Source organism: Pseudomonas brassicacearum, from assembly GCF_918698105.1.
Lineage (GTDB): Bacteria > Pseudomonadota > Gammaproteobacteria > Pseudomonadales > Pseudomonadaceae > Aquipseudomonas > Aquipseudomonas brassicacearum_F.
Genome location: NZ_CAKKMI010000055.1, coordinates 1 through 45367 on the forward strand (window position 1 = coordinate 1; position 45367 = coordinate 45367).

The 45367-nt window shown below is 57.2% G+C and carries 37 protein-coding genes and 2 pseudogenes; 15 read left to right on the forward strand and 24 right to left on the reverse strand.

All coding sequences use genetic code 11. From position 1 onward, the window contains the following. Positions 1 to 130: 130 nt before the first annotated feature. From LQ215_RS20200 to LQ215_RS20230, 7 genes are all read left to right on the forward strand, one after another. Complete coding sequence (locus LQ215_RS20200; RefSeq protein ID WP_230152267.1) at positions 131 to 1189, forward strand: homoserine dehydrogenase; 1059 nt, start codon at positions 131 to 133, stop codon at positions 1187 to 1189. Then, positions 1186 to 2598, forward strand: coding sequence for an aldehyde dehydrogenase family protein (locus LQ215_RS20205; protein ID WP_230152268.1), 1413 nt, complete (start codon positions 1186 to 1188; stop codon positions 2596 to 2598). The genes LQ215_RS20200 and LQ215_RS20205 overlap by 4 nt, the downstream gene beginning before the upstream one ends. Positions 2599 to 2748: 150 nt before the next feature. Then, positions 2749 to 3321, forward strand: a complete 573-nt coding sequence (locus LQ215_RS20210) for a hypothetical protein (protein WP_230152269.1) — start codon at positions 2749 to 2751, stop codon at positions 3319 to 3321. Positions 3322 to 3927: 606 nt separating this feature from the next. Continuing rightward, positions 3928 to 5202 carry a glycoside hydrolase family 68 protein gene (locus tag LQ215_RS20215; RefSeq protein WP_230152270.1) on the forward strand — a complete coding sequence of 425 codons (1275 nt, stop codon included), beginning with the start codon at positions 3928 to 3930 and terminating at the stop codon, positions 5200 to 5202. A gap of 736 nt (positions 5203 to 5938) precedes the next feature. Further along, positions 5939 to 6298, forward strand: a complete 360-nt coding sequence (locus LQ215_RS20220; protein WP_095963463.1) for a DUF6124 family protein — start codon at positions 5939 to 5941, stop codon at positions 6296 to 6298. Positions 6299 to 6475: 177 nt separating this feature from the next. Beyond that, on the forward strand, positions 6476 to 7051 hold the full coding sequence (locus LQ215_RS20225) for a hypothetical protein (RefSeq protein WP_230152272.1): 576 nt from the start codon (positions 6476 to 6478) through the stop codon (positions 7049 to 7051). Between the two features lie 416 nt (positions 7052 to 7467). Further along, positions 7468 to 7827, forward strand: a complete 360-nt coding sequence (locus LQ215_RS20230) for a DUF6124 family protein (RefSeq protein WP_230152274.1) — start codon at positions 7468 to 7470, stop codon at positions 7825 to 7827. Positions 7828 to 8022: 195 nt separating this feature from the next. Here LQ215_RS20230 and LQ215_RS20235 read toward each other — a convergent pair whose 3' ends face one another. The 19 genes and pseudogenes from LQ215_RS20235 to exaC all read right to left on the reverse strand — a co-directional run bounded on the left by LQ215_RS20235 (position 8023) and on the right by exaC (position 32163). After that, positions 8023 to 8991, reverse strand: coding sequence for a hypothetical protein (locus LQ215_RS20235; protein WP_230152276.1), 969 nt, complete (start codon positions 8989 to 8991; stop codon positions 8023 to 8025). Between the two features lie 112 nt (positions 8992 to 9103). Then, a complete protein-coding gene (locus LQ215_RS20240) occupies positions 9104 to 10033 on the reverse strand; it encodes an HNH endonuclease (protein ID WP_230152278.1) in 930 nt (309 codons plus the stop codon). A 614-nt stretch (positions 10034 to 10647) separates the two neighbouring features. Beyond that, entirely contained in the window at positions 10648 to 11469 is an 822-nt protein-coding gene (locus LQ215_RS20245) for a hypothetical protein (RefSeq protein WP_230152280.1), read from the reverse strand. Further along, positions 11469 to 13049: an AAA family ATPase gene (locus LQ215_RS20250; RefSeq protein WP_230152282.1), complete on the reverse strand. Its 1581-nt coding sequence runs from the start codon at positions 13047 to 13049 to the stop codon at positions 11469 to 11471. Before LQ215_RS20250 ends, LQ215_RS20245 begins: the two co-directional genes overlap by 1 nt. 5 nt (positions 13050 to 13054) lie before the next feature. After that, positions 13055 to 15019: a restriction endonuclease subunit S gene (locus tag LQ215_RS20255; protein WP_230152283.1), complete on the reverse strand. Its 1965-nt coding sequence runs from the start codon at positions 15017 to 15019 to the stop codon at positions 13055 to 13057. Further along, positions 15016 to 16509, reverse strand: coding sequence for an N-6 DNA methylase (locus LQ215_RS20260; protein WP_230152284.1), 1494 nt, complete (start codon positions 16507 to 16509; stop codon positions 15016 to 15018). The genes LQ215_RS20255 and LQ215_RS20260 overlap by 4 nt, the downstream gene beginning before the upstream one ends. 80 nt (positions 16510 to 16589) lie before the next feature. Beyond that, on the reverse strand, positions 16590 to 19040 hold the full coding sequence (gene hsdR, locus LQ215_RS20265) for an EcoAI/FtnUII family type I restriction enzme subunit R (protein WP_230152307.1): 2451 nt from the start codon (positions 19038 to 19040) through the stop codon (positions 16590 to 16592). 69 nt (positions 19041 to 19109) lie between these two features. Continuing rightward, positions 19110 to 19277: pseudogene (locus LQ215_RS20270) on the reverse strand (integrase domain-containing protein); the annotation flags it as partial. 991 nt (positions 19278 to 20268) lie between these two features. Further along, a pseudogene (locus tag LQ215_RS20275) lies at positions 20269 to 21501 on the reverse strand (tyrosine-type recombinase/integrase). A 567-nt stretch (positions 21502 to 22068) separates the two neighbouring features. Continuing rightward, positions 22069 to 22800: a LexA family transcriptional regulator gene (locus tag LQ215_RS20280; RefSeq protein WP_230152285.1), complete on the reverse strand. Its 732-nt coding sequence runs from the start codon at positions 22798 to 22800 to the stop codon at positions 22069 to 22071. A gap of 196 nt (positions 22801 to 22996) precedes the next feature. After that, positions 22997 to 23524 (reverse strand): inorganic diphosphatase, encoded by a 528-nt coding sequence (gene ppa, locus LQ215_RS20285; RefSeq protein ID WP_003205933.1) that lies wholly within the window; start codon positions 23522 to 23524, stop codon positions 22997 to 22999. Between the two features lie 111 nt (positions 23525 to 23635). Beyond that, positions 23636 to 24448 carry a zinc-dependent peptidase gene (locus LQ215_RS20290; RefSeq protein ID WP_230152286.1) on the reverse strand — a complete coding sequence of 271 codons (813 nt, stop codon included), beginning with the start codon at positions 24446 to 24448 and terminating at the stop codon, positions 23636 to 23638. A 5-nt stretch (positions 24449 to 24453) separates the two neighbouring features. Continuing rightward, a complete protein-coding gene (locus tag LQ215_RS20295; RefSeq protein WP_230152287.1) occupies positions 24454 to 25110 on the reverse strand; it encodes a DedA family protein in 657 nt (218 codons plus the stop codon). A 553-nt stretch (positions 25111 to 25663) separates the two neighbouring features. Then, positions 25664 to 25852, reverse strand: coding sequence for a nucleoid-structuring protein H-NS (locus LQ215_RS20300; RefSeq protein ID WP_230152308.1), 189 nt, complete (start codon positions 25850 to 25852; stop codon positions 25664 to 25666). A 129-nt stretch (positions 25853 to 25981) separates the two neighbouring features. After that, the gene (locus tag LQ215_RS20305) at positions 25982 to 26443 is read right to left on the reverse strand and encodes a GNAT family N-acetyltransferase (RefSeq protein ID WP_230152288.1); all 462 of its coding nucleotides are present in this window, start codon (positions 26441 to 26443) and stop codon (positions 25982 to 25984) included. A gap of 107 nt (positions 26444 to 26550) precedes the next feature. Then, the gene (gene eutC, locus LQ215_RS20310) at positions 26551 to 27375 is read right to left on the reverse strand and encodes an ethanolamine ammonia-lyase subunit EutC (RefSeq protein WP_230152289.1); all 825 of its coding nucleotides are present in this window, start codon (positions 27373 to 27375) and stop codon (positions 26551 to 26553) included. 27 nt (positions 27376 to 27402) lie between these two features. Next, positions 27403 to 28797, reverse strand: a complete 1395-nt coding sequence (locus tag LQ215_RS20315) for an ethanolamine ammonia-lyase subunit EutB (RefSeq protein ID WP_230152291.1) — start codon at positions 28795 to 28797, stop codon at positions 27403 to 27405. Positions 28798 to 28999: 202 nt separating this feature from the next. Continuing rightward, positions 29000 to 30370 carry an ethanolamine permease gene (gene eat / locus LQ215_RS20320; RefSeq protein WP_230152292.1) on the reverse strand — a complete coding sequence of 457 codons (1371 nt, stop codon included), beginning with the start codon at positions 30368 to 30370 and terminating at the stop codon, positions 29000 to 29002. Between the two features lie 272 nt (positions 30371 to 30642). Further along, a complete protein-coding gene (exaC, locus tag LQ215_RS20325) occupies positions 30643 to 32163 on the reverse strand; it encodes an acetaldehyde dehydrogenase ExaC (RefSeq protein ID WP_014340393.1) in 1521 nt (506 codons plus the stop codon). 477 nt (positions 32164 to 32640) lie between these two features. Between exaC and LQ215_RS20330 the strand changes: the two genes are divergently transcribed. The 4 genes from LQ215_RS20330 (at position 32641) to LQ215_RS20345 (ending at position 37622) form a co-directional block, all read left to right on the forward strand. Then, positions 32641 to 34548, forward strand: coding sequence for a sigma-54-dependent Fis family transcriptional regulator (locus LQ215_RS20330; RefSeq protein WP_230152294.1), 1908 nt, complete (start codon positions 32641 to 32643; stop codon positions 34546 to 34548). A gap of 818 nt (positions 34549 to 35366) precedes the next feature. Further along, entirely contained in the window at positions 35367 to 36716 is a 1350-nt protein-coding gene (gene mpl / locus LQ215_RS20335; protein WP_230152296.1) for a UDP-N-acetylmuramate:L-alanyl-gamma-D-glutamyl-meso-diaminopimelate ligase, read from the forward strand. Then, positions 36713 to 37345 (forward strand): flavin prenyltransferase UbiX, encoded by a 633-nt coding sequence (gene ubiX / locus LQ215_RS20340; RefSeq protein WP_230152297.1) that lies wholly within the window; start codon positions 36713 to 36715, stop codon positions 37343 to 37345. The genes mpl and ubiX overlap by 4 nt, the downstream gene beginning before the upstream one ends. After that, entirely contained in the window at positions 37338 to 37622 is a 285-nt protein-coding gene (locus tag LQ215_RS20345; RefSeq protein ID WP_003205913.1) for a YceK/YidQ family lipoprotein, read from the forward strand. The genes ubiX and LQ215_RS20345 overlap by 8 nt, the downstream gene beginning before the upstream one ends. A 168-nt stretch (positions 37623 to 37790) precedes the next feature. Here the strand turns inward: LQ215_RS20345 and LQ215_RS20350 are convergent, their stop codons facing one another. Both LQ215_RS20350 and LQ215_RS20355 read right to left on the reverse strand, forming a co-directional pair. After that, the gene (locus LQ215_RS20350) at positions 37791 to 38432 is read right to left on the reverse strand and encodes an oxidoreductase (RefSeq protein WP_003205912.1); all 642 of its coding nucleotides are present in this window, start codon (positions 38430 to 38432) and stop codon (positions 37791 to 37793) included. 27 nt (positions 38433 to 38459) lie between these two features. Beyond that, positions 38460 to 38648 carry a hypothetical protein gene (locus LQ215_RS20355; RefSeq protein WP_230152298.1) on the reverse strand — a complete coding sequence of 63 codons (189 nt, stop codon included), beginning with the start codon at positions 38646 to 38648 and terminating at the stop codon, positions 38460 to 38462. A 147-nt stretch (positions 38649 to 38795) separates the two neighbouring features. Between LQ215_RS20355 and LQ215_RS20360 the strand changes: the two genes are divergently transcribed. Next, entirely contained in the window at positions 38796 to 39425 is a 630-nt protein-coding gene (locus LQ215_RS20360) for a polysaccharide lyase family 7 protein (protein ID WP_230152299.1), read from the forward strand. Between the two features lie 156 nt (positions 39426 to 39581). Here the strand turns inward: LQ215_RS20360 and LQ215_RS20365 are convergent, their stop codons facing one another. Both LQ215_RS20365 and LQ215_RS20370 read right to left on the reverse strand, forming a co-directional pair. Further along, a complete protein-coding gene (locus LQ215_RS20365) occupies positions 39582 to 41300 on the reverse strand; it encodes a C13 family peptidase (RefSeq protein WP_230152300.1) in 1719 nt (572 codons plus the stop codon). 102 nt (positions 41301 to 41402) lie between these two features. After that, a complete protein-coding gene (locus LQ215_RS20370; protein ID WP_003185804.1) occupies positions 41403 to 41858 on the reverse strand; it encodes a MaoC family dehydratase in 456 nt (151 codons plus the stop codon). A gap of 192 nt (positions 41859 to 42050) precedes the next feature. Here LQ215_RS20370 and LQ215_RS20375 point away from each other — a divergent pair, with 192 nt between their 5' ends. The 3 genes from LQ215_RS20375 to LQ215_RS20385 are packed head-to-tail and all read left to right on the forward strand — an operon-like array spanning position 42051 to position 43733. Further along, entirely contained in the window at positions 42051 to 42419 is a 369-nt protein-coding gene (locus tag LQ215_RS20375) for a CidA/LrgA family protein (RefSeq protein WP_230152301.1), read from the forward strand. Next, positions 42416 to 43132 carry an LrgB family protein gene (locus tag LQ215_RS20380; RefSeq protein WP_230152302.1) on the forward strand — a complete coding sequence of 239 codons (717 nt, stop codon included), beginning with the start codon at positions 42416 to 42418 and terminating at the stop codon, positions 43130 to 43132. Before LQ215_RS20375 ends, LQ215_RS20380 begins: the two co-directional genes overlap by 4 nt. A 10-nt stretch (positions 43133 to 43142) precedes the next feature. Beyond that, positions 43143 to 43733 (forward strand): LON peptidase substrate-binding domain-containing protein, encoded by a 591-nt coding sequence (locus LQ215_RS20385; RefSeq protein WP_230152303.1) that lies wholly within the window; start codon positions 43143 to 43145, stop codon positions 43731 to 43733. Positions 43734 to 43885: 152 nt separating this feature from the next. Here the strand turns inward: LQ215_RS20385 and LQ215_RS20390 are convergent, their stop codons facing one another. Continuing rightward, the gene (locus LQ215_RS20390; RefSeq protein WP_230152305.1) at positions 43886 to 45202 is read right to left on the reverse strand and encodes a bifunctional DedA family/phosphatase PAP2 family protein; all 1317 of its coding nucleotides are present in this window, start codon (positions 45200 to 45202) and stop codon (positions 43886 to 43888) included. Positions 45203 to 45367 lie beyond the last annotated feature (165 nt).

Here is a 45367-nt window from a genome sequence, read left to right on the forward strand (position 1 = left end):
CCCCTACCGCTTTGCCCACCCCCTGGTCAAAACGCCCAAAAAATAGAGCAAATTGGCATATTTCACTGCCCACGCCACCTCCCTAACCTAGATCCCAACATCCCACCCCCGGATCAAGGACATAACAAAAATGACTGAATACAAACTGGCTCTAGTCGGCTTCGGCGGTGTAAACCGGGCATTGGCTCAGCTGATTGCCGAGCGCAACCAGCAGTGGAAAACCGAACTCGGCTTCACCCTGAAAATCGTCGGCGTGACCGACTTGTTCCTCGGTTCGGTGATGGACCGCCACGGCCTCGACGCCGCGTCACTGGCCAAACTGCCTACCACCCAAGGCGCCATGGCCCAACTGCCCGGCGGCACCGTCGATGCCCTCAACGAAGCGGTAATCAAAGACTGCGGCGCTGACATCATCGCCGAAGCCACCTTCACCAACCCGGTGGACGGCGAGCCCGCCACCTCGTTCTGCCGCTGGGCCCTGGAGCGCGGCAAACACGTGGTCACCACCAACAAAGGCCCCATCGCCCTGCACGGCGCCGAGCTCAAAGCCTTGGCCCAGCGCAACAACGTCGCCTTCGAATACGAAGGCTCGGTGATGAGCGGCACCCCCGTCATTCGTCTCGCCAAACAGTCCCTGGCCGGCAGCTCGATCAGCGGTTTCGAAGGCATCCTCAACGGCACCTCCAACTTCGTCCTCACCTGCATGGAAGGCGGTCTAGGGTTCGCCGAAGCCGTCAGCCAGGCCCAAGCCCTGGGCTACGCCGAAGCCGACCCAACGGCAGACGTCGAAGGCCACGACGTGCGCCTCAAAGTGGTGATCCTCGCCAACGAACTGCTCGACGCCAAACTCACCGTCAGCGACGTCACCTGCAGCGGCATCTCCGCCCTCAGCCTCGCCGACATCGAAAAAGCCCGCCACGACGGCGCCCGCTGGAAACTCATCGGCGCCGCCACGCGCCAGGCCGACGGCTCCATCAGCGCCAGCGTCGAACCGCGCCTGCTGAGCAACGACCACCCACTGGCGAGCATCAGCGGCGCCACCAACGCTGTGTCGTTCACCAGCGAACTGCTCGGCGCCGTCACCGTCTCCGGTCCGGGCGCAGGCCGCACCGAAACCGCCTTCGCACTGCTGTCGGACATCATTCACATCCACCAATCGGCAACCCGCAAACAGGAGCACAACCAGTGAACGTATCGCGCCTGGCCCTGGCGGTCGTCGAACCGCACATCGAAGTCCTCAACCCGTTTGACGGCAGCATCGTCGGCACCGTCGCCGACGTGTGCGCCTCAGAAGTCCCACACCTGCTCGAAACCGGACGCAGCGGCGTAAAAACCTGTGCCGCACTCCCACGTCATCGACGCGCCAGCATCCTCGAACACGCCGCACTGAACATCGAACGCGACGCCAAAGCCTTCGCCCGGCTGATCGTCGACGAAGCCGGCAAGACCCTCAAACAGGCCGAAAAAGAAGTCAAACGCTGCGTCAACACCCTCAAGCTCTCCGCCGAAGAAGCCAAGCGCAACGCCGGCGAAATCGTGCCGTTCGATGCCTACGAAGGCGCCGAATCGCGCCAGGGCTGGTTCACCCGCGAACCCCTGGGCCTGATCGTCGCCATCACCCCCTACAACGACCCGCTGAACCTGGTCGCCCACAAACTCGGCCCGGCCATCGCCGGCGGCAACGCGGTGATCCTCAAACCGTCCGAGCTGGCACCGTTGTCGGCCCTCAAACTGGTGTCGTACCTGGTCGCCGCCGGCCTGCCTGAAACCGTGGTCACCGTCGCCACCGGCGGCGCGGAACTGGGCAAAGCCCTGGTCGCCGCCCGCGACGTGCGGATGATCTCCTTCACCGGCGGCTTCGTCACCGGCGAACAAATCGCCCGCACTGCCGGCCTGAAAAAACTCGCCATGGACCTCGGCGGCAACGCCCCCGTCATCGTCATGGGCGACTGCAATCTCGACGCCGCCGTCGACAGCTGCATCTCCGGCGCCTTCTGGGCCGCCGGGCAAAACTGCATCGGCACCCAACGCCTGCTCATCCACGCGCCCATCTACGAAGCCTTCCGCGAACGCTTCGTCAACCAGGCCCAAGCCCTTGTCGTCGGCAACCCACTGCTCGCCAACACCGACATCGGCCCGATGATCACCCAACAAGCCGCGCAAAACGCCGAACAAGTGGTCAACGAAGCCCTGCAACAAGGCGCCACCTTACTCTGCGGCCACCGCCGCCAAGGCACCTGCTACGCCGCCACCGTCCTGGAAAACGTCGACCACACCAGCCGACTCTGGCGCAATGAAGCCTTTGCGCCTGTGGTGGTGTTGCAGCCGTTCGACACGTTCGATGAAGCCATTGCGTTGGCTAACGAACCGGAATACGCGCTTCACGCCGGGATCTTCACCAACGACCTCAGCACCGCGATGAGCGCTGCACGACGGATCGAGGCAGGGGGCGTGATGATCAATGATTCGTCGGATTTCCGCTTTGATGCGATGCCGTTTGGCGGTTCCAAATACGGCAGTTTGGGCAGGGAAGGGGTGCGCTTTGCCTACGAGGAAATGACCCAGCCGAAGGTGGTTTGCTTGAATACGTTGGGGTGAGCGGGTCGGGGGGCAGGGGGATATGCGCAGGCGCCAGGGCTCTGTGCCTGCGCAGGCCATACGGCGCTTCCATGATGGTTTATGTTTTGCTCAATATTTTGCCCGGCAGGTCGTTAGCCTTATCTGTTCCCCCTGATCAAGGAAGTTGCCGTGTCCGAAAATGTCTACGCACCACCGTTAGCTCCATTGGAAACTGTCGTCCAGCCATCCGAGTTTTACGTGGTGTCGCCAGCAAAGCTTATGACGCTGGCGATCCTGACGTTTGGCCTGTATTTCTACTACTGGTCATACAAGAACTGGAGCCTTTACAAGCAGTCCACCCAGGCAGATATCTGGCCGTGGGCGCGCGGCCTGCTGTGCATATTTTTCATTCACCAACTGTATCGCCGAGCGAACGAGAAAATTCGCGGCAGCGGTCGCACATTTGAGTGGGATTACGAACAGTGGGCAACCGTATATGTGGTGCTGACGGTCGGTGCCAGTGTATTAAATTCAGTGGCAAAGCGCGTCGATGGCTTTGCATTTCTGATCGGTTGGTTATTGTTGGCGATTCCACTGCGGGCCTATGTGGTGAGCCAAAGCCAACCGATGATCAACTTCGCTGCCAATGATCCTCAAGCGTCGAGCAATTCGCGTTTTACCGCATGGAATTACCTCTTCATGGCGTCAGGCGTTTTTCTCTGGGGGCTGTCACTGTTGGGAGTCTGGGTCCTTTATCGTTGAGCCGAATAGGGATGGCGGTGACTCAGTCGAAGGTGGTTTTGAAAAAAGGTCTTGCACGGCAAGGCCTTTTTTTATGGCCGATCCTCGTCAAAACAACTGACCCACCGCCCTAGCAGGCACTTCGCACACCCCACTGTGGGAGCGAGCCTGCTCGCGATAGCGCTATACCAGTCAACATCAAAACCGCTGACTCACCACCTCGCGATCAGCTCACCACGACCCGCTTCCCTCCATCTCGCCGACGGCGACATATCAAGTTTTTCGTTAAACCCCCATGTGGCTCCCCGCCTTGCATTGGCCTTTGCGCAAAACGCCTATCCCTCTATGCATTGCTTCCGCCCGTTGCCCCGTTACGCGCGCTTTCCACCGAGCTGCGTTCAGAGCGCCGACCGTGCCGACAACGTCGGCGATCTCCCCATGAACTAACTTCTGCAAACGTTCACGGCTGAAACGTATCAGCTCGAACAAAAAACCCAATTATGCACAAATGCATTTTTATGCTTGACCCGCATGCATAAGCCCCTATAAGGTAGCCTCACTGTATGCACATACAGTATTTCCAAATCACTATTTATTTGAATCCATTCATGGACGAGGCAATAACCTATGAAAACCACCACTGAAAAATTCGGTGTAACCCCCCATCAACCCAGCCTCTGGACCCGCGCCGACGCGTTGAAAGTCCGGGCAGATGACCCCACCACCACCCAGCCGCTGGTCAGCGCGGATTTCCCGGTACTGAACAACGACGTGTTCATCTGGGACACCATGCCCCTGCGCGACTTGGACGGTAACGTGACGTCCGTCGATGGCTGGTCGGTGATCTTTACCCTGACGGCCGATCGTCATCCAAACGACCCGCAGTACCTCGATGAGGACGGCAACTACGACATCCTCCGCGATTGGAGCGATCGCCACGGTCGGGCAAAGATGTACTACTGGTTTTCCCGTACCGGCAAGAACTGGGAATTCGGTGGCCGCGTGATGGCCGAAGGCGTTTCGCCGACCGCTCGCGAATGGGCCGGCACGCCGATCCTGTTGAACGACCGAGGTGAAGTGGACCTGTATTACACCGCCGTCACCCCAGGCGCGACCATCGTCAAGGTGCGCGGTCGGGTGGTGACCACTGAACATGGTGTCAGCATGGTCGGCTTCGAGAAGGTCAAGCCGCTGTTCGAGGCTGACGGCAAGATGTACCAGACCGAAGCACAAAACGCGTTCTGGGGTTTCCGCGACCCATGGCCTTTCCGCGACCCGAAAGATGGCAAGCTATACATGCTGTTCGAGGGCAACGTGGCCGGTGAGCGAGGCTCGCACAAAGTAGGCGAGGCAGAAATCGGCGACGTGCCGCCGGGTTATGAAGATGTCGGCAACTCGCGCTACCAGACCGCCTGTGTCGGCATCGCCGTGGCCCGCGACGCGGACGGTGACGACTGGGAAATGTTGCCGCCACTGCTGACCGCCGTCGGGGTAAACGACCAGACCGAGCGCCCGCACTTCGTGTTCCAGGATGGCAAGTACTACCTGTTCACGATTAGCCATACCTTCACCTACGCCGACGGTGTGACCGGCCCGGACGGGGTGTACGGTTTTGTCGCGGACTCGCTGTTCGGCCCTTACGTGCCACTGAACGGTTCCGGCCTGGTGCTGGGCAACCCGTCCTCCCAGCCATTCCAGACCTACTCGCACTATGTAATGCCAAACGGCCTGGTGACCTCCTTCATCGACAGCGTACCGACCGACGAAACCGGCACGCAGATTCGTGTGGGTGGTACCGAGGCGCCAACGGTGGGCATGAAAATAAAAGGGCTGCAGACGTTCGTGGTGGCCGAGTACGACTACGGTTACATCCCGCCGATGCTCGACGTCACACTCAAGTAATAGCAGCGCTGGGGTTTCAGGCAGCGGGTTTGTGGTCGATGACAAAACCGTCGTGGATATGATCGAGATATCCCGCCTGATTCATTGCGACATTGCTCGCAAGCCCCGTTGAATAACGAGTCGTCACCCTCTTCGCGACTGGCTGCAAGGATGCAGCCGGTTGCGAACGCATTTCCGCACTGCGCACTTGGAGCGATGAGTTCTCTTAAAGTAGTGCAGCAGCCTGCTGCACAATTCCCCAACCGCAGCGCCGCGCCTTGCTAAATGACGCTTACGCAGCGCATTCACGATGCAAACCCGCTCCACCATTCCTATGTTTGAAATACCTGACGCAAGCTCCTCTGTGGGAGCGAGCTTGCTCGCGATAGCGGTGCATCAGCAACATTTCGGCCCGCTGTTTATCGTGACTCCACGAGACCAGCCACGACCGACATCACCTTGCGCCATTGCCTACAACTACGCCAGAATCCGCCGGCTTGTGCGTCTTGGAGGGCGTCGGTAGTTTGAGTCCTGTCACTGAGCATCAGTGATCGGGTTTAGTCGCCCGTCTCAACCTAAGGCGTATCAAGTCCCCGTCGGACAGGCTGTGCTGTTCCTGTATTGATGGTGGCTGTGCGCAGGGCGCCCCCGGGCGCGCCGGGATTCTTAGGTTCACCGGTCGACTAACCTGCGCACAGCTGCCGCCCTCTCGTTTAGTCGCGAGGTGGTTGCAGCATCACTTAAGGAACCTAAGTCGATGGCAAAAATTACACCGAACCCTCCGACCACAGATGAGCATGTGTCTCGCGCTCAATCTGCTCGTAACAATAAGCTTGATGACGCTGCCAACCGGGCGTTGGATTACTACCTGAAGCCTACGCCGAAGGACGAAACGTCTGACAAGCCCAACACTATTTTCCGTATTGCGCCTGATGTTGATTCGGAATGTCTGCTTGCCAATTTGAGCGAAAACCTGGCTTCGGCGAATGCCATGATCAGTGATTTGGCGTTTGGTCTTGAGGGATCACGACGGCATTTTGCGTTGGGGATTTTGCAGGTGATTGAGGTGAGCGAGCTGTTGGCGAATCGGGCTTTGGATATTGTTGAGGTGAGGTAACAAGGGGCCGCGCTTACCCCGGGTATGAAAAAAGGTCTTGCATGGCAAGGCCTTTTTTTGTGGTCGGTCGCCCGACAGCGGCCAGCCAGGACACATGATCGATTGTGATGATGGCCCTCAATATTTCGCCCGGCAGGTCGTTAGCCTTATCTGTTCACCCTTATCAAGGAAGCTGCCGTGTCCGAAAATGTTTACGCACCACCTTTGGCTCCATTGGAGACCTTCGTAGAACAGCCATACGAATTCTATGTGGTCTCACCGGCAAAGCTTCTGACACTGGCGATTCTGACGTTTGGCTTCTATTTCTATTACTGGTCATACAAAAACTGGAGCCTGTACAAGCAATCCACCCAGGCAGATATCTGGCCGTGGGCTCGCGGCCTGTTGTGCATATTTTTCATTCACCAACTGTATCGGCGTGCGAATGAGAAAATCCGCGGCAGTGGTCGTACATTTGAATGGGATTATGAGCAGTGGGCAACCGTATACGTGGTGCTGACGGTCGGTGCCAGCCTATTGAATGCAGTGGCGAAGCGCGTCGATGGCTTCGAGTTTCTGATGGGATGGTTACTGTTGGCGATTCCACTGCGAGCCTATGTGGTGAGCCGGGGCCAACCGATGATCAACTTCGCCGCCAATGACCCTCAGGCGCTGAGCAATTCGCGCTTCACCGCCTGGAATTATCTGGCCATGGTGCCCGGAGTGCTGCTTTGGGCCCTGGCAATGCTTGGCGTCTGGACTATCTACCGTTAAATCGATTGGGAGTGGGGGACGCTCAGCCGAAGTGGTTTGTTTGAATACGTTAGGGGAAAACGGCGGGATGTTTATTGAGGCGCGTGGGATTTGGGAGGGGCTGACGCAGTCTTGCGCCATTGCCTACAACTACGCCAGAATCCGCCGGCTTGTGCGTCTTGGAGGGCGTCGGTAGTTTGAATCCGTCACTGAGCATCAGTGATCGGGTTTCGCAGCCCGGACTCTATAGGCGCACAACGTCACCTTCGAAAGCAGATCGCCCATATCTGTGATTTCGCCAGAGGTGGCTGTGCGTGGGAGACCCCATGGGTCTGCCGGTCCCTAGAGTCCCGGTCTGCGAACCCGCGTACAGCTGCCACCCCAACTTCGTTTCGCAGCGAATGGTGGTAGCTCCAACAGACTCTAGGAGCTTTACCATGGTTAAAATTACGCCCAACCCGCCAGCTACAGATGAGCATGTGTCTTGCGCTCAGTCTGCTCGTGACAAGAAGCTCGATGAAGCTGCCAACCGGGCGTTGGATTACTATCTGAAGCCTACGCCGAAGAGCGAAACGTCTGACAAGCCCAACACTATTTTCCGCATCGCGCCTGATGTTGATTCGGAGTGTCTGCTGGCGAATCTCAGTGAAAACCTGGCTGCGGCCAATGCCATGATCAATGATTTGACGTTTGGTCTGGAGGGATCACGACGGCATTTTGCATTGGGGATTTTAAAGGTGATTGAGGTGAGTGAGCTGCTAGCTAATCGGGCTTTGGATATTGTTGAGGTGAGGTAAGAAGGGGCCGCGCTTACCCCAGGTATGAAGAAAGGTCTTGCTTGGCAAGACCTTTTTTGTGTCTTCGAAGTCCTCAAAGCGATGAGCTCTAATTTGTGCAAGAGGTACTTGCACAATTGTCTTTGTTGAGTGCCACAGCACCTGCGAAGGAATGTCGATGGCTGCCCCCCTTTCAGCACATTACCTTGGTTTTCCTTAGAAGTAGCTGTCCTGCTTCAATCGTTTCAGAGCGGCGTCCTTTAAAGCCTTCTTCGACTGCATCTCACAAGGTAGCGTTTCAAAGGTGTAGCCTCTTTTCTCAGGAGTAGCTACGACTACACGATTTTCGCTGATTAGCGCAGCTCGTGCCTCCTCTGGTCTGCCTGGAATTGCGCAATCTCGGGGGTGAAGGTGAAATGAAGCAAAAACGATGGTTTCTTGTAGATAGTCATCGGCGTCCCTAAGAATGTATTCCCACGAATTCCAAGCAATAACTACCGTATAAACGGATCCAACGAATACCGCGAAAAGCATTCGTGTGCGACGGTGATGGCCGAGTCCTGGTCTGTAGAGTTTCCATTGCTGTACCGTTAAATAATTTTTTCTGATCGTTCCAATGAAAGTTGGAGAGGTTAAGGCGATAGCAATGGAAGTGATGACGACCGTCAAGCTGACAATAAATGTCGTAATGAATGCCCACAGAGAAACCAAGATAAGCATAGACAAGGACTTTTGCGCAACTGGAAGCTGAGCTGCATCGACGCTGGTGAGGTTAATGATGAACGAGTCGGCGTATGCGCTAGCGACAAGCCCCAATCCTACTGTAGCTAGAGCCGTGAGAATGGTCATCCACCATGCATGTATTTTGAATTTTTCTACAAGTTTAAAATGCCTGATAGAAAGCACCGATGAGCTAAAGCAGATAACAATAAAAAAAACTTGAGCGACGTCTTTTTTGATCGATCCTCCTACCATGTGCCAGAACATGAGCATGTGGAGGGCGGCAACCGAGCCCAGCGTGATAGCCGCCCAATATTCTTGAGGGCCCCACCATCTGATGTTGTAGTTGAGTTTCCAGGGGAAATGCTTTGAATGCGTTCTAATGAACATTGGTTGGTCGGTAAGTCGATCGATTGCTGCAAGGATAAGCGCGATGAGTAGATAGGTAGCTAGGTACGGAAGCATTGATCTGAAAGTCCTTTTCCAAAAATGGAAGGCTTTATCTCACAGACGTTGCTCGATTCCTAGTTCCGCAGGTAGGGGGAAATGGTTGACCGTTAAATATGAGAAAAGCTTTTCACTGATTTACCTCCGTGAGTCGGCCCAGTTCAGGATTTTTTTTTGCTTCTTGGTAGCGGTCCTTGACCTCGGCGACACTTAACCACTTACGGCGTGAATGCACCACACGGTGACAATTGGCACATAACAGTGCGAGGTCCGCGAGCTTGGTTTTATCGCCAGGTTGGAGCGTATGCAGTGGCTTGGTATGGTGCACATCGATAACGCCTTCGATGTCCGGGCCGTATGTTTTGCTGAAGTTGAAGCCACAGGCTTCGCACTGGAGAACACCGTGCTTCTTGAGGGCTTCGTCCTTTTTTCGCTTGACGAGTTTTTTGTCCCTTTCCCGTACACGGTGTACGCGGGTTAACACTTTTCCTTCCTCTGCTTCGAAAAAGCCCGGTTCTTCCTCCGCACTTAGATCCATTGGCGTAGTAGAAGAAGTGGTTTTAACGTTCGCCTTGATGGCTGCTACGACTTCGGCCAGGCGCTCGGGACTATTAGCAAACTCCAGCCATACCAATTCCTCGTCCTTATTACCTTTTGCAAGACCTGTGCGACCAGTGTTGGTGTAGCTCGGATCCCAACGACGGAAATTGTTAAGCTTCATGCAGACACCATTGGTGTTACGAAAACTCTGGTTCTTGCTCACACCAGTAGCGGTGCCAATGAGATTGAGGCTATGTGATAGAGCTCGGACTTCCGGATGATTCACTCCGGGTAAACCATTGCGGTGAAGAAGGTACAGGTTCAGGGCTAGGACGAGTTCGTCACGGCTCCAGGGCGGATTGGATTGATTGCTGATAGGTGAAGAGGACATGGCGGGGGCTATCCGTAGGGTTCCCGTTTCGCTGTAGGACGCAGCGCAATATGTCGTCAGAATATTCTCTTCTGATGGCGTTTGGGAATCATACGGTGTTCGATGACCTTTGCTGTCGAGCACGGTCATGCTTGCGCGCGACGTTATTTGGTCATCAGGCGGGATATTGGACGGGGGAATGGATAAAGCTCAGACATTAAAAAGCCGGCTTATGGTTAGCTTTTTATGTATTTAGATATTTGAAAAACAATAAATTACCACTTTTGAAGTGCCTTCAGTTCCCCCATTTGTTCCCCCACTTTTTGGTGATTTTCCTCTGCTTTATTCCGGCAAAGACCGGCTTTCTTGGAGGTTTTTGCTCTGTACTTTCTTCCCGCTTTTGCATTGAGCGGTCGGCGGGAAAACTATCGAGGAGACTCTGCCCATTGAGAGTATGACGGATGTTCTTTTGTGGAGGTAGAGAGGGGCAGATCGTAGGCATGTACGTTTACTTGCTCATTACCCAAGTGCTACGTCAGCTTGGCTGGTTCAGCGACGAGGTGGTGGCCAATTTGGGCAGTAACCTGCTGACCAAATTGGCCCCGATAGGATTTCTTCTGTCATTCACTGTCGAAGTTGCCTGGCGGGCTTTAATTTCTATGCTCGGGAGTAGTATTAATCGAGTAGTCCCTGATCGATGGGTGTTGAGAATCCATCCTGGAACTAGGCCCTGATACTGCCCAGTTAAATCAGGGTGCGAAGGATTAAATCGTACATGCAATTTTTATTGCTATTGGATCTCCAGTTTTCATAAGTGAAGCTTTTGCAACTGATGAGAATTCAGCGTCGCGTGCAAGTAGGCTTTCTAATTTGTTTAGCTCGTTTTCCGCATCTTGCCTTTTAGCAATGCTCTTGGTTGCGTCATTAAGCGCGTTCAGGTAGCTGTTAAATAAATCTCTCGCAGTATTCCATGTCTGCTTGCGCCTACTGTTTAGTATTCTTTCGTTTAGATGGAATTTCTCAATTGTAAACTTCACCCGGCGAATGTCGTCTACGCCAAGTTTTATCTCTGGTGCCGCTTTGCCGTTATCATTAAAGCTAAGTAGCAAGACATCGCTAGATCTCAAAGGGTCTAGGAAAAGAGGGGTCTCATCTTGCCAAGGCTCAGATTCATCAGCTGCACGATACCGCTCATTGATAATTGGAAAGAATGTGCCCTTCTTTCGGTTCGGTCTTGATTTACATAACCTATAGTTTGATAATTCAAAAGCCAGCCAATAATAGCCGCTATGAGTGATGTGCACTGTACCGTCTGAGTTTTTTGTTTCTTTTTTTGGTCTGAAGTGCTCAACTTCTTGGTAGTCTCCCCCAAATTTTGTTTCCGTGTACCAGCACTTTTCAAATGAGATTTCAGATAGGAAGCTAACTAGTTCTTCGTTTCGCCAGTGGTTTTTATAACGCTCAATAAGGGCGTGTTTTTTTTCTAAATCAGGTGCGCTTAATATCTCCTGAGTTATCTCTAGAGATTTGAGTTTCCATGTTTCGATTTCCGGAGGTAGCTTTTGGGGGAGTTTGATGCGGATCATTAATCTGTCTCCGAAGAAATAGATTTTCTCAGGATGTCGTCGGATAGTACCTGGATCTCGTTATATTCATCGGAACTAAATTCTAGGCGTCGGAATTTTGGATTTCGGCTCATGGCCTTGGCGAAGTTAGAGAAGTAGGGGTTTGGATGCGCTTGTGATAAGCCTAGGTTGTCTAGTTCGATGTTTAGATTTGTTAATTCAACAGAAGGGGCTGCCCCCTCAGGTTGTTTGGACAGCAGCTCATTTCTTAAGTCGATTTTTTCCTGAATATCCTTGTCAAGGCTTGTACGGATGCCATAAAGCCCGGACTGGATAATCGCTTCTACACCCATATTGATTGGGTCTTCTTCAGGTATCACAGATTGTTTGCCGAATTCCTGACTTTCCGTCAGTACCCGGATTTGCGTTGCGCGCAGAGAAGTCAACATTAGTGGGTCGTGTGTGGTCAATATTACCTGGCTGGTGTGCAAGGCACTAAGATCACTGCCTTCAATTTTGTGATCTAAGATTTTCTCGATTTGATCAAAGTAACCCAGCTTCCATCGAGGGTTTAAATGTGTATCAGGCTCGTCAAGTAAAAATAAAGATTCATCGTTTCGAGTGAACTTCATTAGTCCTAGAACAGTTAGGAGTTGACGTTCACCTTCAGAGAGGGCGGAGAAAGTCAGTTTTTTGCCGTCGGTGAGAGTTACAGTTACTTGGACGTCTTCAAGTAGGTCGGCAATATAGGTGCTTTCTATATTTTTGAATAGTGATGTTGTGTCTGGGTACTCTGAAGCTAAGCCCTTTAACGCGCTATCATCTGGTAGAAACAGGTATAGGCGATCCTGGCTTTCTGAGCGGCCTCGAAAATCAACGATCTTGCGTTCCGTGTTATCAATCGGTGCTATAGCGTATCGCCATAAATTGTCGAGGAAGTCTCTGACAATTCCGCGGGAGTACCAAAATCTAGGGTCTCCCTCCTCGAGCATGACATCAGAAGGCTTACCTTTGTACCAGTATGGCTTTTTCAGACAGAATAGGACTGAGTCCAGCGAGGCTATATGCAGCTGCCCTAACAGTTCCTTACAAGCCGGATCGTTATCTACTAAGAAGGCAAGAAGCACAAAAAAACTATGGACGTCACGGCAGTAGAAAAAGCGTCGGATGAGCTGGTCATCACCCTTGGTAAGAGCATCATAAAATCGAGTTTGATGTTTTACAAACAGCTGTTCGACTCGCTCGTTGGTTCCGGAATAATAAGTGAAGATGTTCTGCGGAAGATATTTTTTCGCATTGCTTTTTAGAAAGGAGAAAGACTTTCTATCGCCATCTATTATGACCAAATTATTGGATTTGTTGTGGATGTCAAATCTAACTTGTATGTCATGGCCGTGGCATTCATAGATCAGAGTGTAGCTAAAGTCAGCCGACTCGCCTAGATCGATGGCTTTGAAAATTGAGATGATTGTCTCAATCAAATTGGATTTACCGACGCCATTTTGACCAATTATAGTCGTGATTGGAGACTCTTCGTCAAATGTCGTGCTGAAGTTAATAAAACCCTTATGGTTGGGTAGCGTTAGTTCCTTTAACTTCACTTGATTTATGCCTCTTTAAATTCTGCATGTTTTGGCTTGGTAATATATTTTGCGTCTATTTCTGTTTTTAATTGTGCATAAAATTCAGGGAGGCTCATTCTTGTTTGACTCCATACATCTTTCGCATTCGCCGCTCCGCCTATTTCGCGAAGGATTGATGCGATTATTGCAGTATCATCAAATTCTTCATGACCTAGCGACAGTATCGTCGTGATTTTCATAATTGGCGTGTCAATTCCTGGGTCTTCTATGCTTTTAACCGGCTCGCCAATTACTTGGTAAACCATAGTGTCCGCAAGGTCTAGCTGAGTGGTTTGAGCTACGCTCAGTCGGTTTTTTAGTTGGTCGCAGAGGACCATAAGATTTTCGACTTTTGAGTTTATTCGCTTCTGCTCTTCTAACGGCGGGAGTGCTAATACGAGCATCCCTATTTGCTTTCTAGATACATTTTTCATCGAGTTGCTCGTTCCGCCAGCTACCCGAGCATAGTAGTTTCTTGACCATTGTGAATTATTAACAAGACTTAAGTAGTTAGGTGATACAAGCTCGCTAAATACAAATCTGATGATTTTGTCGCTCATCATGAGTTTTTTTTCAGTCCCGGCGGGAACAACTACTGATCTTGCTACGAGCTCCGATGTGTTTGCGCGAGATATTAGGAAGTCATTTGCTGCTACTTCGTATTCCGGTCTGGGTTCTAAGTTGTCTGGGAGTTGCTTGTTTTCTTTTGGATTGAATTTCCCCCAGGTCACTGCGCTAACTTTTAGAACGCCCCAAGCATTTTTTTCTCTAGCGAAACCATGGCATTTAGGGCTCCAGCCACCCTCAGAGTGCAGTGATAGCGTATTTAGTCTGCACCACTCCCATCCCTCTGGCAGCGAGAAGGGCTTTTCTCCGTCAGTAATATCAGGTAGAGCGGGATATTTCGCGATTTTTTTCTCTTTGAGTAGGTGCTTCTTTTCGGAAGCGATGTGCTTTAGAAGCTCGCTAGCGGGTTCGTCAGAAGGGTCTTGAGGGACGAGTTTTCCCATTACGGCTAGTTGTAGGATTGTTTTTTTTAGCTGCTCAACGGCGTACTCTGTTGAACAAAGTGTATCGAAGTGTTCACTCAAGTGTGCCCAGTTCTCAGCGAGTTCACTATCGTCTTTTGCGGTGGTTAAAGCCCCCAGCAAGGTGTCGACTAGCATTTGATGGGACTCCAGGCTGGCTTCGGTTTGTTGCTCCAGCAGGTCGCACAGGGCCATTAGTTCATTTACTTTACTTACTATTCGGCACTGTTCCTCTATAGGGGGAATAGCCAGCAACAAAATGTTAGCATCATTGCGGTTAAGGCCAGGCTTTATACCTTTGCCCAAGTGGTCTAAACCTAACGTATGTAGAAGGTTATATGTAAAATATAAATCTAGCTCAGCAGGCGGCACCAAGCTATAAGCCACATCTGTGATCCAGCATCCGTCATTTAGGCATAAATTCAGAGCTCCGGCTGAACCTTTCCTGCCTATAACAATACACGGTTGAGCGACTGAGTATTTCTCGTGGCTGCCCACAACTCCGTTTGAACCGTAAACCGGGTATTCACCTGTATTGCTCCGTTTAGGTTCAGGCAAGTTATCGCCATATTGCATGTCAAAAATTTCACCAAACCGAACCCAGTCCCACCCACTTGGTAGATTGAATGGTTTTTCATCCTCGTTAATCTCAGCGGGTTCTCTAACCTTCGTTATCTCTCTCTCTTGAACCCCCTGAGCCTTGGCGGCTTTAATCTGCTCTAGCAAAGCACTCGCCGGAACGTCGTTTGGATCTTGCGATACCAGTTTTCCGCGTATCGCGAGGTTCAGGATCAGCTCGCGTAATTTTTTTATGCCATGAAGCTCGTATTTCTTGCTGCTGCCGCGGCCCTGTGTGGCTTTGATTTTGATAGCGGAAGTCCAGAGATCGATATTTTCGGTAATTCGTTGTTCTGCGTTCATTCGGGCTGGCCTCCTGTGTTGCCAGACAAAGCCTCAGCCAATACCCTTTTGAGCTGATCGCGCAGTACTTGAATTTCTGCTTGTTGCAGTGTGTACTCGGCCAGCAATGCATCTGGATCGTGGTTGATTTGTGCTTCTTGGTGAGGATTTCTAATATCAAGGTTGTAGTTACGCTCGACAATTTCCTCTAGGTTGACCTTCCATGCTTGCTTGTTGATTTGGCGATTGTGGCGGGCCAGTCTTTGTTGATGGGTGTCGCCTTCGCCCCACCAGACAGCGCAATTGTTAAAATCCTCCAGCTTCATGGGCTTGGTTTTGTTAAAGGCTTTAACGCCTGAGGGCAATGGCACTTCGTAGTACCAGATGTCTGTAGTCGGTTGGCCCTTCTCAAAAAACAAGATGTTGGTCTTGATGCTGGTATAGGGCGCAAACACAGTTTTTGGCAGGCGTACGATGGTGTGTAGGTTGCACTCATCCATCAACATCTTTTTAATTTTTGTTTTTACGCCCTCACCGGACAGCGTGCCGTCCGGTAAAACCACGGCGGCACGCCCTTTATTCTTTAAAACCTCTACGATCAATTGCAGGAAGAGGTCTGCAGTTTCGCGGGTTTGCATCTCGGCGGGAAAGTTTTTCTCTATGCCGTCCTCTTCGGTGCCACCAAAGGGGGGGTTTGAGACAATGACGTCAATATTTGATTCCCAGCTTGAAAGCGGCTTGCTGAGAGTGTTCCCGTGTTTGATCTGCACCGGAACTTCTATGCCGTGCAATAGCATGTTGGTGGTGCAGAGCAGGTGCGGTAACTGCTTTTTCTCGACGCCGTGGATCTGCCCCTGAAGAATTTGCTGGTCTTCAGCGGTAGCAACGTAGTTTTGCTCAACATGGTCAAACGAACAGGCGAGGAAACCGCCTGTGCCGCAGGCGGGATCGAAGATGGCTTCGCCAAGCTGCGGATCAATCATCTGGACGATAAAGCGTGTAACGGCTCGAGGGGTGTAAAACTCGCCAGCATTACCCGCGCTCTGTAAATCTTTAAGAATTTGCTCATAGATGTCGCCGAACAGGTGGCGCTCTTTCGAGTCGGTAAAGTCGATTTCGTTGAGCTTGTTAATTACCTGACGTAATAGTGTGCCATTCTTCATGTAGTTGAAGGCATCACTAAAGGCTTCTTTGACGACAAAGCCGCGGGGGTTGTTGTCGATAGATACGGTGAGGCTTTTGAGTGATGGAAACAGATCTTCGTTTACGAACGCCAGAAGGGCGTCGCCGGTAATTCCTTGATCGTTGGCAGCCCAATTGCGCCACAGATACTTCTCCGGGATAGGAGCGCGATAGTCGTCATGTTCGAATTCCAACTGCTGTTCTTGGCCATCGAATATCTTAAGAAATAATAGCCAAGACATTTGCCCCAGGCGCTGAGCGTCACCATCTACGCCGGCATCTTTACGCATTACATCTTGGATCGATTTTATTACTGAACTGACGGGCATTGGTTTCTCTTTTACAATTAAGCCAGCTCGCATCACGCTTTTTGATGGGGAGCGCATATTGCGAATGACTGAAATAGGGTTTAGGCGGTTTGATCGCTCGCGTAGAGCTGATCCTCTAGTTCGCTTAGAGCCTGCTGGTATTGGGGCTTACCACCAAATTCTTTTTGTACAATTTGCATGGGATTACCCAGCGGTTTGAGCTTGGGGACCTTGAGCTCGGCAAAGCCTGATTGCTCCAGCTGACTGATGCCCGCATCGGCGTATTGGTCAATAAGTATGTTGAGCACGGTTTGGGCAACCTCAGAGTATTTGGTGAAGTAATTGCGCTTTCTAACATTTTCCGCGCGCTCCTTGCGGGTGAGCGGAGGCTGGTCGTAAACGATGTGGCAAATGAGGTCGAAGGGGTCCATGTCCTTCCCGACTTCTTCTTCCAAAGCCTGCCAGATAACCCCTTCGGTTGCCAACTCGTCGATGACCGCTTGCTTACGTTCACTGTCTTTCCACTTACGAACAAAATCGTCCAATGAGGCAAAGTGTTTGGTAACTGCATTGCGGGTATAATCTTTAAAAGATTCAGTCACCAGTTTGCCGTCGGTGTCGTAATACTGAACGCGCTCAGCAATTTTATTAACAACAACACCTTTCACGCGGTATTTGACGTAGGGTTCGCCTTCTCCGTCCCCGGTACGAGTGGTTGAGTCGCCACCCCACCCTTCTTCATCAGCGATGGTGCCGCCATTGGTACTGTTTTCACCTGATTCGGCGGTGTTCTCTGGGCTGTCTTCCTCATCCCCCTTGTTGAGTTCATCATCAAAGCCTGTGTCATCGTGGTCGATGATTTTGGTGGGATCGGTGACCATGATTTTTTCGGGGGTGCCGTCGAAGCGGTCATCAGCGAAGAGCTCCGTGGCCTTCTTGAAGTCGAGGATGGTAAACCAGAGTTTGTTATATTTATCGTTGATGCGGGTTCCGCGGCCGATGATTTGTTTAAACTTAGTCATCGACTGAATATTTTGATCCAGTACCACCAGTTTGCAAGTTTGGGCATCGACGCCGGTGCTCATCAATTCTGATGTGGTGGCGATAACTGGGTAGGCGCGCTTGGGATTAATAAAGTTATCTAACTGGGCCTTGCCGATTTCATCGTCGCCGGTAATTTTCATCACGTACTTATCGTTCTTGGCGACCTGATCTTTGTTGAGATTGACCAGTGCTCGGCGCATGCGCTCGGCATGATCAATGTCGTTACAGAAAACAATGGTCTTGGCCATCGGGTCTGTGCGCTTGAGGTAGGCGGTAATGGTTTCTGCCACCAGCTGGGTACGCTCGTCGATGACCATGACGCGATCGAAATCTTTCTGGTTGTAGATACGGTCTTTGATCAGCTCGCCATTTTGATCGAGTTGGCCCCTGGTAGGTCGCCAGCCTTGCAGGTCGACATCCAGATCCACCCGCACAACCTTGTAAGGGGCGAGAAAGCCATCTTCAATGCCTTCTTTGAGTGAGTAGGTGTAAACCGGCTCGTTGAAATAATCGATGTTGGAAACTTCATCCGTCTCTTTGGGTGTGGCTGTTAGGCCGATCTGGGTGGCCGAACCAAAGTATTCAAGGATTTCACGCCAGGCGCTGTCGTCCGCAGCACTGCCACGGTGGCATTCATCGATAACAATCAGGTCGAAAAAGTCGCGATCAACTTGCTTGTAAGCTTTCTGTTGTTCTTCTGGACCGGTGAGCGCTTGATAGAGAGCTAGATGAATCTCGTAGGATGGATCCACCCTGCGACCGGTGATTTTGGTCATAGCCTGGCCAAAAGGCTGAAAGTCATTGATGCGGGTTTGATCGACAAGGATGTTACGGTCGGCCAAGAAGAGAATGCGTTTCTTCTTTTGGGCTTTCCACAGGCGCCAAATGATTTGGAAGGCTGTATAGGTCTTGCCGGTACCGGTAGCCATCACCAACAGAATGCGATCTTGTCCGGCCGATACGGCTTCGATGGTTTTATTAATAGCCTGCAACTGGTAGTAGCGTGGTGACTTACCGCTGCCATCGTCGTAGTAGTCTTGGGTGATGAACGGTAGTTGGGCCTCTGTGAAACCCTTCCAGGCACAGTATTTCTGCCACAGGGTCTCGGGGCTGGGAAAGTCGGCCAGGGTGATTTCACTCTCTAGCTCGCCGCCTTGATCGACCGCAGTTTTATCGTGAAAGACGAAGCCATCGCCGTTACTGGCAAACACAAAGGGAACGTCCAGCAGGCGGGCGTAATCCAACCCCTGCTGCATGCCCTTGCCTATTTCGTGCTTATTGGCCTTAGCCTCTATCACTGCCAGTGGCATATTGGGTTTGTGGTAGAGCACTATGTCAGCTGATTTAACCGTTTTACGGGCACCTACCTGGCCGCGGACGATAACTTTACCGTCGCGTAACTTCACTTCTTGGCGGAGCTGTGTCATCGGGTCCCAGCCGGATTGTTTGACAGCCGGCAGGATGAGTTTGGTGATGATGTCCGTTTCTGAAAGCTGTAGTTTGTCCATAAAAGTTTGTTGTGCCGGCGGTGTGATGTTGTGACGCAACTATACGGTAATCCTCCCCTGAAATCAGAGCTCGTCAGACCGGTAACTGCGGACAAAAGTCTGCCATTTGTCACTGCTCGATATCACCATGCCGTGATACCCGCCGCCAAATAGATCACGTAGCGCCTGCGGCCTGGCATAACTCAGCTGCCGGCCATACCCAAAATTACGCCCATCGCGTCTACCTACCAGTGTCATGATCTAACTCCTCTCGAAGCGAACCCCTTAAAATTTTCCCCACGTCATCCCGCCAAGAATGTTGAGTGTTATCAGGGATCAAGGCCCCTGCGACCTGTGTGGGTTGTCCACTAACGCGGGACTGGCGGCTCTCTACGACCAGGAGCATGGGCATCTCATGATCTGGCCTCCTGAACACCGATACCGGTGGGCGGGTAGAGGCTGCACCGGCTGACGAGACCGGCGCCGCGAGATCCTGAGTCGGGTGAAGGCAGTGAAGCGATGACCGGGGCATACCTGACTGTCAGTCAGGTGCAGTCCATTCCCTAGGCTGCGGCACCATCATCTGCATCGCTGTTGCTGGTGATTTCGGTATTTGTCACGCCGATTGTCACGAGGGGGAATGCCGCAAAGCCTTGTACTAGGTGGGCTGCAGCAGCGGTAGGAGCGCCCGTCTCTTTCCGGGAGAAAGAGACGGGCGCAGGTTGGCGCAGTGAAATGGCCAAGCGAATAGGATGCTGCAGAGCAGCTATGTAAGGGGGTGAGTTGCCGCAGTGGGCATACAGGTAAAAGTAGGCATCCATCACATCGCTGTGACCGTGCGAGCCGCCGGACGCTAATCGCACTTTGGGAGAACCACCACGGTGTGGCGTAGCCTTGAAGGTTCTGGCTACCTGGGTTGCTGTCAACGACAGCGCTTTGCCCGACCTTTTCTACGCCTGTGGAGAATTCGGGTCAAGGCTCGAATTGTTGGGAGTTCTGCGACTGCGGATGAAATTATCCACCGATGGAAATTAGTGGTTTTCCACAGACAATTGCGTGGGCTTTAGATTTTTTAAGTGAGGTCCCTTTAAGTAGGGAGGCTACGCATCCCTACTTAAAGGGACCTGGCTTTAAAGCCGGTACCCAGAGACCTCGTGGTTCTACGCCAATGTTGGTTGCGCCGCAGTTACAGGGCTGTCGCCTTGATGCATGGGGTCCAAGGTCCGACGCAATCAGCGGTTGCGCCTCATCATTCTCCCGGCGTTTCACGTTGAGTCTCATCCGCGTGTTCAGGTGTGGATGTAGCGTAGATAGCCCACGCGTGCATCAGCTCCCGTCGCTTATCAAAAAAGTCTGATCGAGAGTATGCGCTTTACGTTTCTCCGCGCTCATCATGGGCCAGCGCGAGTTCGCAGATATCTCTCGGGAAAGGCGTCTTTTCACCTGCCCAGTCCCGGAAGGTTGAGCGGAAACCGTGACGAGTGATGTGCTCATAACCCAGTGCATGTAGCAAATTACGAATGCCATTAGCATGCATCACGCCGCTTCGGCCGTGGCCAGGAAAAACGTAGGAATTTCTAGTGTTGATTTTCGGAAGGCCTTTCAAAAGTGAAACCACCTCTGGAGCCAGGGGGATCGCGAACGCTTGCCGGGTTTTCATGCGCTCATCAGGCAGAGACCATCGACCCGACACCAAGTCAAACTCATCCCAGCGTGCGAATCGGACCATATGCGAGCGAGCGCCGGTTAGAATCAGTAACTGAGCCGCGACAGACGCGTGGCTGGGGTCCCTACGTAAGGCTTCCATGAGCCTCGGCAGGTCCTGCCATTTCAGCGCAGGATGATGCTGGCGTTTGCGAGCTTTCTTTTTCTCATGCCGGCTGAGCAGATTTTCCAGGTGGCCGCGCCAGCGTGCAGGATTCTCTCCGGTCCTGAGGCCGCGGGCTCTGGCGGCATCGAGTATCTGTTCGATTTGCCCACGTACTTCGTCAGCCGTCCGCGTTTTGGTCGACCATAGTGGATGGAGGACCTTGATCAAATGTTTGGTCTCGATCTGGTTAGCTGACAGCTTTCCTATTGTAGGGAAGGCATAGAGCTCGAGTTTTCTCAGCCAGCCCTTTCGCCATTTCTCCGACCACCTCAAGCCATGGGCATCTCGGTAGTCGGCGGCCAATTTCTCGAAGGTAATTAGCTGTGCCATTTCTCGGCGTTCAGCTTCACGCTGAGTGGCTTGTTCAGCCTGTCGTTTGGCTAGGGGATCTGTGCCGTTGAGGATCTGGACTTTATGTTCATACGCGGCGGCGCGGGCTTTTTTCAGATTGAGTTGTGGATAGCCACCCAGCCCCATCTCTCGCCGTTTGCCGTGTAGCTGGAAGCGCAGCACCCAAAATTTCCGGCCTGAGTCCTTGATGACCATGCGTAATCCATCGCCGTCTTCATAGGTTCCTGGAACGGTCAAATTTTCGACTTGTTTCGCGGTCAGCTAGCCCATTTTTCTACCCTCAGTTCCCCCACCGGTTCCCCACTTGGTCGTGGAAGAGGGCGGATCAAAACAGAAGTCACAGGAACAAAAATAGGCTGAAAGCATTGTTCTAGCGAGGCTGTCGAGGATTTCAGTAGATGAGGCTGGCTTTCAAAAAAGCATTAAAAAGCCGGCTTATGGCCGGCTTCTCGTTGACTGATTCAGCTCGTTTTTGACAAACCTTACCAGCCTTCAAAACGTACATCCGGCTCTTGCGGCCGGCTGTGGGACTTGGTCAGAAAGTGATCTGCCTTGTCGGTGCGAGGCGTGGGCTCGCAAATGTGGGGCGGAGGATACGCGGGTTTGGTTCAGAAGCCCAGTGGTAAGTGGTGTGGAATCATTGGGTTAGGGTGATTCAGGGGGAAGGCAGGGGGCTGCTGCGCAGCCCAGCGGGAGCAAGCTCCCTCGCCACAAAAGCTCCCTGCCACAAAGATTTCTGCCACAAAGGCTCTTTGCCACAAAAGCTTCCTGTCACAAAGGCTCCTCAGCGCAAGGAGCTTTGCCTGTCTGTCTGTCCGTTCGGGTGGGTTAGTCGGATACCGGCGGTCTTTGTTTGTTGAGGGTTGACCACCAGAACACCCAGCCGATCACGTGGATGTGTTGCGCGTCGATCTGTTCGGCGCTGAAGACCTCGTCGGGGTACGCAGCGCTGTTGTGGCTACGCAGGCGCAGTCGGTTGCCGGGGATTCTGTGCAGATATTTGATGCGCAGCATGCCGTCGTGTTCTAGGGCATAGATTTGGCCGTCGACGATTTGGGTCAGGCCGCGGTCGATGGCGAGGGTGGAGCCGTCGGCGATGCGTTCGGCCATGCTGTCGCCGACCATGGTGATGCAGATGGCGTCGCTGGGGTTTATTTCCAGGGATTCGAGGTGGCTGCGGGGCAGGCGGATGGATTGGTCGGGGATTTCGACGATGTGGGTTTTGGTTTCGCCGGGGGCGATGGGGACTTCCTTGTAGAAAGGCAGTTCGATGTCCGTGGGTTCCGCCACGCTGTAGACGCCATCGTTTTCGGCCGCCTCGTAGGTGGTGCCGGGGCCGAGGCCCAATGGGGTTTGCGGGCCTTCGCCGGTGGCGAGCCATTGCGGGCTGACGGTCAGCAGGCTGGCGATGCTGTAGATGCGCCCCGGCGGGATGCCACGGTTGAACCAGTTGTTCACGTGCTGGGATTTCACGCCGTACAGCTTCGCGAAGTCGGCGGATCGAATATTGGCTTCTTTTAGAAGGGCTCTGAAGCGGTCGCCACTGGAAAGTATTTTCATAAACGAAAAGTTTAGAGACGAGGATGTTTTCGGCAATAAACATGTCGTTCAAATATATAAGACGATCTTTCCGTTTGCAGGATCTGAAAGGTGCGGGCTAAACGCGCTTAAACGCTGTTAATACAGTTTCGTATTGGGAACCATTAAGACATAAAAAAACCCCGGGGCAAACCGGGGTTCTTTATCAAGTTATGTTTCAGCCTTTGTAGGCGGCAACCGACTTGGTGATCGCTTCGCGGGCGGCGTCTGCACCGGCCCAGCCTTCGATCTTGACCCACTTGCCTTTTTCGAGATCTTTGTAGTTCGCGAAGAAGTGTTCGATCTGCTGGATCAGCAGCGGTGGCAGGTCGGTGTATTCCTTCACGTCGACGTACAGTTGCGACAGTTTGTCGTGTGGCACTGCGATGACTTTGGCATCGCCGCCGCCGTCGTCGGTCATGTTCAGGATGCCGACTGGACGGGCGCGGATGACCGAGCCTGGGGCCACTGGGTATGGGGTCACGACCAGCACGTCGAGGGGGTCGCCGTCGTCGGCCAGGGTGTTGGGGATGTAACCGTAGTTGGCCGGGTAGAACATGGGGGTGGCCATGAAACGGTCAACGAACAGGCAGTCGCTGTCTTTGTCGATTTCGTATTTGATCGGGGCGTGGTTGGCCGGGATTTCGATCGCGACGTAGATGTCGTTCGGCAGGTCTTTGCCAGCCGGAATCTTGCTGTAGCTCATTGGGCGGTGCCCCCGTTAGTTGACCAAATGACTGGTCGGATTGACCAAAAAGTGGCGGCGATTATAGGCATATTCAGCCGCTGTTGCCACGTTACCAGGGTCTTAGAGACCTTAGTATGACGCCTGATAGACCGGATCTTCGGCTTGAAGTTGCCGCAGCCGCGCCAACGGATCCTGGCGGTAGAAGGCCTTGAGCTGTTCGTAGACCTTGGGATAGGCCTGGTGCAGCAGGTCTGGGGCGCTGAAGAAGTATTCGCTGGTGACGGCGAAGAACTCCGCCGGGTTTTCGGCGGCGTAGGGGTCGATGACGGTTTGTGCGTCGGGGTTGTGGTCGAGTTGGCGGTCGAGGTCGTCGAAGGCCTGTTGCATGGCCTCGGCCCAGTCGCTGACGCGCATGTCGGCGTGCAGCGGTGGCAGGCCGTTGGCGTCGCCGTTGAGCATGTCGAGTTTGTGCGCCAGTTCGTGGATCACCAGGTTGTAGCCGTCCCAGCCGCCGCTGGCCATCACGCCGTCCCAGGCCAGGATGATCGGGCCTTGGGGCCAGGCTTCGCCGCTGTGTTCGCCGTCCCACTCGTGTTCGATGCCGCTGGCGTCGCGGTAGCGCTGGGGGCTGAGGAAGTCGTCGGGGTAGAGGACGATTTCGTGGAAGCCCTGGTACCAATTCAGTTCGCCCAGGTGCATCAGCGGCAATTGCGCCTGGGCGGCGAGCAGCAGGCGTTGTTCCTGGTGCAGTTCGACGCCGGGCAGGGCGCTGAGGTGTTTGTCGTGCAGGAACAGCACGCAGGCTTCCCGCAGCCATTGGTCCTCGGCGGCGCTGATGCCGTCGAGGAAGCTCAATTGCTGGCGCACGCGCTGCCAGGTGTCCTCGGCCACGGGGTGTTTGGCGAGGGTGCGTCGGCGGCGCCAGTTGCTCAGGGACCACATAACGATCAGCGCGGTTGGGCTTTCGAGGCGCGCTGGTTCATTTTGCTGCGCACCAGGCTGATGATCATCGGCAGCAGCGACAGCAGGATGATGCCGACGACCAGCAGCGACAGGTTCTGCTTGATGAATGGCACGTTGCCGAAGAAGTAGCCGAGGGTCACCAGGCCGCCGACCCAGAGGACGGTGCCGAGGACGCTGAAGCCAAAGAAGCGCAGGTAATTCATCTTGCCGACGCCGGCGACGAAGGGCGCGAAGGTGCGGATGATCGGCAGGAAGCGCGCCAGGGTCACGGTTTTGCCGCCGTGTTTGTCGTAGAAGTCGTGGGTTTGCTGCAGGTAGTCGCGGCGGAAGATTTTCGAGTTGGGGTTGCTGAACAGTTTTTCGCCAGCGGTGCGGCCGATGAGGTAGTTGGTGCTGTCGCCGAGGATGGCCGCGAGCATCAGCAGGCCGCCCAGCAGAACTGGGTCCATGGCGCCACCGGCGGCGACGGCGCCGGCGATGAACAGCAGGGAATCGCCAGGCAGGAAGGGCATGACCACCAGGCCGGTTTCACAGAAGATCACCAGGAACAGGATGGCGTAGACCCACGTCCCGTAGTTGGTCACCAGCATGTCGAGGTAGACGTCGAGATGCAGAATGAGGTCGAGGGGGTTGAAATCCATGCATAGCACCTGTGGTGGCGGCCCGACTCGGCAGGCTTGTGGGTCTGGCTTTGAGTATGACTACAGAGTGTGTAGCTTTTTCTTACAAGCCGGGAAGAGCGGCATTATACGGCGAGGATTGTGAAGCGCGTGTTGAGTTTGTAGCTGGGGATTTCGGTGGTTTTGTGGGCAGTGGAGCACTCTGTGGGGGTGGGCTTGCTCGCGATGGCGGTGTAGCAGTCAGTATTGATGTTGCCTGACGGACCGCTATCGCGAGCAAGCTCGCTCCCACAGGGGATTGTGGTGAACATTGGTTTTTTGTGCATGCCTCAAAACCAATGTGGGCTAGTCAGTATTGATGTTGCCTGACAGACCGCTATCGCGAGCAGGCTCGCTCCCACAGGGGGTTGCGGTGAGTATTAGTTTTTGTGCGCGCCTCAGAACCCGTGTGGGAGCGGGGTACGACTGGGAGAGCCAGGCCGGCTGTCAGGCCGCCTCGCGAGCAAGCTTTGCTCCCACAGGTCCTGCTCAAACAGATCTGATGGGTGTACGACCGAAAGAGCCAGGTCGGCTACTAGGCCGCCTCGGAACGGACGTTGATCTCGGGCGCCCCGTTAACCACGCTGGCCGAACGCAGGCATTGTGGAGTGGGCATCCCGGCATGGATGCCGGGATAGCCGCGCTGGGCCATGGATGGCCCTTCGCGGCGGGCCCACGGAGCAATGCCGGAGTGAGGGCACACCGAGCCTAGGCGAGGTGCCAAGTGGTGGGGCAAGAGCGTTTTGGTTACTTTTGCGCTCTTCAAAAGTGACCCGCTGTAAGAGCGGAACCATAAGTAGCCGTTACCGCAGCAACGGATATGTCCCCGACCTCCAACATTGCTCTGAGCGCTTCAAATCCCTTCGCTAATCGGCAACACATAGTTCTTGAACTCGGTATCTTCCTTGAACCCAATCGACTCATAGGTCTTCTGCGCCACGTCGTTGTTGCTGCTGGTGGAGACGCGCATACGCACGGCGTTGGTTTCCTTGGCCATTTTTTTCGCGGTGCGGATCAGGTTGTCGGCCACCAGTTGGCGGCGGGCGTCTTCGGCGACGTAGATGTCGTTGAGGATCCACACGCGCTTGAGCGACAGCGACGAAAAGCTCGGGTAGAGCTGGCAGAAGCCCAGCAACTTGTTGTCGTCGTCATCCGGCAAGGCCAGGTAGATCACCGATTCCTTGCGGCGCAGGCGTTTTTCGAGGAAGGCTCGGGACGAATCCGGGTAGGGCAGGGAGCCGTAGAATTCCCGGTATTTGACGAACAATGGGGTCAGCAGGTCCAGGTGTTCCAGGGTCGCTTGGATAATCCGCATGGTAGGTCTCGTCTGCAAGGGTCGACAGGTATTCAGACAACAATGTCGCGCTGCCGTGCTTTTGATGCTGCCTGAAAGCGGATCAAAAACGCAATCGGATAAACGGATCAGCTTGGGGGCGGCGCCAGTAGGAAATTACCTTTCATATCGGCAGCGTTTTCCGACTCTAGAGTGTTTACCTGGGCTTCGTCCTTCAGATTGACCCCCGAAAGCTGCCGGCGACAGGCCTCGCGCATCAGGTAGATCAGGCGGTGGGCGGCCATGCCGTAGCTCAGGCCTTCGAGGCGGACATTGGAGATGCTGTTGCGATAAGCATCGGTCAGGCCGACCTTGGGCGCGTAGGTGAAATACAGCCCCAGGCTGTCGGGGGAGCTGAGGCCGGGGCGTTCGCCGATCAAAATCACCGACATTTTTGCGCCGAGCCGCTGCGCCACTTCATCGGCCACGGCAACGCGGCCTTGCTCCACTAAAACTATTGGCGACACAGACCAACCGTCAGCAGCGATCTGCTCTTCCAGCCGCGCCAGGAACGGCAAGGTATGGCGATGCACCGCCAGCGCCGACAGGCCATCCGCCACGACGATGGCCAGGTCCACGCCGCCAGGGTGGGCCGCCGCGTAATCCTGCAGGACCTGCGCAGAGGCGTCGTCGAGCCGTCGGCCCAGGTCCGGGCGCTGTAGATAACTGTGTCGGTCGGCCGCCGCGCTGTGGAGCAGCAGGCTTTCACGACCGCGCTCGGTTAGCTGTGCGCGAATACCCTGGTGATCGAACGCCAGGTGCACCGCATCGCGGGCCTGGGCGTGGGCGTATTGGAAGTCCAATTGCGCCTGGGTCGGCAGGCTGGTGCCGGTGCGGCCCAGGGCGATGCGCGCCGGGGTCAGGTTGCGCAGGTTCAGCCAAGGGTTTTGTGGATCGACAGGTTTTTTATCCATGGGCAGTTCTCTCATCCCCAATGCGGCTTATCCCAAATGAGCTAATGCGTGACGAAACGCCGGCGGCAGGTTGTCGCCGAACCGCACCCGGCCATCGGCCTGGGTGAAGATGCCCATGTTCGCCAGCCATGTTTCGAATTCCGGCGCCGGCTTCAGGCCCAAGGTCTGGCGGGCGTAGAGGGCGTCGTGGAACGAGGTGGTCTGGTAGTTGAGCATGATGTCGTCGGAGCCGGGGATGCCCATGATGAAGTTGATCCCGGCCACGCCCAGCAGGGTCAGCAGGGTGTCCATGTCGTCCTGGTCGGCTTCGGCGTGGTTGGTGTAGCAGATGTCGCAGCCCATCGGCACGCCCAAAAGCTTGCCGCAGAAGTGGTCTTCGAGGCCGGCGCGGATGATCTGTTTGCCGTTGTACAGGTACTCCGGGCCGATGAATCCTACAACCGTGTTCACCAGGAACGGGTTGAAATGCCGTGCCACGGCGTAGGCCCGCGTCTCGCAGGTCTGTTGATCGACGCCGTGGTGGGCGTTGGCCGACAGCGCGCTGCCCTGGCCGGTTTCGAAATACATCAGGTTGTTGCCGAGGGTGCCGCGATTCAGGCTGAGCCCGGCGTCGTAGCCTTCTTTCAAGAGGCTCAGGCTGATGCCGAAACTGGCGTTGGCCGCTTCGGTGCCGGCGATGGACTGGAACACCAGGTCCAGGGGCACCCCGCGGTTTGCCGCTTCGATGGAGGTGGTGACGTGGGTCAGCACGCAGCCTTGGGTGGGGATGTCGTAGCGCTGGATGATGGCGTCGAGCATTTCCAGCATGGCGCAGATCGAGGCGGTGCTGTCGGTGGCCGGGTTGATGCCGATCATGGCGTCACCGTTGCCGTAGAGCAGGCCGTCGAGGATGCTCGCGGCGATGCCGGCGGGTTCGTCGGTGGGGTGGTTGGGTTGCAGGCGGGTGGACAGGCGCCCGCGCAGGCCGAGGGTGCCGCGGAACTTGGTCACCACGCGGATTTTTTGCGCCACCAGCACCAGGTCTTGCACGCGCATGATCTTCGACACGGCGGCGACCATTTCCGGCGTCAGGCCCGGGGCCAGTGCCCGCAGGCTCTGTTCATCGGCGGCGTCGCTGAGCAGCCAATCGCGAAAACCGCCGACGGTGAGGTGGCTGACGGTGGCGAAAGCTTGTTTATCGTGCGTGTCGACGATCAGCCGGGTGACTTCGTCGACCTCGTAAGGAATCAGCATTTCTTGCAGGAAATGGCTGAGGGGCAGGTCGGCCAGCGCCATCTGCGCTGCCACGCGCTCGCCATCGTTGAGCGCCGCGACCTCGGCCAGAAAATCCCCGGAACGCGCCGGGCTGGCCTTGGCCATCAGGTCTTTGAGGCTGTCGAAGCGGTAGGTCTGGGCGCCGACGGAATGGGCGAATGCGGCCATGGGGCGGTGTCCTCCTGGTTCTCTAAATAACTCAAATACAACCCGTCCCCCTTGTGGGAGCGAGCTTGCTCGCGATAGCGGAGTGTCAGCAAAATACTTGTCGACTGATACACAGCTATCGCGAGCAAGCTCGCTCCCACAGGGGGCGGTGTGCACTTTTAAATAGCAGGCACCGGACCTTCAGCCCGGTGCCGGTGCAACTTCAGATACCTGTGAGCATAGCGTCCGCCGGTGCATCGGAGCGTTGCTTGGCGGTCAGTTGGAAATACAGGTAGCCGACCACCATGAACGCCAGGAACACCAGGCCGATCACGGTGTTGAACCACGCCATCGCCACCAGGCACACCACCGCCAGGAACAGCGCAATGCCCGGCACGATCGGGTAGCCCGGGGCGCGGAAGGTGCGTTCCAGGTTAGGTTCGGTCTTACGCAGCCTGAACAGGCTGAGCATGCTGATGATGTACATGACGATGGCGCCGAACACCGACATGGTGATCATCGCCGCCGTCAGCGTCATGCCTTGCAGGTTGACCAGGCCATCGCTGTAGATCGCCGCGATGCCGATGACGCCGCCGGCCAGGATCGCCCGGTGCGGGGTCTGGAAGCGCGACAGTTTCGCCAGGCCACGGGGCAGGTAACCGGCCCGGGCCAGGGCGAAGAATTGCCGCGAGTAACCGAGGATGATCCCGTGGAAACTCGCCACCAGGCCGAACAGGCCGATCCACACCAGCATGTGCATCCACGTTGAATCGTTGCCGACCACGGCCTTCATGGCCTGGGGCAGCGGGTCGTTGATGTTCGACAGGGTGCGCCAGTCGCCCACGCCGCCGGCCATGATCATCACGCCGATGGCCAGGAACACCAGGGTCAGGATGCCGCTGACATAGGCGCGGGGAATCGTGCGTTTCGGGTCCTTGGCTTCTTCGGCGGCCATGGCCGCGCCTTCGATGGCAAGGAAGAACCAGATCGCGAAGGGGATCGCCGCGAAAATGCCCGGGATCGAGGCGAGGCTAAACTCATTGGAGCCGGCCCAGCCGTTGAGCACGAAGTTACTGAAGCTGAAGCCCGGCGCGACCACGCCCATGAACACCAGCAACTCGGCGACCGCCAGCACGGTGACCACCAGCTCGAACGCCGCGGCGATGCTGACGCCGAGGATGTTCAGGGTCATGAACACGATGTAGGCGCCGACCGCCGCCAGCTTGGGGTCCAGCTCGGGGAATTGCACGTTGAGGTAGGCGCCAATCGCCATGGCGATCGCCGGGGGCGCAAAGACGAATTCGATCAGGGTGGCGATCCCGGCGATCAACCCGCCTTTCTCGCCGAAGGCCCGTCGGCTGTAGGCAAAAGGCCCGCCGGCGTGAGGAATGGCGGTAGTCAGTTCGGTGAAACTGAAGATGAAGCAGGTGTACATCAACGCCACCATGAGGGCAGTGACGAGAAACCCCAGGGTCCCTGCGGTGCCCCAGCCGTAGCTCCAGCCGAAGTATTCGCCGGAAATCACCAGGCCGACGGCAATGCCCCATAAATGCAGGGTGCCGAGTGTGGGTTTGAGTTGAGTGGTAGAAGTCATAAGTCCTCTCTGTCTTTTTTATTGTTTGATCTGTTGGACTTTCGGGTTTGCTGTGGAGCGGGCACGCAAGGCTCATGCCAGAGCGGTGGGACGGCGTTTTGATGTATTCAGTGAGGGTGCCATCGCGAGCAAGCTCGCTCCCACAGTGGATCTGTTCCAACCCTGAAGGAGAGTTATCCACAAATCCCTGTGGGAGCGAGCTTGCTCCGGGCGGCGATCCGACGATAGCTATCTAAAGGGCGAAGCAGGATGACCTGCCTCGCCCCGTCCGTTTAGAAGAACCCCAACGGATTGATGTCGTAGCTCACCAGCAGGTTCTTGGTCTGCTGATAGTGATCGAGCATCATCTTGTGCGTCTCACGACCCACGCCGGACTTCTTGTAGCCACCGAACGCGGCATGCGCCGGGTACAGGTGGTAGCAGTTGGTCCAGACGCGACCGGCCTTGATCGCCCGGCCCATGCGGTAGGCGCGGTTGATGTCGCGGGTCCAGAGGCCGGCGCCGAGGCCGAACTCGGTGTCGTTGGCGATCGCCAGGGCTTCGGCTTCGTCCTTGAAGGTGGTGATGCTCACCACTGGGCCAAAGATTTCTTCCTGGAACACGCGCATTTTGTTGGTGCCCTTGAGCAGGGTCGGCTGGATGTAATACCCGGTCGCCAGGTTGCCCTCGAGTTTTTCCACCTTGCCACCGGTCAGCAGCTCGGCGCCTTCGCCCTTGGCGATTTCCAGGTACGAAAGAATCTTGTCGAATTGCTGCTCGGATGCCTGGGCGCCGACCATGGTCTCGGTGTCCAGCGGGTCGCCACGCTTGATCTGCAGTACTTTCTTCATCACCACTTGCATGAATTCGTCGTAGATCGACTCCTGCACCAGCGCGCGGGACGGGCAGGTGCAGACTTCGCCCTGGTTGAAGAACGCCAGCACCAGGCCTTCGGCGGCCTTTTCAATGAAGCTCGGCTCGGCTTGCATGATGTCTTCGAAGAAGATGTTCGGCGACTTGCCGCCCAGTTCCACGGTAGACGGGATAATGTTCTCGGCGGCGCACTTCATGATGTGCGAGCCCACCGGGGTGGAACCGGTGAAGGCGATCTTGGCGATGCGCTTGCTGGTGGCGAGGGCTTCGCCGGCTTCTTTGCCGAAACCTTGCACCACGTTCAGCACGCCCGGCGGCAGCAGGTCGCCGATCAACTCCATGAGCACGCAGATGCCCAGCGGGGTTTGCTCGGCCGGCTTGAGCACCACGCAGTTACCGGCGGCCAGGGCCGGGGCGAGTTTCCAAGCGGCCATCAGCAGCGGGAAGTTCCACGGGATGATCTGCCCGACCACGCCCAGCGGTTCGTGGATGTGATAGGCCACGGTGTTGCCGTCAATCTCGGCGGCGCTGCCTTCCTGGGCCCGCAGGCAACCGGCGAAGTAGCGGAAGTGGTCGGCGGCCAGGGGGATGTCGGCGTTGAGGGTTTCGCGCACAGCCTTGCCGTTGTCCCAGGATTCGGTGATCGCCAGCACTTCGAGGTTGGCTTCGATGCGGTCGGCGATTTTCAGCAGGACCAGCGAACGGGCCTGGGCCGACGTGGCCCCCCAGGCATCAGCGGCAGCGTGGGCGGCGTCCAGGGCCTTTTCGATGTCTTCGGCCGTGGAGCGCGGGAATTCGGCAATGGGCTGGCCATTGACCGGGGAAGTGTTGGTGAAGTACTGACCTTTGACAGGCGCGACGAACTCGCCGCCGATGTAGTTACCGTATTTGCTCTTGAACGAAACGATAGCGCCTTCAGTACCGGGGTGAGCGTAACGCATGATGAGTTCTCCTTGGCTTTTGTGCTTATACGGGAGGGCCGCGCAAAATTGAGCGCTGGTAATCAAGCCTAGAGCAAAGGTTGGGCCATTGCCTTGCAGGGCCCGTAAATCAAGACTTTAGGAGGAGTTGGTCGGACAAACGGATGGGTTGTGTGACGCTTGCGATACAGCGGGTGTGACAGTTTGTGCCAGATGCGAGACAGTCTGTGACTGACAGGTCGCGCCAGCATTGCAAAGGGGCTTGGGCTGGAGGATGCTGGGTTTCGACGGCGAGGCCATGGACGGACCGCTTTTGTGGCGAGGGAGCTTGCTCCCGCTGGACCGCGAAGCGGTCCCAAGGCAGCCAACTCGGTCAGCCTGATACACCGCAAACTCAGGTTTTGGGGCTGCTGCGCAGCCCAGCGGGAGCAAGCTCCCTCGCCACGGGGTAATGTGTCGGCAGGTCCAAAAGGTCCTTCAGGGGAGAATAATAAGAAAATGCACAGCAACCATTTGAGTCGCCATGCCCAGCAAGTCCTGACGGTCACCCAGGGCAAGGCCCATTTGCAGGGCCCTGGCAGCGATCCGTCGATTGCCCGTTCCTGGCTGCGCTGCCTCGAGGACTATCACCTCGACCCGGCCCAGAACCTGGCGCCGACGGTGCTCGAACATGGCCGGGTGCTGGAAAGCCGCGAGCGCTTGCAACAGGTGCTGCACATCGCCGGCAATGAAATGACCAGCCTGCACCAGCAACTCTCCGGCGCCGGCCACGCGGTGCTGTTGACCGACGCCCGGGGTGTGATCCTCAACTGCGTCACCGCCCCCAGCGAACGGAAGATTTTCGAACGGGCCGGCCTCTGGCTCGGCGCCGATTGGAGCGAAGCCTGCGAAGGCACCAACGGCATCGGCACCTGCCTGGTGGAGCGCCAGGCCCTGACCATCCACCAGGAAGAACATTTTCGTGGCCGCCACACCGGACTGACCTGCTCGGCCAGCCCGGTCTTCGACCCCCAGGGCGAGTTGTTGGCGGTGCTCGACGTGTCTTCGGCCCGGCCGGACGTGTCGCGCCAGAGCCAGTTCCACACCATGGCCTTGGTCAATCTCTCGGCGAAGATGATCGAGAGCTGCTATTTCCTGCGCTGCTTCGACAATCAATGGCTGCTGCGTTTCCACCTGCAGGCCGAGTCCGTAGGGCTGTTCAGCGAGGGTTTGATGGCGTTCGACGGCGAAGGGCGAATCAACGCCGTCAACCAGAGTGCGCTGAACCTCTTGGGGCATATTCGTGGCAGTTTGCTCGGTCAGCGGGTGGAGGACTTTTTCGACTGTTCGCTGGACGAATTGCTCGGCCGCGCCAGTGTAAACGCCAGTGCGAGCTGGCCGCTGCGCACCCGTGACGGCCGGCATTTGTTCGCCGTACTGCGCGGGCAGCCCCGCAGCGTGCCGGTGCCGGTTGCGCCGCTGCTCAAGGCCATCGAGCCCGCGCGGCTGCCGGGCATCTGCCTGGGGGATGCGGCGTTGCAGGAACATTTTCGCAAGGCGCTGCGGGTGTTCGAGCGCGATGTGCCGCTGCTGATCCAGGGCGAAACCGGCTCCGGCAAAGAGGCGTTCGCCAAGGCTGTGCACCACGCCAGCCAGCGCGCCGGCAAGCATTTTGTCGCCCTCAACTGCGCGGCCATTCCGGAAAGCCTGATCGAGAGCGAGCTGTTCGGTTATCGCGGCGGCAGCTTCACTGGCGCGCGCAAGGAAGGCATGCGTGGCAAGTTGCAGCAGGCCGACGGCGGCACGCTGTTCCTCGATGAAATCGGCGACATGCCCCTGGCCTTGCAGACCCGTTTGCTGCGGGTGCTGGAAGACCGCCAGGTGGTGCCCATCGGCGGCGAGCCCGAGGCGGTGAACGTGCGCATCATCAGCGCCACCCACCGGCAGTTGCTGGATCGGGTGCAGGACGGCAGTTTTCGTGAGGATTTGTACTACCGGCTCAATGGCCTGGAAATCCCCCTGCCGGCGTTGCGCGAGCGCAGTGATAAGTCGCAGTTGCTGGATTTTCTGCTGGCTGAAGAGAGCGGGGCCGAGAAGGTCTCCATCGACGAACCGGCGCGCCAGGCGTTGCTGGCGTTCGACTGGCCGGGCAACGTGCGGCAACTGCGCAACGTGCTGCGGACCCTCGCCGCGCTGTGCGATGGCGGGCGGATTGGCCTGGGGGACTTGCCGGCCATGATCCGCCAGCGTCCATCGATTACGCTGGTTGAAACGCTGGCGGAGCGGCCGCTGGAGGATGCCGAACGCCTGGCGCTGCTCGATGCCCTGGAGCGCCAGCGCTGGCACATGACCCACACGGCCGAACAACTGGGCATCAGCCGCAATACCCTCTACCGCAAGCTGCGCAAGCACGCGATTGCCCGCTGAGCCACTGATAATTGATCAGCTGACTGCTGACTGCTGACTGCTGACTGCTGACTGCTGACTGCTGACTGCTGACTGCTGACTGCTGTCTGCCGACTGCTGTTGTGGCGAGGGAGCTTGCTCCCGCTGGGCTGCGCAGCAGCCCCAAGCTTTCTTTCCACCCTGAAACCGAAGGCGACTGCTGCGCAGTCGAGCGGGAGCAAGCTCCCTCGCCACAAAAGCATTCAATAGCCAGTAGCAAGCCGGGGTTGTGCGGCCAACTGTGGGAGCGAGCCTGCTCGCGAAGGCGGCGGCACATTCAACATCGCCACAAGCTGATCCACCGCCATCGCGGGCAAGCCGTGCTCCCACATCCTGACCGCATTCTTCCTGAAAGAACTCGGTCAACTGTGGGAGCGAGCTTGCTCGCGAAGGCGGCGGCACATTCACCATCGCCACAAGCTGACCCACCGCTATCGCGGGCAAGTCTTGCTCCCACATCCTGACTGCATTCTTCCTGAAAGAACTCGGTCAACTGTGGGAGCGAGCTTGCTCGCGAAGGCGGCGGCACATTCAACATCGCCACAAGCTGATCCACCGCCATCGCGGGCAAGCCTTGCTCCCACATCCTGACTGCATTCTTCCTGAAAGAACTCGGTCAACTGTGGGAGCGAGCTTGCTCGCGAAGGCGGCGGCACATTCACCATCGCCACAAGCTGATCCACCGCCATCGCGGGCAAGCCTTGCTCCCACAGAAGACCGCCTGTGCGCCGAGGTTCAAACACAAGGTGCGATTTCCCCCTCCCTAGGCTAACCTGCGGCCATGTTTTACGAGGTCGACTATGCACATCCATATTCTCGGTATTTGCGGCACTTTCATGGGTTCGATGGCGGTCCTGGCCAAGGAGCTGGGCCATCACGTGACCGGTTCCGACGCCAACGTCTACCCGCCGATGAGCACGCAGCTGGAGGCCCAGGGCATCGAGCTGACCCAAGGCTATGACCCGGCGCAACTGGACCCGGCGCCAGACCTGGTGGTCATCGGCAATGCCATGTCCCGTGGCAACCCGGCGGTGGAGTACGTGCTCAACAAAGGCCTGCCGTACGTGTCCGGGCCGCAGTGGCTGGCCGATCACGTGTTGCAGGGCCGCTGGGTCCTGGCCGTGGCCGGCACCCACGGCAAGACCACCACCAGCAGCATGCTCGCCTGGGTGCTGGAGCACGCCGGCATGAGCCCGGGTTTCCTCATCGGCGGCGTGCCGCAGAATTTCTCGGTGTCAGCGCGCCTGGGTGGCACGCCGTTCTTCGTGATCGAGGCTGACGAATACGACAGCGCGTTTTTCGACAAGCGCTCGAAATTCGTCCACTACCGCCCCCGCACCGCGATCCTCAACAACCTTGAGTTCGATCATGCCGACATCTTCCCCGATCTGCCGGCCATCGAGCGGCAGTTCCACCATTTGGTGCGCACCATTCCGAGCGAAGGCCTGGTGATTCATCCGACCACCGAACCGGCCTTGCAGCGCGTGATCGAGATGGGCTGCTGGACCCCGGTGCAAACCACCGGCGCTGGCGGGCAGTGGCAGGTGAAGTTGCTCAAGGATGACGGTTCGCAGTTCGAAGTCATGTTCGAAGGCGTGTCCCAAGGCGTGGTCGAGTGGGACATGACCGGCCAGCACAACGTCGCCAACGCCCTGGCGACCCTGGCGGCCGCCCGGCATGTTGGCGTGGTGCCGTCCATGGGCATTGCTGCGTTGAGCGCATTCAAGAGCGTGAAGCGGCGGATGGAGAAGGTCGCCGAAGTGCGTGGCATCACCATCTATGACGACTTCGCCCACCACCCGACCGCCATCGCCACCACCCTCGACGGTTTGCGCAAGCGCATCGGCGATGCGCCGCTGATTGCGATCATCGAGCCGCGCTCCAACTCCATGAAGCTCGGCGCGCACCGCGACGGCCTGCCGGAAAGCGTGGCCGATGCCGACCAGGTGATCTGGTACGCACCGGCCAACTTGGGCTGGGACCTCGGCGCCACCGCCGCATTGTGCACGGTGCCGTCGATTGTCAGTGATTCCCTGGAAGGCATCATCGAGCGCGTGAAGAGCCAGGCCCAGCCCGGCACCCACGTGGTGATCATGAGCAACGGCGGCTTCGGCGGCCTGCACGGCAAACTGGCCGAGGCCCTCAAATGAGCAATGGTCCGGAACGCATCACGCTGGCGATGACCGGTGCGTCCGGCGCCCCGTACGGCTTGCGCCTGCTCGATTGCCTGGTGCGCGAAGACCGCGAGGTGCATTTCCTTATCTCCAAGGCCGCGCAGCTGGTGATGGCCACCGAGACCGACGTGACCCTGCCGGCCAAGACCCAGATGATGCAAGCCTTCCTCACCGAATACACCGGTGCGGCGGCGGGGCAGATTCGCGTGTATGGCAAGGAAGACTGGATGTCGCCGGTGGCCTCGGGCTCCGGCGCGCCGGCCGCTATGGTGGTGGTGCCGTGTTCCACCGGGACGCTGTCGGCGATTGCCACCGGGGCCTGCAACAACCTGATCGAGCGGGCCGCGGACGTCACGCTCAAGGAGCGCCGCCAGTTGATCCTGGTGCCGCGGGAAGCGCCGTACTCGAGCATTCATCTGGAGCACATGCTCAAGCTGTCGAACATGGGCGTGAGCATCCTGCCGGCCTCACCGGGTTTCTATCACCAGCCGCAGACCATCGACGACCTGATCGATTTTGTCGTCGCCCGGATCCTCAATCTGCTGAACATCCCCCAGGACATGTTGCCGCGTTGGGGTGAGCATCATTTGAGCAGCGATGAATAAGCTGCTGATCGTGCTGCTGGCGCTGCAGCTGACCGGCTGCGCCACCGCCCGCACCCTCGACGCCGCCAAGCCTGGCGCGCCGGTGGTGTACGCGGGCACGCGCCTGGATCTGTACGCCCTCAACGGTGGCTGCTGCGCCAAGGACCGCTTTGGTGCCGAGGCGCCAAGCTACCCGGGTCTCGATCTGCCGGGCAGTGCGCTACTCGATACCTTGTTGTTGCCGTTGTCGTTGTTCACGGCGATAGGGGTGGGGTTTCAGGCTACGGGTGGGTTGTAGCCGAGCTGGGTTGCGCGCAGGAGCCCTGTAGGAGCTATGTAGGAGCTGTCGAGTGCAACGAGGCTGCGATCTTTCCCCTGCCAATTGAATCGAGAGCGAAAGATCAAAAGATCAAAAGATCGCAGCCTTCGGCAGCTCCTACAAAACGCCCGTCCAGGCACAGCAGAATCATTTGCCGAGCTTACGCAACTCATCCGACTCCACCACCCGCACCCCATCCTGCTCTTCCAGCGCCAGACGCCACATGGCGCGGGCCAATTGGCAGGCTTCGATGCCGTGGTACTTGCCTGGGATCAGCTTGGACAACGGTCCGGCCAGTTGCTCGGCCAGGCGCGGTTCGACGCGGTCGCCCAGCAGCAGGGAAGGCCGGCAAATGGTCAGTTGCGGCCAGCCCTGGGCCTTGAGTGCCGCCTCCATTTCACCTTTGACCCGATTGTAGAAAATCGATGACTTGGCGTCGGCCCCCAGTGCGCTGATCACCACCAGGTGCCGTGCGCCCAGTTCCCGGGCACGCTTGGCAAATGCCACGACCAGGTCCAGGTCTATCGCGCGAAAGGCTGCTTCAGAGCCGGCTTTCTTGATGGTCGTGCCGAGGCAGCAGAAGGCGATGTCCACCTGGCCACTGAGTTGTGGTAGCACTTGGGCCGGTTCCCCAACCGGGTTTTCCAAGTGTGGATGTTCAGCCAGTGGCCGGCGTGAAGGCGCCAATACGCGGGTAATGGTCGGCTCGTTGAGCAGCCGGTCCAACAGGTGTTCCCCGGTCAGCCCGGTAGCACCGGCGAGCAAAACATGCTGAGGCGTCAAGTACATAGTGTTTCCCCCTTGATACGGTTCAGCTTAGTTGCTCTTTGTGGCCTCGTCGTTCAATGCAGCACTTTGCAATGCTTTTCGTGCCTGCTGCTTGCGCGACATTTGTTCCCGGATCTGTGGTTCGGACGCTTCGAAATTCATAACTGAAGCGCTGTCCGGTAACTCACTAAGCAAAAATTTTCGCCAATTGGCGCCGCTCAGGAGTGAACCCAGCATCCTCCTCCATGACGACGGCGACACTTTTTGAAAAAAAGGTGGTCACAAAACGTGTTCATCGGCTGTGCCGTAATCCAGCCTGTCTTGAACGGAGCAGTTATCTCTGAAACCAAAGGCATCGTATGCAGTGGGCCAAGGAGAAAACCAATGCTGAATAACTTTGGCAACATCACTGCATCGGGGTGTGTCTATCGGCACCCTGATTGCCCACCCCTCAACTTGTTCTGGATCGACCCATTGGGTCATGAGAATTTCTGGTGTTCGGTAAAAGGTGAAACCTCGGGTACCAGTTCCTATCCCCGCACTGAGTGCCGGGAGACTGACGCCTGCGCTAATAACTTCAACTGGACTATTGGCGATCATGACCATGCAATGCGTGGCCAAGTCCGTGTTCTAAAAACCCCATCGAAGGGCAAGGTCATTGTAGGGCAGATTCATGCCCACGGCGCATCCAGCCCCTTTCTGATGGTTTCCCACTGGAATTGCTTTGCTCGCGTAGATCTGCGCCCGACCCCGGGGGCTGATGTTGAGACGGTATTGAGCTTGCCCGTACTGTTGGGCGAACGATTCGAGTATGAGCTGAAGATCACCCCTGAGCGTAATCTGTATATCAAGCTGAATGATGAGGAATGCACAGTCCCGGTTAAGGAGGAATGGGATAAATACCCGTTCTACTTCAAGCGTGGTGCTTATGTGATTGACTGCGAAGGTCCTCCTGAAGAAGGGGGATGGGTCGTCTATGAAGACAGTCTTGTCACTCATCAAGACTGTACTTGATACGTTCACCGAAATGTAATGAGCCACTGCTGCACCCAAGCCCGCGCCAGATTTTTTGGTGCGGGTTTTTTATGGATGACCGAAATGGAGCATGGCCGACGTATCAACTCACTGAAGGTGGTCGTTTTGTCGCTGATCCACATGATGCGGTTCAGCTTAGTTGCTCTTTGTGGCCTCGTCGTTCAATGCAGCACTTTGCAATGCTTTTCGTGCCTGCTGTTTGCGCAGCAGTTGCCAGTGGGAAAGGACTGTCCTGGGCGCCCACATCTGCGGTTCGGACGCTTCGAAATTGTCGGCCTGTTCGCGTTCGGCAACGGTGGCCTTGGCCCGTTTGAAGGCCAGTTCCAGGTTGTCGGTCTGGTTCAATGCCTGGGCGAACAGCGCATCGCCGAAATAGGTGAAGTTGGCTTCCTCGGAGCAGCCGAAGGAGACCCGGTCGGCCCGTGAAGCGGTCATGATCAGGGTGCGTTCATCCTTGAGTGCCGGGATGAAACCGCCGGAATAGCAGGCCGAGATCACCACGATCTTGTCGCGGTTCTTCAGTGGCGCCAGCACCACGGCCAGTTCATCGGCGGGCAGGTCGGCCAGTTCCATGCGCGGCTGGTCGAGCACCAGTTCATGCTCGCTGGTGCCGTGGCTGGTCAGGTAGATGAAGATCAGGTCTTCCGGGCCGCTGCGTTCGGCCAACGTGGCGGCGGCGCGGCGCAGGCTTTCGCGGCTGGCCATGGGCCGGTCGCCGAGGTGATCGCGATGGTTGACCAGGCGGATCTGCCCGAATGCGCCGAAACGGCTGGTGAGCATGTTGGCGACATAGTCGGACTCGCGCAGGAACACGCTTTGCTTGCCATCGCCGCCCAGGGTCAGGCTGTACAGTTCCACCGCCGGGGTCGAGGCCGGGATGTTAGCCAGGGCCTCTTCCAGCAGGCGGCCCTGGGCCAGCAGGCCGAGCTCGAGCACATCCGGCAGCAGCTTGCCGTCCGCGTCGCGCACCCGCTGGCCGTTGGCCCAGGTGCCGCTTTGCACGGTGCCATCGGTCAGCACCAGGGTGCCGCGCCCGTGGTAACTGTCGTTTTCGAACTGGCCGACGTAAAAACTGCCGTCAGGCAGGTTCAGGCGACCCTCGCCGGTAAAGCGCCAATCATTGAATTGACCGAGGTAGTGGCTGCCGTCGGCGCCGATCAGTTCGCCCTTGCCGGTCAGCGCGCCATTCTTGAATTGGCCGATCCAGACATCGCCGTCGGCATTTTCGTAGCGACCGCGACCGTTGAGCTGGTTGTTATTGAAGCCGCCGATGTAGACATCCCCATCGGCACTGTTGAAGGTGCCCTTGCCCTGCAGTTGCCCGTCGACAAAATGCCCGGTGAACTGGTTGCCGCTGGCGTCGAAGCGCTGGCCTTCACCGTTGGGCTTGCCGTTGGCGAACGGGCCCTGGTACTGGCTGCCGTCGTCGAGTTCCAGGCGTCCGAGGCCGGAATAACGGTCGGCCTTGAACTCGCCCCGGTAGGTCATGCCGTTTTCCTTGAGCGTCCCTTCGCCGTCCCGGCGCCCCAGCTTGAAGCTGCCGGTGTAGCTGCTGGTCGGTGTGGTCAGGCTGCCCTGGCCGTGGAACAGGCCCTGCTGGAACTGGCCGCGATAGACCTCGCCATTGCTGCCATGCCATTCCCCGGTGCCGTGCCACTGGCCCTTGTCGAACTGCCCGGCGTACCAGCTGCCGTTGGGGTAGTCGATGCGTCCCTGGCCTTGCAGCAGCCCGTCCACCAGGTCGCCGCGATAGCGACCGCCGTCGGGCAGGCGCGCGTCGGGAGGCAGCGGCGATTCGCCGTCGCCACAGGCGGTGAGCAGCAGGGTCAGGGTCAGTGGGACGAATAAGCGCATAACGGGATCCAGGTCATCAGGCGACGAGTATGCCGCAGCTATGCGCGTTAGATATACAGAAGCGATGCGAAACTGCCTGGACGGTTTCGCGATCGCGCAGGTTTACACGAAGCAGAGCGACAGTGGCTCGGCGATGTAGGCCGGTTTTTCCGAGCCCTCGATTTCCAGCGTGGCGGTGGCCTTGAGCAGCCATTGGCCAGGTTTTTTCTCGGTGACTTCCACCAGGTCGACCTTGAGCCGGACCTTGGAATCGACCTTCACTGGTTGGATGAAGCGCACGCTGTCCAGCCCGTAGTTGACGACCATCTTCACGCCCTCAGGCAGGATCAGGATGTCTTCCATCAGCTTGGGCATCAGCGACAGCGACAGGAAACCGTGGGCGATGGTGCTGCCGAACGGGGTCTGCGCGGCCTTGACCGGATCGACGTGGATGAACTGAAAGTCGCCTGTGGCTTCGGCGAACAGGTTGATGCGGTCCTGATCGATGGTGAGCCATTCGGAACGTCCAAGTTCCTTGCCGACATAATCTTTGAGCGCTGCAACGGGGACGTAGGGCATTGAGACTCTCCTTGGGTTCATCTGTTTTACTTTTTCTGGAACGGGGATCTGCGTCCCCGGAGAACCACTGTAGATCAACATGGCGTGCCGGGAAGGTCATCGACCATGCTTTTTACGAATGCCGAACCATAGCGCGGGCATGCTTATAATGCCGGCGCATTCTTTGAGTAAGTGTTGCAGGGGAGAGAGCGGATGTTGCTACGGGGCCTGACCTGGTTGGTGCTGTTTCAATTGCTGGGCACTGCGATCAATCATTTGTTCCTGCCGGTGTTGCCGGGGCCGATCATTGGCCTGCTGCTGTTGCTGGGCTATCTGGTGGTGCGCGGCGAAGTCAGCGAGCCGCTGAACCTGGCCGCCGGTAGTCTGCTGCGTTATCTGCCATTGCTGCTGGTGCCGCCCGCCGTGGGGGTGATGGTTTATGCCCGGGCCATTGCCGCCGACTTCTGGGCCATCGTCGGTGCGTTGACGGTGTCGCTGGTGCTGTCCGTGGCGTTGACGGGGTTGCTGATGCAGCGCCTGGCCCGGCGTCACATCGCGGCCCCGGAGGAGGACAGCCAATGATGCTCGACTGGCAAGGCGCCTGGACCTCGGTGATCCACCATCCGCTGTTCGGCATCGGCATTACCTTGGGCGCCTATCAACTGGTGCTGGCGGCGTTCGAAAAGACTCGCTGGGTGTTCCTGCAACCGGTGTTGATGTCGATGGTGCTGTTGATCGGCGTGCTGGTCGGTTGCGGCATCGACTATGCCGAATACCGCAAGAGCACCGAGATCCTCAGCATCCTGCTGGGCCCGGCCACGGTCGCCCTGGCGGTGCCGTTGTATTTGAACTTGCGACGGATCAAGCAGTTGTTCTGGCCGATTTTTACTACGCTGGTGATAGCTGGGGTGTTTGCCACAGGCTCTGCGGTGGTGTTGGGCTGGGCTTTCGGTGCCGAGCACATGATCCTGATGACCATGGCACCCAAGTCCGTGACCTCGCCGATCGCCATGCTGGTGGCCGAGCAGATCGGCGGCGTCGCGGCGATGGCGGCGGTGTTCGTGTTGATCACCGGTGTGCTCGGGGCGATCCTCGGCCCGAGCATTCTGACGAAGTTGGGGGTCCATAGCCCTGAAGCCCGGGGCATGGCCCTGGGGTTGGCGGCCCATGCGGTGGGCACGTCGGTGGCGTTGCAGGAAAGTGAGGAGACCGGCGCCTTTGCGGCGCTGGCGATGAGTCTGATGGGCGTGGCCACGGCGGTGCTGCTGCCGTTGGTGGTGTCGATGACGGTTTAAGGAACTGGTTATGAACTTGCCGCTTTTCCCGTTGAACACCGTGCTGTTCCCCGGTTGCATCCTCGACTTGCAGATTTTCGAGGCGCGTTACCTCGACATGATCGGGCGCTGCATGAAAAAGGGCGAAGGTTTCGGCGTGGTGTGCATCCTCGATGGCGAGGAAGTCGGCATCGCGCCTGAAGGCTACGCGCGGGTCGGTTGTGAGGCGCGCATCACCGATTTCTCCCAGCAGGACAATGGCCTGCTGGGCATTCGCGTGCAGGGCGGGCGGCGCTTTATCGTGCATCGCAGCAGCGTCCAGGCGGATCAACTGACCGTCGCCGAGGTCGAGTGGCTGGAAGAGGAGCCGGAGCAACCGCTGCAAGAGGAAGACGCCGACCTGGTGGCACTGCTCAAGGCCCTGGCCGAGCACCCGATGGTCGAGGCGCTGAACATGGGCGCCGAAGCGACCGGCCAGCAATCGCTGGCCAATCAACTGGCCTACCTGCTGCCGTTCAATGAGCTGGACAAGATCGACCTGCTGCAACTCGATGATCCCCAGCAGCGGCTGGATGCGATCCAGGCGTTGCTCGATGAGTTGCAGGGCGAACTCTTTGCCTGACCTAACACATCCACTGAGCAGCACCGCCCCCCTGTGGGAGCGAGCTTGCTCGCGATAGCGGTGGGTCAGCTTGCATCAATGTTGAATGTACAGCCGTCATCGCGAGCAAGCTCGCTCCCACATGGGATCTCCGGTGCCCCCGGATATTGTGTTCAATAGGCATACCGCAACATCGCATGCGGCAAGTGCCGCAGGGCGAAGAAGCTGAACGCCGCCACCAGCGTCGGCAGGATCAGCCACCAGATTCTTGGCGGCATGGCCGGTAGCGGCGTCTGGCGCTGGCTCAACCACAGGACAGCGGCGCAGACGGAGGCGGCGAGCATCGCCCCGGCGACGATGTCGCTCGGCCAATGCGCGCCCAGGTAGACCCGCGACAGGGCGATGGCCAGCGCCGGCAGGCAGCCCAGCAGCAGCCAGGTCAGGCGCAGGCGTGGCGGCTGGCCGCGGCCGGCCAGGACGGCGAGGGCCAGGAACAGCGCGAACGCCCCGGAGGCATGGCCGCTGGGCATGCTGTAGCTGGTCAGCGGGTCGGTGAGGATTTCCGGGCGCACGCGGGCAAAGAAGTGTTTGCTGCCGGTATTGGCCAAGGAGGAGAGCAGCATCGTGCCACCGGCAAAGATTGCCTGGCGCCATTGGCGCGCGAGCAACAGCAACCCGGTCAGCAGGGCGCTGAAAATCAGCATGTAGCGGAACTCGCCCATCAGCGTGAACGTCACGGCGATTTCATCCAGCGTCGGGCTGCGGTGCTCCTGGACGAGGGACACCAAGCCCTGGTCGAACGCGGTCAGGTAGCGAAAGCCGATGAACAGGCTGATCAGGATCACCAGGCCTATGCCTGCGATCAGCGCCGAGGCATGGCGATGACGACGCAGGCTGCTGTTGACGCTCAGCCCGATCATCACCGCGATGCTGCCGATGACCACGCCGGCCTGTGGCCAGAAACCTTCGGGCAGCGGCAGGCGAAACGCCGCCCCGGTGGCCCAGCCCGGCAGCAGGTACGCCACGGTCCAGCCCGCCGCGGCCAACACGCTGACGGCGGCGAAGCGCGGGAACGGCATGTCGCACATCCCGGCCACCATCGGCAACATGGGCCGTAGCGGGCCGATAAAACGGCCCACCAGCAGGCTGGCGATACCGTAGCGTTGGAAATAACTTTCCGCCGCGCTCATCCATTCCGGGTGATGCCGCAGCCCCGGCAGGCGCCGGATGTTCTGGTGGAAATGCCGGCCCAGGAAGTACGACACCAGGTCCCCCAGCAACCCGCCAAGCAGGCCCAGCAGCAACGTCTCGCCCAAGGACAACGCGCCGCTACCGGCCAGCACGGCGATGGCAAACAACAGCACGGTACCGGGCACGATCAGGCCGGCGATGGCCAGGCACTCCACGCAGGCGACGATGAACACCGCCACCGCCAGCCATTGCGGGTTGACGGTCAACCAACCGGTGATGCTATCGAGCCATGGGCCCATAAATACAACTCCATTGAATAGTGATGGGCATGCACCGCCCCTCCTGTGGGAGCGAGCTTGCTCGCGATTGCGGTGTGTCAGTCAGCCCCCATTCTGCTGACCCGACGCTATCGCGAGCAAGCTCGCTCCCACATGGGATTCTGTTGCGAACACAAAACCTGTGAC

Coding starts and splice junctions, on each gene's coding strand:
- LQ215_RS20200 (WP_230152267.1), top strand. CDS start 131: ATGACTGAATACAAACTGGCTCTAGTCGGCTTCGGCGGTGTAAACCGG.
- eat (WP_230152292.1), bottom strand. CDS start 30,370: ATGACTTCTACCACTCAACTCAAACCCACACTCGGCACCCTGCATTTA.
- LQ215_RS20230 (WP_230152274.1), top strand. CDS start 7,468: ATGGTTAAAATTACGCCCAACCCGCCAGCTACAGATGAGCATGTGTCT.
- eutC (WP_230152289.1), bottom strand. CDS start 27,375: ATGGATAAAAAACCTGTCGATCCACAAAACCCTTGGCTGAACCTGCGC.
- LQ215_RS20255 (WP_230152283.1), bottom strand. CDS start 15,019: ATGAACGCAGAACAACGAATTACCGAAAATATCGATCTCTGGACTTCC.
- LQ215_RS20365 (WP_230152300.1), bottom strand. CDS start 41,300: ATGCGCTTATTCGTCCCACTGACCCTGACCCTGCTGCTCACCGCCTGT.
- LQ215_RS20375 (WP_230152301.1), top strand. CDS start 42,051: ATGTTGCTACGGGGCCTGACCTGGTTGGTGCTGTTTCAATTGCTGGGC.
- LQ215_RS20355 (WP_230152298.1), bottom strand. CDS start 38,648: ATGCTGGGTTCACTCCTGAGCGGCGCCAATTGGCGAAAATTTTTGCTT.
- mpl (WP_230152296.1), top strand. CDS start 35,367: ATGCACATCCATATTCTCGGTATTTGCGGCACTTTCATGGGTTCGATG.
- LQ215_RS20215 (WP_230152270.1), top strand. CDS start 3,928: ATGAAAACCACCACTGAAAAATTCGGTGTAACCCCCCATCAACCCAGC.
- LQ215_RS20370 (WP_003185804.1), bottom strand. CDS start 41,858: ATGCCCTACGTCCCCGTTGCAGCGCTCAAAGATTATGTCGGCAAGGAA.
- LQ215_RS20360 (WP_230152299.1), top strand. CDS start 38,796: ATGCTGAATAACTTTGGCAACATCACTGCATCGGGGTGTGTCTATCGG.
- LQ215_RS20305 (WP_230152288.1), bottom strand. CDS start 26,443: ATGCGGATTATCCAAGCGACCCTGGAACACCTGGACCTGCTGACCCCA.
- LQ215_RS20245 (WP_230152280.1), bottom strand. CDS start 11,469: ATGATCCGCATCAAACTCCCCCAAAAGCTACCTCCGGAAATCGAAACA.
- LQ215_RS20345 (WP_003205913.1), top strand. CDS start 37,338: ATGAATAAGCTGCTGATCGTGCTGCTGGCGCTGCAGCTGACCGGCTGC.
- LQ215_RS20235 (WP_230152276.1), bottom strand. CDS start 8,991: ATGCTTCCGTACCTAGCTACCTATCTACTCATCGCGCTTATCCTTGCA.
- LQ215_RS20315 (WP_230152291.1), bottom strand. CDS start 28,797: ATGGCCGCATTCGCCCATTCCGTCGGCGCCCAGACCTACCGCTTCGAC.
- LQ215_RS20295 (WP_230152287.1), bottom strand. CDS start 25,110: ATGGATTTCAACCCCCTCGACCTCATTCTGCATCTCGACGTCTACCTC.
- ppa (WP_003205933.1), bottom strand. CDS start 23,524: ATGAGCTACAGCAAGATTCCGGCTGGCAAAGACCTGCCGAACGACATC.
- LQ215_RS20280 (WP_230152285.1), bottom strand. CDS start 22,800: ATGAAAATACTTTCCAGTGGCGACCGCTTCAGAGCCCTTCTAAAAGAA.
- LQ215_RS20220 (WP_095963463.1), top strand. CDS start 5,939: ATGGCAAAAATTACACCGAACCCTCCGACCACAGATGAGCATGTGTCT.
- hsdR (WP_230152307.1), bottom strand. CDS start 19,040: ATGGACAAACTACAGCTTTCAGAAACGGACATCATCACCAAACTCATC.
- LQ215_RS20240 (WP_230152278.1), bottom strand. CDS start 10,033: ATGACCGTGCTCGACAGCAAAGGTCATCGAACACCGTATGATTCCCAA.
- LQ215_RS20390 (WP_230152305.1), bottom strand. CDS start 45,202: ATGGGCCCATGGCTCGATAGCATCACCGGTTGGTTGACCGTCAACCCG.
- LQ215_RS20260 (WP_230152284.1), bottom strand. CDS start 16,509: ATGCCCGTCAGTTCAGTAATAAAATCGATCCAAGATGTAATGCGTAAA.
- exaC (WP_014340393.1), bottom strand. CDS start 32,163: ATGCGTTACGCTCACCCCGGTACTGAAGGCGCTATCGTTTCGTTCAAG.
- ubiX (WP_230152297.1), top strand. CDS start 36,713: ATGAGCAATGGTCCGGAACGCATCACGCTGGCGATGACCGGTGCGTCC.
- LQ215_RS20290 (WP_230152286.1), bottom strand. CDS start 24,448: ATGTGGTCCCTGAGCAACTGGCGCCGCCGACGCACCCTCGCCAAACAC.
- LQ215_RS20385 (WP_230152303.1), top strand. CDS start 43,143: ATGAACTTGCCGCTTTTCCCGTTGAACACCGTGCTGTTCCCCGGTTGC.
- LQ215_RS20350 (WP_003205912.1), bottom strand. CDS start 38,432: ATGTACTTGACGCCTCAGCATGTTTTGCTCGCCGGTGCTACCGGGCTG.
- LQ215_RS20330 (WP_230152294.1), top strand. CDS start 32,641: ATGCACAGCAACCATTTGAGTCGCCATGCCCAGCAAGTCCTGACGGTC.
- LQ215_RS20380 (WP_230152302.1), top strand. CDS start 42,416: ATGATGCTCGACTGGCAAGGCGCCTGGACCTCGGTGATCCACCATCCG.